54 protein-coding genes, 3 pseudogenes and 1 riboswitch are annotated in these 55840 nt (G+C 56.4%); of the genes and pseudogenes, 17 read left to right on the plus strand and 40 right to left on the minus strand.

All coding sequences use genetic code 11. The features are described from left to right. Positions 1-256 precede the first annotated feature (256 nt). From H567_RS29610 to H567_RS28600, 3 genes and pseudogenes are all read left to right on the plus strand, one after another. Positions 257-597, plus strand: a pseudogene (locus H567_RS29610) (IS1380 family transposase); the annotation flags it as partial. A 306-nt stretch (positions 598-903) separates the two neighbouring features. Next, entirely contained in the window at positions 904-1395 is a 492-nt protein-coding gene (locus H567_RS0113500; RefSeq protein WP_028321806.1) for a response regulator, read from the plus strand. Positions 1396-1573: 178 nt separating this feature from the next. After that, positions 1574-1715 (plus strand): annotated as a pseudogene (locus H567_RS28600) (transposase); the annotation flags it as partial. 92 nt (positions 1716-1807) lie between these two features. Here the strand turns inward: H567_RS28600 and H567_RS0113505 are convergent. Next, the gene (locus H567_RS0113505) at positions 1808-3250 is read right to left on the minus strand and encodes a sigma-54 interaction domain-containing protein (protein WP_035254492.1); all 1443 of its coding nucleotides are present in this window, start codon (positions 3248-3250) and stop codon (positions 1808-1810) included. A 220-nt stretch (positions 3251-3470) separates the two neighbouring features. Then, complete coding sequence (locus H567_RS24920; protein WP_084517293.1) at positions 3471-4190, minus strand: DDE-type integrase/transposase/recombinase; 720 nt, start codon at positions 4188-4190, stop codon at positions 3471-3473. Between the two features lie 357 nt (positions 4191-4547). Between H567_RS24920 and tnpB the strand changes: the two genes are divergently transcribed. Further along, entirely contained in the window at positions 4548-5183 is a 636-nt protein-coding gene (tnpB, locus tag H567_RS27275) for an IS66 family insertion sequence element accessory protein TnpB (RefSeq protein ID WP_051184850.1), read from the plus strand. Between the two features lie 39 nt (positions 5184-5222). Continuing rightward, a complete protein-coding gene (locus tag H567_RS0113520) occupies positions 5223-5669 on the plus strand; it encodes an IS66 family transposase (protein WP_028321809.1) in 447 nt (148 codons plus the stop codon). Here the strand turns inward: H567_RS0113520 and H567_RS30110 are convergent. From H567_RS30110 to H567_RS0113575, 11 genes and pseudogenes are all read right to left on the minus strand, one after another. After that, positions 5614-5829 carry an IS66 family transposase gene (locus tag H567_RS30110; RefSeq protein ID WP_084517297.1) on the minus strand — a complete coding sequence of 72 codons (216 nt, stop codon included), beginning with the start codon at positions 5827-5829 and terminating at the stop codon, positions 5614-5616. The two genes, H567_RS0113520 and H567_RS30110, sit on opposite strands and share 56 nt — an antisense overlap. Before the next feature lie 202 nt (positions 5830-6031). Continuing rightward, positions 6032-6490 carry a DUF6444 domain-containing protein gene (locus H567_RS27285; RefSeq protein WP_028321811.1) on the minus strand — a complete coding sequence of 153 codons (459 nt, stop codon included), beginning with the start codon at positions 6488-6490 and terminating at the stop codon, positions 6032-6034. Next, a pseudogene (locus H567_RS27290) lies at positions 6483-7037 on the minus strand (Druantia anti-phage system protein DruA); the annotation flags it as partial. The gene H567_RS27285 and the pseudogene H567_RS27290, both read right to left, overlap by 8 nt. Positions 7038-7456: 419 nt before the next feature. Then, positions 7457-8044: a nitroreductase family protein gene (locus H567_RS24935; protein ID WP_035254494.1), complete on the minus strand. Its 588-nt coding sequence runs from the start codon at positions 8042-8044 to the stop codon at positions 7457-7459. Between the two features lie 216 nt (positions 8045-8260). After that, the gene (locus H567_RS0113545) at positions 8261-9043 is read right to left on the minus strand and encodes an enoyl-CoA hydratase/isomerase family protein (protein ID WP_051184854.1); all 783 of its coding nucleotides are present in this window, start codon (positions 9041-9043) and stop codon (positions 8261-8263) included. Positions 9044-9125: 82 nt separating this feature from the next. Continuing rightward, positions 9126-10775 (minus strand): class I adenylate-forming enzyme family protein, encoded by a 1650-nt coding sequence (locus H567_RS0113550; protein ID WP_035254495.1) that lies wholly within the window; start codon positions 10773-10775, stop codon positions 9126-9128. Positions 10776-10804: 29 nt separating this feature from the next. Next, complete coding sequence (locus H567_RS0113555) at positions 10805-11572, minus strand: ABC transporter ATP-binding protein (protein WP_208598383.1); 768 nt, start codon at positions 11570-11572, stop codon at positions 10805-10807. After that, positions 11572-12333 carry an ABC transporter ATP-binding protein gene (locus tag H567_RS0113560; protein ID WP_028321816.1) on the minus strand — a complete coding sequence of 254 codons (762 nt, stop codon included), beginning with the start codon at positions 12331-12333 and terminating at the stop codon, positions 11572-11574. The genes H567_RS0113555 and H567_RS0113560 overlap by 1 nt, the downstream gene beginning before the upstream one ends. Before the next feature lie 4 nt (positions 12334-12337). Then, positions 12338-13351, minus strand: a complete 1014-nt coding sequence (locus H567_RS0113565; protein ID WP_028321817.1) for a branched-chain amino acid ABC transporter permease — start codon at positions 13349-13351, stop codon at positions 12338-12340. Next, complete coding sequence (locus H567_RS0113570; protein WP_028321818.1) at positions 13351-14217, minus strand: branched-chain amino acid ABC transporter permease; 867 nt, start codon at positions 14215-14217, stop codon at positions 13351-13353. Before H567_RS0113570 ends, H567_RS0113565 begins: the two co-directional genes overlap by 1 nt. 2 nt (positions 14218-14219) lie before the next feature. Further along, entirely contained in the window at positions 14220-15500 is a 1281-nt protein-coding gene (locus H567_RS0113575; RefSeq protein ID WP_028321819.1) for an ABC transporter substrate-binding protein, read from the minus strand. Positions 15501-16429: 929 nt separating this feature from the next. On the opposite strand from H567_RS0113575, the gene H567_RS0113585 reads away from it, so the two are divergent. From H567_RS0113585 to H567_RS24940, 6 genes are all read left to right on the plus strand, one after another. After that, the gene (locus H567_RS0113585; protein ID WP_028321820.1) at positions 16430-17569 is read left to right on the plus strand and encodes an acyl-CoA dehydrogenase family protein; all 1140 of its coding nucleotides are present in this window, start codon (positions 16430-16432) and stop codon (positions 17567-17569) included. 345 nt (positions 17570-17914) lie between these two features. Continuing rightward, a complete protein-coding gene (locus H567_RS0113590) occupies positions 17915-18250 on the plus strand; it encodes a YhbY family RNA-binding protein (RefSeq protein ID WP_028321821.1) in 336 nt (111 codons plus the stop codon). Positions 18251-18259: 9 nt separating this feature from the next. Further along, on the plus strand, positions 18260-18778 hold the full coding sequence (locus H567_RS29340) for a J domain-containing protein (protein ID WP_028321822.1): 519 nt from the start codon (positions 18260-18262) through the stop codon (positions 18776-18778). A 9-nt stretch (positions 18779-18787) separates the two neighbouring features. Next, the gene (locus tag H567_RS0113600; protein WP_028321823.1) at positions 18788-19438 is read left to right on the plus strand and encodes a radical SAM protein; all 651 of its coding nucleotides are present in this window, start codon (positions 18788-18790) and stop codon (positions 19436-19438) included. Positions 19439-19576: 138 nt separating this feature from the next. After that, the gene (locus H567_RS0113605) at positions 19577-22828 is read left to right on the plus strand and encodes a hypothetical protein (RefSeq protein WP_153306194.1); all 3252 of its coding nucleotides are present in this window, start codon (positions 19577-19579) and stop codon (positions 22826-22828) included. Positions 22829-22849: 21 nt separating this feature from the next. Next, complete coding sequence (locus H567_RS24940; RefSeq protein ID WP_051184856.1) at positions 22850-23401, plus strand: DUF1318 domain-containing protein; 552 nt, start codon at positions 22850-22852, stop codon at positions 23399-23401. 63 nt (positions 23402-23464) lie between these two features. Here H567_RS24940 and H567_RS24945 read toward each other — a convergent pair whose 3' ends face one another. Further along, on the minus strand, positions 23465-24394 hold the full coding sequence (locus H567_RS24945; protein WP_161626625.1) for a DUF3108 domain-containing protein: 930 nt from the start codon (positions 24392-24394) through the stop codon (positions 23465-23467). 221 nt (positions 24395-24615) lie between these two features. Between H567_RS24945 and H567_RS0113620 the strand changes: the two genes are divergently transcribed. Next, entirely contained in the window at positions 24616-25158 is a 543-nt protein-coding gene (locus tag H567_RS0113620) for a Slp family lipoprotein (RefSeq protein ID WP_028321825.1), read from the plus strand. A gap of 217 nt (positions 25159-25375) precedes the next feature. Here the strand turns inward: H567_RS0113620 and H567_RS0113630 are convergent, their stop codons facing one another. Genes H567_RS0113630 through cbiM form a run of 5 tightly spaced genes read right to left on the minus strand, consistent with a single transcriptional unit; the run spans position 25376 to position 28768 of the window. Beyond that, positions 25376-25906: a hypothetical protein gene (locus H567_RS0113630; RefSeq protein WP_028321827.1), complete on the minus strand. Its 531-nt coding sequence runs from the start codon at positions 25904-25906 to the stop codon at positions 25376-25378. Then, entirely contained in the window at positions 25893-26663 is a 771-nt protein-coding gene (gene nfi, locus H567_RS0113635; protein WP_244155475.1) for a deoxyribonuclease V, read from the minus strand. Before nfi ends, H567_RS0113630 begins: the two co-directional genes overlap by 14 nt. Next, positions 26650-27366: an energy-coupling factor ABC transporter ATP-binding protein gene (locus tag H567_RS0113640; protein ID WP_035254503.1), complete on the minus strand. Its 717-nt coding sequence runs from the start codon at positions 27364-27366 to the stop codon at positions 26650-26652. The genes nfi and H567_RS0113640 overlap by 14 nt, the downstream gene beginning before the upstream one ends. After that, the gene (gene cbiQ, locus H567_RS0113645; protein WP_028321830.1) at positions 27357-28118 is read right to left on the minus strand and encodes a cobalt ECF transporter T component CbiQ; all 762 of its coding nucleotides are present in this window, start codon (positions 28116-28118) and stop codon (positions 27357-27359) included. The genes H567_RS0113640 and cbiQ overlap by 10 nt, the downstream gene beginning before the upstream one ends. Beyond that, positions 28115-28768 carry a cobalt transporter CbiM gene (gene cbiM, locus H567_RS24950; protein WP_051184859.1) on the minus strand — a complete coding sequence of 218 codons (654 nt, stop codon included), beginning with the start codon at positions 28766-28768 and terminating at the stop codon, positions 28115-28117. The genes cbiQ and cbiM overlap by 4 nt, the downstream gene beginning before the upstream one ends. A 366-nt stretch (positions 28769-29134) precedes the next feature. On the opposite strand from cbiM, the gene H567_RS0113655 reads away from it, so the two are divergent. Further along, complete coding sequence (locus tag H567_RS0113655) at positions 29135-30736, plus strand: AMP-binding protein (protein WP_028321831.1); 1602 nt, start codon at positions 29135-29137, stop codon at positions 30734-30736. An 89-nt stretch (positions 30737-30825) separates the two neighbouring features. On the opposite strand, the gene H567_RS0113660 is transcribed toward H567_RS0113655, so the two are convergent. Next, positions 30826-32559 carry an acyl-CoA carboxylase subunit beta gene (locus H567_RS0113660; RefSeq protein WP_028321832.1) on the minus strand — a complete coding sequence of 578 codons (1734 nt, stop codon included), beginning with the start codon at positions 32557-32559 and terminating at the stop codon, positions 30826-30828. A 20-nt stretch (positions 32560-32579) separates the two neighbouring features. Next, a complete protein-coding gene (gene acd, locus H567_RS0113665; protein WP_028321833.1) occupies positions 32580-33743 on the minus strand; it encodes a glutaryl-CoA dehydrogenase Acd in 1164 nt (387 codons plus the stop codon). Positions 33744-34480: 737 nt separating this feature from the next. Between acd and thrC the strand changes: the two genes are divergently transcribed. Both thrC and H567_RS29865 read left to right on the plus strand, forming a co-directional pair. Further along, positions 34481-35944 carry a threonine synthase gene (gene thrC, locus H567_RS24955; protein WP_051184861.1) on the plus strand — a complete coding sequence of 488 codons (1464 nt, stop codon included), beginning with the start codon at positions 34481-34483 and terminating at the stop codon, positions 35942-35944. A 174-nt stretch (positions 35945-36118) separates the two neighbouring features. Continuing rightward, the gene (locus tag H567_RS29865; RefSeq protein WP_084517308.1) at positions 36119-37420 is read left to right on the plus strand and encodes a (Fe-S)-binding protein; all 1302 of its coding nucleotides are present in this window, start codon (positions 36119-36121) and stop codon (positions 37418-37420) included. Positions 37421-37570: 150 nt separating this feature from the next. On the opposite strand, the gene H567_RS29195 is transcribed toward H567_RS29865, so the two are convergent. The 7 genes from H567_RS29195 to H567_RS0113720 all read right to left on the minus strand — a co-directional run bounded on the left by H567_RS29195 (position 37571) and on the right by H567_RS0113720 (position 42447). After that, complete coding sequence (locus H567_RS29195) at positions 37571-37744, minus strand: hypothetical protein (RefSeq protein ID WP_167330938.1); 174 nt, start codon at positions 37742-37744, stop codon at positions 37571-37573. Then, complete coding sequence (locus H567_RS0113690) at positions 37741-38046, minus strand: hypothetical protein (RefSeq protein WP_028321836.1); 306 nt, start codon at positions 38044-38046, stop codon at positions 37741-37743. Before H567_RS0113690 ends, H567_RS29195 begins: the two co-directional genes overlap by 4 nt. An 18-nt stretch (positions 38047-38064) precedes the next feature. Next, on the minus strand, positions 38065-38370 hold the full coding sequence (locus tag H567_RS0113695) for a DsrE family protein (protein ID WP_028321837.1): 306 nt from the start codon (positions 38368-38370) through the stop codon (positions 38065-38067). Between the two features lie 25 nt (positions 38371-38395). Next, entirely contained in the window at positions 38396-38635 is a 240-nt protein-coding gene (locus H567_RS0113700) for a sulfurtransferase TusA family protein (protein ID WP_028321838.1), read from the minus strand. Positions 38636-38751: 116 nt separating this feature from the next. Next, positions 38752-39954, minus strand: a complete 1203-nt coding sequence (locus H567_RS0113705) for a YeeE/YedE thiosulfate transporter family protein (protein ID WP_028321839.1) — start codon at positions 39952-39954, stop codon at positions 38752-38754. Positions 39955-39972: 18 nt separating this feature from the next. After that, positions 39973-40407 carry a hypothetical protein gene (locus H567_RS0113710; protein WP_153306195.1) on the minus strand — a complete coding sequence of 145 codons (435 nt, stop codon included), beginning with the start codon at positions 40405-40407 and terminating at the stop codon, positions 39973-39975. 879 nt (positions 40408-41286) lie between these two features. Then, the gene (locus tag H567_RS0113720) at positions 41287-42447 is read right to left on the minus strand and encodes a TraB/GumN family protein (RefSeq protein WP_028321842.1); all 1161 of its coding nucleotides are present in this window, start codon (positions 42445-42447) and stop codon (positions 41287-41289) included. Positions 42448-42657: 210 nt separating this feature from the next. Between H567_RS0113720 and H567_RS0113725 the strand changes: the two genes are divergently transcribed. Beyond that, positions 42658-43776 (plus strand): serine hydrolase domain-containing protein, encoded by a 1119-nt coding sequence (locus H567_RS0113725; protein WP_051184863.1) that lies wholly within the window; start codon positions 42658-42660, stop codon positions 43774-43776. 59 nt (positions 43777-43835) lie between these two features. Further along, positions 43836-44366 carry a type 1 periplasmic-binding domain-containing protein gene (locus tag H567_RS0113730; protein WP_028321844.1) on the plus strand — a complete coding sequence of 177 codons (531 nt, stop codon included), beginning with the start codon at positions 43836-43838 and terminating at the stop codon, positions 44364-44366. Positions 44367-44592: 226 nt separating this feature from the next. Here H567_RS0113730 and yedF read toward each other — a convergent pair whose 3' ends face one another. The 12 genes from yedF to thiM all read right to left on the minus strand — a co-directional run bounded on the left by yedF (position 44593) and on the right by thiM (position 55515). Next, complete coding sequence (gene yedF, locus H567_RS0113740) at positions 44593-45192, minus strand: sulfurtransferase-like selenium metabolism protein YedF (RefSeq protein ID WP_028321845.1); 600 nt, start codon at positions 45190-45192, stop codon at positions 44593-44595. Between the two features lie 193 nt (positions 45193-45385). After that, complete coding sequence (gene selD / locus H567_RS0113745) at positions 45386-46438, minus strand: selenide, water dikinase SelD (protein ID WP_084517314.1); 1053 nt, start codon at positions 46436-46438, stop codon at positions 45386-45388. A 630-nt stretch (positions 46439-47068) separates the two neighbouring features. Beyond that, positions 47069-47407, minus strand: a complete 339-nt coding sequence (locus tag H567_RS0113755; RefSeq protein WP_028321847.1) for a histidine triad nucleotide-binding protein — start codon at positions 47405-47407, stop codon at positions 47069-47071. Further along, complete coding sequence (locus H567_RS0113760; RefSeq protein WP_028321848.1) at positions 47400-47588, minus strand: hypothetical protein; 189 nt, start codon at positions 47586-47588, stop codon at positions 47400-47402. Before H567_RS0113760 ends, H567_RS0113755 begins: the two co-directional genes overlap by 8 nt. 8 nt (positions 47589-47596) lie before the next feature. Next, positions 47597-48463, minus strand: coding sequence for a hypothetical protein (locus H567_RS27295; RefSeq protein WP_051184865.1), 867 nt, complete (start codon positions 48461-48463; stop codon positions 47597-47599). 284 nt (positions 48464-48747) lie between these two features. Beyond that, the gene (locus H567_RS0113770) at positions 48748-50061 is read right to left on the minus strand and encodes a TRAP transporter large permease (RefSeq protein WP_353743102.1); all 1314 of its coding nucleotides are present in this window, start codon (positions 50059-50061) and stop codon (positions 48748-48750) included. Then, on the minus strand, positions 50058-50543 hold the full coding sequence (locus H567_RS0113775) for a TRAP transporter small permease subunit (protein ID WP_035254520.1): 486 nt from the start codon (positions 50541-50543) through the stop codon (positions 50058-50060). The genes H567_RS0113770 and H567_RS0113775 overlap by 4 nt, the downstream gene beginning before the upstream one ends. A 46-nt stretch (positions 50544-50589) precedes the next feature. Then, positions 50590-51648: a TRAP transporter substrate-binding protein gene (locus tag H567_RS0113780; RefSeq protein WP_035254507.1), complete on the minus strand. Its 1059-nt coding sequence runs from the start codon at positions 51646-51648 to the stop codon at positions 50590-50592. Positions 51649-52055: 407 nt separating this feature from the next. Beyond that, positions 52056-52901, minus strand: a complete 846-nt coding sequence (gene thiD, locus H567_RS0113785; protein WP_051184867.1) for a bifunctional hydroxymethylpyrimidine kinase/phosphomethylpyrimidine kinase — start codon at positions 52899-52901, stop codon at positions 52056-52058. Continuing rightward, positions 52876-53916 (minus strand): thiamine-phosphate kinase, encoded by a 1041-nt coding sequence (gene thiL / locus H567_RS24965; protein ID WP_051184869.1) that lies wholly within the window; start codon positions 53914-53916, stop codon positions 52876-52878. Before thiL ends, thiD begins: the two co-directional genes overlap by 26 nt. Continuing rightward, entirely contained in the window at positions 53907-54557 is a 651-nt protein-coding gene (gene thiE, locus H567_RS0113795; RefSeq protein ID WP_028321853.1) for a thiamine phosphate synthase, read from the minus strand. The genes thiL and thiE overlap by 10 nt, the downstream gene beginning before the upstream one ends. A 148-nt stretch (positions 54558-54705) precedes the next feature. Further along, entirely contained in the window at positions 54706-55515 is an 810-nt protein-coding gene (gene thiM / locus H567_RS0113800; protein ID WP_028321854.1) for a hydroxyethylthiazole kinase, read from the minus strand. An 80-nt stretch (positions 55516-55595) separates the two neighbouring features. Next, positions 55596-55689: riboswitch (TPP riboswitch) on the minus strand. Between the last annotated feature and the right edge of the window lie 151 nt (positions 55690-55840).

A 55840-nucleotide genomic window follows, 5' to 3' on the forward strand; every position in this document is an offset into this window, starting at 1 on the left:
CAACTATTACAGCGACCTGCCAGGCAAAGCACGGAAGGCATTTCCTCTTGCCAAAGGCGTCAGCGGAATCGGACTGGACGACGTCGTGCGCAGCTATGTCGGCATGCTCTCTCTTGGTCAAAGCGATTATGAAGCCGTAACCAATAAGAAAGACGACACCTATTTCAAGCAGTCCCTGGGTATTCGTAAAGTACCTTCGGCTGAAACGTTACGCCAACGCCTGGATGATGTTGCCGTGGGTCTGCGGCCTTTGGTGGAGCACGCCACCAGCGAGCAGTTCCACAGTGAGATCAAATCCGACATGGACATGGAGCGCCTTGCCATCGGGCAAGTTCGCCACCAATGCCCTGATCTTGACTATGGCCGGTCTGGCCTACAACATCCTGCGTTTCATCGGGCAGTTGGGCCTCGTCGGAGACCGGTCGCCCTTACGCCATCCGGCCAAAAGGCGCCGCATCAAAACGGTCATTCAGGAACAGATGTATCTGGCGGCACGCTTGGTCAGAACCGGCCAGCGTTTAAAAATCGTCTTCAGGCGACATTGTCTCGGCTTTTGAAGCCTTCGGGGCTGTGTACAACCGCCTGGCATGCGGCTAGATCAGCAAACCAGGAAGTTTCATCAACCAAGATAGGTTATCTTAGGGTGAATTATGCCTAAAAAATTCCATAAAACATAATTGCTAAGCAAAGAGCATCAAAGAAGGACTCGAATAGTGAGTGTAGAAGGTTCAGAACACTCACATCTACCGGCGGGCAGACTAATATTAGGCTTATGAGTCTGGAACCGGGCGACTGTTTACTGGAGTCTCACGGATCCAGGTTTTTATTACAAACGAGGTGGTTTTGCAAGAATTTAATCGCGGAGTAAATTTAAAATCACTCTTTGCTTAATGGGGTACAACTATGGACAGTGATATACTAAAAGGAAAATTAATTCTAGTTGTGGATGACGAGCAAGATGTAGTTGATACTGTCACGGAGATTTTAAGTGATTGCATTGTACATCAGGCGAGTGATTTTGACAGCGGGATTCAGTATATTTTAAGTTACACATATGATGTAGTAGTTCTTGATATCATGGGGGTAAATGGCTTCGAACTTTTGAAGGCTGCGGTCAAAAGAGGTTTTCCTACAGTAATGCTCACCGCTCATGCTATTACACCTGAAGCACTAAAAAAATCCATGAAGCTTGGTGCGGTCACCTTTCTTCCGAAGGAAATGCTGCCGAATTTGAAAGAATTTCTTGAAGATATTGTTCTTGGAGGAGGGAAGCAAGCATGGAGAAAGCTATTCGACAAATTCGAATCGTATCTTAACAAGCATTTCGGCCCAGATTGGAAATTAAAGGACCGATATTTTTCTGAATTCATTGAATCTCTTAGTAAAAACCAGTAAGTAATCCGAGTAAACCCCGGCTTTGCCGGGGAGACACACAAAGTTTGACAATTCCGAAAATATACGAAAGCCTCCCCGATTCTGAACCGCTCAAAGATCACTTTCAAAAAGGCTCTCGATGAACAATGTTCAAATCTTAAACCATACGGCATGGGATTGCAAGTATCACCTGGTTTGAATTCTGAAGTACCAAAAAAAATCTTTACGGGGAGTTGTGGGAACATTTGGGAGATGTGCTGCGTGAATTGGCATTGCACAAGGAGAGCAAAATCCACGGAGGATATCTGCGAGGCGACCATGTTCACATGCTAATATCCATTTAACCAAAATATGCTGTCTCCTAAATCGTCGGTTATCTGATTAGGAGAGAAAAACATGAGCAGCACTCTTTTAAGTCAATAACATTGATTTTTTATTCATCATTAGACCGTTTTTCAAAATTAATCTTATATGTTTTTATCTTTCTATAAAGCCCAGTCCGGTGAATTCCAATCATATCTGCTGCTTTAGACACGCTGTAGTCTGTCTTTATCAAAAGTTCTTCAATAGCTCTACGCTCTGCTTCTCGACACACGTTCCGAAGAAAATTTTTGTCAATAGGAACTTTGCTAAAATTACTTTGCTGAAACTCGGGAAGATCATTCGCCTTGATAACATCGGATTCCTTAACAGATATGGCGGCAAGCTCTATAATATTTTTCAGTTCACGTACGTTTCCCGGCCAATCGTAGGCCATAAGTTTATTCACCGCACACCTGCTTATCGCTCGTTTTTTCACACACTGTTTCTCTGATATTTTGTTAAGAAAATAGTCTACATACATAGGAATATCTTCCTTTCTTTCCCGTAACGGAGCTATAAAAATTTTTATAACGTTTAAACGATAATAAAGGTCCTCTCGCATTTTGCCCTCATCAACCATGCTGTTTATATCTCTGTTTGTAGCTGCGATTAGCCTAAAATCAATGTTTTTCGATTCTTTTCCACCAACACGCTCCACCTCTTTCTCTTGGATCACCCGCAATAGCTTGGACTGCATTTCCAAAGGCATCTCGCATATCTCGTCAAGAAATATGGTCCCGTTATGAGCCAACTCAAATTTTCCAAGTTTTCCGTCCCTCAGCGCACCTGTAAACGCCCCCGGTTCGTAACCAAATAATTCCGCCTCGAATAAGTCTTTTGGAATAGCAGCACAATTCACCCGAACAAAATTCTCATTCAGTCTGGCGCTTTTGTGGTGGATACTGTGTGCAAAAAGCTCCTTGCCCGTTCCGCTTTCCCCCACAATTAAAACAGGCAATGATGTATTCGCGGCTTTTACAGAAAGGTTTTTTGCATCATGCAAAACTCTGCTATCTCCGATGATATCTTTAAATGTGTACTTAGAAGAAAAAGCGTTATCTAATCTTCTTTTATACTGGCCTACTTTTTCTTCAAGATCGAAAATCTTTTTTTTCAATTTTTCCAGTTCTTCCAGTTTATCGAAGAGAGCGATACCCACTGCCCCAATAATCTTTTGGTTTTCTTTGATTGCAATCTTATTAATTATTGTCAATCGCTTTGAAGATCTATAAATTTGACCAATAATTGATTCACCGGTCTGCAAAACATAATCAAAACCATGTCTACAATCTTGGGGCACTTTCTTCCCTATAACTTCTTCCTTGGTGACCCTAAATATTTCCAGATATTTCTTATTAGCGTATTCAACAATTCCTTCTTTGTTGACAACAAAGAGAGCACCCAATGCGTTTTCAAATATGTTCTGGAATTTTTCTTTTAACAAATTCATTTCTGTTGCGGACTCGAAATCCTGTAAATCCGAGCCTCTGGAATCTCTGTCTAAAGATGTCATCAGAAATTACCTCCGGAATGGACTTACCATCGATAAAGCTTGTCCGAATAGAATGATAGGGATACCATTTTCGCCGGCCGGGCGTTCGCAGGGCGTTTCCAACCTGGGATTCAAACACACCCGAACCCGCATGACTAACGGAATCGGCTCATCAAGTCATGCTGTTGCTAGGCAAAATCAGTACCGGTGGGTCTCAAGGTTGTTGTGACCTGAGCCGTCTTTAGGCGGCGGCTAATAATTCATGTTGGCCTTCAGTATTTTTGCGCGGGTTGAGCCTTACAACTTGGAACGGTTGCCAGTCGCGGGTTGGAACTGACCAGCGATTTGGACAGCGCTGGAGTGCAGCCTGGTAGAGTGCGTGCCTTTTAGCCAGGATCTGTGGCTCCCGGTCATAATGACTATCATCAGGGGTAACGAACTTGATGGATCTGTGTAGTTGCTCACTATTGTGCCAGGTGACGAAAGCGTCGACCCAGGTTTGCACCTCCTGGATTTTAGCAAAAGGTCGAGATGGATACTCGGGCCGATACTTCATGGTCCCGAAAAGGGCTTTAGAATACGGGTTGTCATCGCGGACGTTTGGCCTTGAGAAGGAAGGGACAACCCCCGGCTTTTGCAGAGTAGCCAGGATGGAGGATCCTTTCATGGGGCCGCCGTTGTGGGAGTGAAGCATCGGGCCTTCAGGGTCCACATGATGACTGGCACAAGCAGCGATAAAGAGCCTTGCACCGTGGTCCATGGACTCTTCCTCGAACACGGTGGCGGCGATAATTATGCGGCTCCACACGTCGACGATCATGTACAGAAGGAAAAACATGCCGCGCACGGCCAAACGCATATAGGAGATATCCCAAGACCATACCAGGTCTGGTCCAGTAGCCACATGCTCTTTAGGCCGGCTTGAGACAGATGCCGTTGCGCGACTTTCATGGGCGAGCATTCGGTTTTCCCGCAGTATTCTAAAAAACTTGATTCGGAGGCCACATAAACACCCGCATCAGCGAGTTTGGGAATAATCTGTTTCGGCGACAAATCGCGAAAAGGTTTGCTATTGGCAATCTCGAGCACTTCCTGGCGTTCCTTTTTACTGAGGGCTTGCGAGGGGACACTATGAGGTCCTCTGCGTTGATTCTGACCACCACCCTGAGTGCGACAACGGAGTAACCGTCAGACCAAACCACGTTGTTCGCTTCCTCACATGCAGATATGCTCTCTCTTCAAGGTGGCGCATATGCCGTCGGGAGGACAGGCCCATGGAAGAGAGGCAAAGACAAATGAGAGCAGATCGAGTTTTGTATTGGACCACCTGATCAGGGCGCAGGCTGCCAGTGGCTTGAGCATCAAGGCATTCCGCGCCGAGCAGAAGCTCAGTCTCCACCAGTTCTATAAATGGAACCAACGTCTTCGAAAGGAAGCCCGCAGCCAGCTTCCTGCCAGCGGATTCATTGAGCTGGTTCCTTCAGCCAATGAGCCCGCAAGTCCCATCCGCATCCGCATAACGGACCAGATCTGGATTGAAGTGAGCGAGGGATTCCATCCCCCGACGCTCCTTTCCGTGATCCAGACCGTTTGCAGAGCGGAGAACCTTCCGTGCTTGCCCCTGAGCGCCATTACCCACATCTATCTCTACCGTTCACCCTGCGATATGCGCCGGTCCTTCGACGGGCTTTGCGGCCTCATCCGCTCAGAACTTCGGGCCGATCCGCTTTCCGGTTCCCTTTTTGTCTTCTGCAACCGCCGCCGCAACATGGTCAAGATCCTGTACTTCGAGGGAGAGGGCCTGGCCATCTGGATGAAGAGCCTTGAACAGGGCTTCTTCCGGCCTCCGGATGCGTGCGCCGCCAACGGGCGGATCGACCGCCGGCAACTGATGCTTCTGCTGGAGGGCGTGGTGCCGAAAAAAGTCAACAAACGTTATATTACACAAAGATAATTATCTGAAAATGCGTTTTTTTATTTTAAATATCGCTGCATGGTATCGAGCCTCCACGAAGCCATCGCGCTCATCCAAGAAAAGGACCTCCAGATCCAGAAACTGACCAAACAGCTCCGTTCTAGGGATCTGTCCCTGCGCACGCTCCAGAACCAGGTCGAACAGCTTCTGCGCCGGGTCTATGGGCGCCGCTCGGAGAAGATGCACCCCGATCAGCTGATGTTCGGCTCCCTGCTGATGGAGACCGCTGGACAGCCCGCGACCATCGAACCTCTGGCTGAGGTTCCCCCGAGCACCGCACCGCGCAAGCCGAAGGCCTCCAAGCACAACCACCCGGGCCGCCTGCCCATCCCCGAGCACCTCAAAAGGGTCGAGATCGTTCTGGATATCCCTGAAGAAGAGAAGTGCTGCCCGCAAACGGGCAAGCCCCTCAAGGAGATCGGCTGCGAGGTCTCGCAGAAACTGGAGTACCGGCCCAGTCCTTGATGAATGCTTCGAAGGCTTCCTTCGAGCGGTTGGAATGGATCATGAAGAAAGCCACTGCCGGCCCCGCCATGACCCACAGCCATTGCAGGAGAACGTTGAGGCGGTGGCTGGTCTCGTCGATGTGGTTGACGGGGGCCTGTCCGGCTGCCTGGCCGATCATTTCGTAGTGGGGTTAGATCGCGGCACAAGCCCGATCGATGATCTTCTGGACGGCGCTCAGGCTGATACGGAATCGAAGCACCGAAGCGCAGAAGATTTGAATCGTTGATCGGCTGTCAGCCTCCGGTACCTGACATCTCGGCGATCATGGCTGAAAGCCTGGAACCGCAGCCTCTCCGATGTTCTTCGGGGACGGTGGCCTTTTACATCTTGCCGCAGACCGGGCATCTGCCTCGGTCTAGCTCGAAGTGGATAACCTCGAGTTCAATCGGCGGCAGTTCGATTACTTGGTGCGTATAATTCGGCTCCGTTTCGGGGAACTCGCGGTTGCCGCAGGTGCAGATTTCCGGAGGGATGACTCGGGTTTCCTTCGGCGCGAGCATCTCCTGCCGGTGCCCCGGATGGCTCAGTTTCCGTCGATCGGTGCCTTTATTTTTCTTCCCGGATTTTTTCTTTTTGAAGGGGGATTCCGAGGACGGCGGCTGATTCGAGTTGGAGGAATCCTTATTCAGACGCGCTTCGAGTTGTTCGATCCGTTTTCTGAGCTCGCGGTTTTCCTCCACAAGAGCGAGGATGATCTGGATGAGCACGGAGCGCGGCACATCCTGCAGCCCCTCTTCGGTTAAGGCGATTCCTTCGGGAAAAAGAGGCGTTTCAGCCATGGAGCGCCTCCCGGAAACGCTTGCCAAGCGGGTAGAGGTAGACCGCCTTGACCGGTTCCATGCAGCGGTTATAGCGGTCGTAGCCTCCACGCCCCTTGGTCAGTCCTGTATAGAGCCAGTTGGCTGCCCGGTAGCAGGTGCCCTGGAACCGGGTGATGTCAACGAAGGTTTCGAGCAGAGCAACGGGATGGCGGTAAAACGCCTGCCAGTCCGCGGGGAGCATCCGGATGTTGGCGCTCAGGAGCTTCGAGGCCAAGTGCTCCACCGAAACCCAGTTCAGAATCAGGAACCGGACGTTATTGACGATCTTGTAGAGGTTCGCTTCCCTGGTACGGGGCTGCCAACCGATGAACCGGTCGCGGCACTCCACCTTCCAGGCCGCTGAGCCCCAGCCGAGGCAAGCCACCAGGTGTCCATCCAGGCAGGCCTGGTACTTCAAGTATGCACCGACGATTCGGGGGCGCCCCAGGTAATGGTACTTGTCGACCAGGTGATCCCACAGGCCTTCATCCGGGGTGCGCCCGACCATCTCGATTTTCAAAGAGCCAAACTCGGAGACCGTTCAGTGAATCTCCGAGGCATCGTAGCTATAGCTGCGTCGAACAGCCTTACGGGGCTTCCAATGATTCGTTGTGGACAAAGGCGGAGGGAGGTTCACGAGCTTTTTTCCTTCGAGCTTGAGCAGCAGCGCACGGCAGGCCATCCTTTTGAGTTGCCCGTTCGGCTGCCGCCAGTCCCAGTGCTCACACAGCACTAAAGAAATGGCGGTTCGACCGCCTACCCAATGCCGGGAGATGGTATCGCGGAAAAACGAGAGATCTTCCTCTCTGATCTGGTGTCCACGAATTTGATACAGGGTCTCTGCAAAGGTGCTGTTCCCTCCTGGGAAAGCACCCTAGCAAAATTGAGCCGCGGACGACAGGGGAAAATGCACCCCTATGAACGGATACCAATAAAAGAGAGGCGCTATGCTGAGAAATTACTGCTTCCAAATCTATTTGCATAGATTTTAGGAACTCTCCGAGGAACCCTCCTAATTTCGCCAGCAGTTTTCCCAATAGGAAGTGCACCTGCTATAATAAATTTGGCTGGGATATTTAAAATATCTCGCAAAGAATCGGGCCTGAAAAAGGTGAACCAAAGCGCTCCAAGGCCCTTTTCAGCACAAGCGAGCAATATATTCTGAATGCATGCAGAGGCAGCTTGTATTGCCCCGAACTCTTGGCCAAAAAAACTCCCTAATCCGCCGCGTTCTGGATTCACAATAACAACAACAATTACCGCTGCATCTTCAAGAAAACCTGTCTCATATTTTCCGGCCCATGCAGGACCGCCTTTCCTGATGACCTCTGCTTTAGCCTCTTCAGCTATTTCACGGATGCGGCTTTTAATTGCGAAATCATCGATGATAATAAATTCCCAAGGTTGAAGGTTAAGCGGGCTTGGCGCCCATCGACCGCAATCAAGAATTTCATTAATAAGACTAAAGGAAAGGCTGCAGTTTATGAATGCACGAGAACTTCTCCTCATCTGTACTAATTCATGAAATTCCATATTAGAAATCCTCGACTATTAGTTTTACTCGTTTTTACAAAGCAGCAAAAAATGGTAATCTTTATGAAAGAGTGTCAAAATAAATTTATAAATTTCAAAAAACAATCAGAAATAGAAATTTTCTTGAAAGTCATAAAAGATGACTTGTCGAAATTTTTACATCTTTAAACGGGAGCATTTAACTTTGCGAAATGTAGATAACGGCAGGGAAAACCGTTATTTTCCTGAAAAGATAGGCCCCCTTTTTGCGTGAAATGCAGATATACCTTCTTTTACATCAGCAGTCCGCATGCAAATTTCTTGTCCATGAACCTCGTGTTCAAGTCCTGACCTTACAGCCTCATATCCCGCATGCAGAGCCTTTTTCGCAAGACCGATTGCAACACTTGGTCCTGAGGCGAGTCGTGCAGCTGTTGAGTAAGTCTTAGCCACAAAATCATCTTCAGATAAAACTCTGTCAACAAGCCCGATTCGCTCAGCATATTCAGCGTCTACCATATCACCAAAGAAAATCATCTCCTTAGCTTTACTCAAACCGATCAAACGCGGCAGGCGTTGTGTCCCACCAAGATCGGGAATAATCCCAACCTTGACGTAGTGTTCGCTCAATTTCGCGTGTGACACGGCTAACCGCAGATCACACGCCAACGCAAGATCAAGTCCCCCGCCAAGCGCATATCCATTAATAGCAGCGATAACAGGTTTATCCATTTCTTCAACCATCGTTACAACACGCTGCAGGTATCGAAGTGTTTCTTTAAACCGCTCAGAAGTCAGGGTCAAAAGATAGGATACTAGTTCAAAATCGGCACCTGAAGAAAAGGCTTTTCCTTTACCGGTTATAACAACTGCGCGCACATCCTTATCCATCACGATATCTTTTTGAGCGGATTCTAATTCTTCAAACATTTCCAAATTCATAGCATTCATCGCTTCCGGTCTATTGAGAATAATGGTTGCGATTGAATCAGCTTTTTGCAGAATAATATTTCTGTACAAAATCCCCTCCAATGCCACAAAAAAATCACAAAATATCAGTTTTAATTAAAATTGTCTTTCTTAAAAAGCAATATATATTCAATCAGTCTTTCCTTTTTCCTTGTCGTCTGCGCTCTTCTTCCCTTACTTCGCGCCTTAGCAATTTGCCAACTTTTGATTTAGGAAGCATATCTCTAAATTCGATAAATTGGGGAATTTTATATGAAGCAAGTCTTTCACGGCACCACTTGATAAGGTCATTAGCACCGACACCTCTAATATCTTCTTTAGTGACAACGATAGCTTTAATACGTTCGCCGACTTTCTTGTCAGGTACGCCTATAACGCATGCGCCAATAACAGCATCATGATCTAGTAAAACAGCCTCAATCTCAGATGCTGAAACTCTGTAACCCTTGTGCTTAATGAAATCCGCCTTTCGATCAACATAGAATAATCCACCATCCTTATCCATCTGCACATAATCAGCCATCCTATACCATTTTTTTCCATTTAACGTAACAAATGCTTGATCAGTCTCCAAGGGGTTCATCCAATAGTCCATAAGAAAAGGAGAGCTGACAAGCAGTTCTCCGGTATCGCCTGTAGATACAGGTTCTAGTGTATCTTCCTCTACTATTAACACTTCTCGTGAAGGAAATGGTCTACCTAAACTCCTGGCAGTGGGCTCCTTGTCCATATCAGTTAAAGAAAGTCCGCCGGTTTCCGTTGATCCATACACCTGGTAAATCGGATACCCTGTTAATGCTTTAAAGCGTTTAAAAACCTCTTCCGGCAACACATCACCGCCGCTCCACATATACTTTAAGGATGAAAGATTATACATACCTAATCGATCATTCTCTAATATCATTCTGTAAAGAGCAGGTGCCCCAAGAAACAAAGTTCCATGATATCTTTCGATAGCTTTTAAAATTGCATCAACTACAGGCGAAGGCATTATAACAGTGGGATTTCCTATTGTTATTGCGATGCCAGCAAACATCATTTGGGCCATAATATGGAAAAGGGGATTTACTAAAATAAAAACATCGCTACCTTCGGAGACATAATTATCAGTGACATTATACATATCTTTGATAAAGGATACCATACCACTATGAGTTCCCGGGACACCTTTAGGTCGCCCAGTCGTTCCACCGGTATACAAAATATATGCTAAATGACTTTTAGGGTCAATTGGTACTTTTGGGACTCTAGGAGAGTACTTATTAAGCAAATCTTTAAAAAAATAGATCTGATGAGTTTTAATAACGGTTCCATGAGGAATTCGGTCGAAAAGTCTTCCGGGTAATCGCTTCCACCATGGGAGCATATCTCCGAGATTAGTGACGATGACTCTTTTTAAGGGGGTTCCTTCGAAAACTTTTGATACATATCCAAAGTTCGTATCTTGGCAGATGATAGTTTGAGCCTCAGAATGATTGAGCTGGTAGGATATCTCGTACGGTGTGTAAATTGGCGAGGTTGGTACGACCACCCCGCCAATTTTTTGGATTGCATAATACGCTATTACCCATTGAATTGAGTTGCCCAGATAGAGCATTACTTTATCGTTATCCCTTACACCTAACGAATGAAGGGCCGCGGCGAACCGATAGATCAGTTCCTGCAAATCTGAATAACTGAACTTTTCACCGAGATAAACAAGAGCCGTGCTTCTTGGTTGGTTTTTAACCAGTCTTTCTAAACTGGTAATGACCTCTTCGTCTACTGATTGAACGCCCCTCATATTGGCCCCTAATTTTTCCGAAATGAATTTTACATCCCGCCAAAATACGCATCCATTACATCTGGATTTTTTTTGAAATCATCTTTCGTACCTTCAAAGATGATGCCACCGTTTTCCAGAACATAACAATAATCAACAACTGGGACTATCGGTTTTGCGTACTGCTCAGAAATCAGCATCGTCAGTCCTAGTTCTTCATTGATCTCTTTAACGGCCTTGGCGAGTCTCTTTTCCACAAGTGGAGCAAGTCCAAGTAAAGGCTCATCAAGAAGCAGGAGCCTAGGTTGAGCCATAAGCGCACGACCGATTGCAAGCATTTGTTGCTCCCCGCCGCTCAAAAAGCCTCCGCCTCTGTTTTTGAGTCTGTCCAATTCAGGAAATATATTAAAGACATAATGCATGGTTTTTTTAGATTGCTTTTTAGTTGCTTGGTAGCCGCCTATCTTAAGGTTTTCCAGCGTGCTGCTTTCAGCAAATATCCTCCTTCTTTCTGGGCATAAAATAATCCCCAGTTTTGCTCTCTTGCTTGGTTCCAGATTTATAATCTGGTCACCGTCAAATGATATTTCTCCGTGCCATGTGATCCTCTCACCACCCTTCATTTTTTCCTGCTTTTGGTAATATGCAATAATCCCTGAGATAGCGAGCATCAAAGTGGTCTTACCGGCACTATTCGATCCAAATGCTCCAGAGATCAAACCTTGGCTACACTTCAGACTCAAATTTTTGATTGCCAGAGCATTCTCGTAGAATACCATCAGATCAGTTATTTGCAGCAGGGCCGAGTTCTCAGACATCACTCCTCCCATTCTTCACCAAGATAGGCCTTCCTTACCTGCGGTTCCACCATAACTTCACCAGGAACACCCTCTGCGATTTTTCGGCCGAAATTAAGGACTAGTATTCTATCAGCCACTTGAAAAAGCTCCTTGAGTCGATGTTCAATCATAATCAAGGTCATACCATCCATCTGTAATCGTTCTATCAAGGGTATCATACTCACAATCTCTGCCATACTCAGACCCGAAAAAACCTCGTCACATATAATCAAATTAGGATACATGGCCAAGCATCTAGCAAGCTCTAGCCGTTTTAAATATCCTAGAGGCAAGGAGCCCGCTAATTTATATGGCACATAGGCATCCCGCTCGAATCCGACCTCCTCCAAAAGATCAATCGCAACGGCATCCCTGTCACCAAGCTTCCCCTCTGGACTTTGCCGGGCCCTTGGGGAATAAAGCGTAGGAATGAGATTTTTATATGCGGGAAGGCTATGGAACGGTCTCATAACCTGAAAAGTTCTTGCCAAACCAGCCGCAGCGACTTTATGAGCTGACCACTTGCTAATATTTTTACCGTCAAAAAGCACTTCGCCCGAGTCCTTTTTTAAAAATCCGCTAATCAAATTTGCCAGGGTTGTTTTCCCTGATCCATTCGGTCCAATAATGCCAAGAATCTCACCCTTGCGCATTTGGAAGCTAATATCACTCACTGCCTGGATACCACCGAACGATTTAGATACTCCTGAGACCTTCAGAAAAATATCGTGTTTTTCCATAGTATCAGACCTTTACTAAAAACTCAAATTGCTCATATTTCTTGCGCGCCCAGTTTAATAGCCCTTCGCTCCAGAACAAAATAAAGAAGATAATAACTATGGAATAGAATAATATGCGCAATCCTGAAAATACTCTCATCAGCTCGGAAACTGGAACCAATATAATTGCCCCAATTACCGGGCCTGCAATTGTACCGGGTCCGCCGATTATCATTGCAGCCAAAGGAAATATAGAAAAATCCATGGCCAGCAACGAAAGACCAACCCAACCATATAGATGGGAAAGATATGCGCCTGCAAAACAGCCCATCAGGGCTGTTATAAACACCACAATTGCCTTGTAATAAGTGATATTCATACCGGATGCCCTGATGGTCTGATCATTATCCTTGAGGCCTCTAAAAACTAATCCAATATCCTCGTTCACCAGCCTCCTAAGTGCAAATATGCAGAAAAGCAATACCACTACTATCAAATACTGACTGAACCAGATGTTAGGGAGAATCGATAGCCCGGCTATACCCTCAGTTCCGCCGAAGGCTCCGGTTGCTGCTATGATCCTTTCAGACATTAATGGGTACATAAAACTGATGACAGCAAAATATACACCTCTAAGTGGAAGCGTCGGAAGAAAGGCAAGAGTGCAAAAGAGAGCTCCAAGGAGGGTTGCAACCGGAATAGAAACCATTAGCGGAACGTTAAAAGCCGCATTGAGCATGCCCGAAAAATATCCACCAGTTCCAACGAAGAATGCCATGCCAAGGCAATTGAGGCCGGTATAGCTGGCCATAAAATCAAGAGCAACCGCCAACAACGCATATATTCCAAAAAGGCATACCACTCTTTGCCAGTATAGACCGGGCACCAGGATTGGTAGGAGTAGCAGCCCGAAAATGAGACCTAATCTTGGTGCTGCCAGAAAGGCTAGCTCTTGGATGGATGAAACCGCATAAATTGAATCGGAGCGTACCTTGACACCACGATCAATCCTCTTTTTACGCTCAATTGTTTCCCCCATTATACACGCTCCTCTAGTTGCTTCTGGGTGCCGAAAAGTCCTGAGGGTTTTAAAATAAGAATCAGAATAATTGCAGCCATTGCTACTACCATCTGATAGTGTGGAGCTAGATATCTGACGGTCAAAATTTGGGCGTAGCCAAGTACAAAAGCTGCGATCACTGCTCCCAACCAGCTTCCTAGCCCTCCGACAATGCACACTGCCAAGGCAAAAATCAAAACTTCGTACCCCGTCTCGACAGCTATGGCTCCAAGAGGAATAATGACAGATGCCGCGATACCAACCAATAAGGAGCCAATCCCTAACGCAATTGTTGCAGAATGGTCGATATTTATGCCCAGCATAAGGGCCGCAGGCTCATCTTGAGCAATTGCTCTAAGGCCAAGCCCAATCCTAGTGAATCGAGTAAATGCCCATATACCAAATACTAATATTATTCCCGTAATAACGATAACAATACGCTGCCAATCGACCGGAACGCCGTAAATAATGACGACTCCTTCAATAAACTTGGGAAGAGAATATTGGGGTCCTCGAAATCCTGCCAATCGGAATACCTCTAAGATGGCCATTCCTATAGCAAAGGAAGCCATGACTTCAGAAAAAGGCATTCCCCTGACCCTTTTCAGTACAAGCTGGAATATAAGGACACCGACAATCATTGTTGCTATTAATGCAATCAGAATTGCCACTAAATAGTTGGAACCAAGGTTATGTACTAATAGCCAAGTTATGCATGCAGAAAAAATGTATAGTGCGCCGTGTGCAAAATTTGGAACACGACTTACCCCATATGCAACTGCAAAACCGATTGCAATTAAGGTGAGGGTAATGCTATTTATGAAGCCATAAATTATGAGATCCATTTTTACTGCCTCTTGTGAAACCACGAAGGAAGCATAATTTCACCCATCTTAATCGTCTCAGGGAAAATAGTGACTCTTTTTCCATTCTGCCACTGTACGATGGTGCTGACAGCTCCATCCTGTGGATTAAAATCCGGCGCAAAAATTATTTCATTATTTTCATTAAACCGCATCCGACCATATACCCCTAGCAAATCAGTTTCCTTTAAAGCCTTCCTTACCAAATCTGCATCTAATGTTCCAGCCAGCTCAATAGCATTTTTCAACAAGTAAACGCCCATATAGCTCGTTGATATTCCGTAAGCATCGGGTTCACGGCCATATTCCTTTGTAAAAGCCTCTACAAATTTCATGGTCCATGGAGTTGCATTTGATGGGGCATTACCGGCGTTCAGGAGATCAACAATGAAGTATTCTCCCTTTTTTTCTGTACTGGACCACCATCCTACATGCTCTGCCGGACCCATATAGCCAAACGGAAGAGCAGGAATTTTGAAATCATAGTATTGTTTTGCCAATATCGTAAGTTCCGGCATATCCATCCAGATAAACAAGATATTAGCACCTTTATTCTTAGCTGAGAGCAACCCCATCGAAAAATCTGTTGTACCAGTCGGATAAACATCTTCCCCCAAAATTTCGAATCCTTCATTAGCAGCAAGTTTTGCTACAGCAGAACCGGCTGCTCTCGCATGTTTAACATCTTGCACCATTATATATATTTTATTAAAATTGAATGTATTTCTAAAATGTTTAAGCATTGACATGTGTACATTTTTTATTTCAAAAGACACATCGCCAGTTAGTCTGAATATAAAAGGATATTTTGCGCCGTCTCCGAATTGAGGGGAATATGTTCCAGTTGTAACGATCCAGATTTTTTTGTAATTATTAACCATATCTCGTGCTGCGAAGGAGGCTTCAGATCTAACAGGGCCACCAATAAGGAAATCAGCTTTTTTCTCTGTTATTAGGCGTTCTATAGCGAGTAGCGCATCTGTGACGGGAACTCCAGGTTCCATTGCGCGCGTATCACCTACAACAAGCTTGAGAGGGCGCGTTTCACTGCCAACTTTTACCCCTCCCGCGGCATTTATCTCCTTTATTGCAAGCAGTTGTGCATCGCGACAATCAGGTCCATAGAAAACACTCATTGAAACAGGACAACCTATTATAATGGGTTTTCCTTCTGCTTTTGCAATATCAGGGAAGCCCAGGTGAGAAACAAAAGCCAGTCCAAAAACCACCTGAAACACAATGGCCCACAACCCTTTACTTTTCATACTGGCACCCTCCGTCTAGATTTTGAAAGCCATGGATCTATAAAAACGAACGTTTGTGTTTATTTTGGTCAAAAATTTTTTTTTGTCAAGGAAAACTTAACAGGCTGTGATTAAAATTTTCGAGGTTTTTTAGAAAAGCCTTTGATAATAAAGAATAGCTATGAATAGGGATGCAAAATAATTTATATTATATACCCATAGGAAAGGAATGGCCCATGAGATTGGGCGATTGCCGCTTGTTTGTTCTACGTTAGCGCAGATTCTTACGGACTGATATTACAGGTTTTATGGCCGGTTGGAAGCAGTGCTTGGAGTGGTGGGGTTTGGGTTTTCTGATTGAGCCCCTAAGAGGTCTTTTTTTTGTGCTCGTCCCCTTTTCGTGATATTTGCGTTTTTGCCTAGTGCGCGTGTGAAGGCGGTGCTCTCCATTTCTTCGCTTAGCTGTTATCCCCTTCCGTGGCATTCTATTTTCTGATTCTACTTTTGGATGTTTTTTTATGGTTTTTGTATTTATTTTTCATCAGCTTATAAATTTTTTCCGCAAGGCAAAAGATAAACAGTTCCGTTTCATTCATTTGTATGGATTCATCGTAGTGTGAAGAAATATTGCGAGGGTTCATTGAGACCAGTTTGAGAAAATCTATAAAATGGGTTGAAGAAATTTGTTTTTTAGTGTAGAAAGCTTTTCCCTGTCTTAAGGCAAACATGAAGTGAATATAGTGCAGCTTCTAAGTGCGCTTTCGATTATTGTTAGGAGAATTCGGTCGTGGTCCAGATAACAGAAGTTTGTGCAAGAGATGTGCTGGGCTAAATTCGAGTATTCTGAGAGGACGGAATAGAGATGGCATATCAAGCGTGTTATTTATAATTGCTCTCGAAGGCATTCCGGTAGGACTTTTGAGATTCCGACTATGTAAAGGGGGAATCAGATGGATTTCGATCTGACAAATGAACAAAAAGATATTCGGCAAGCGGCTATGGAGTTTGCCGAAGGAGAGTTTCCGGAACTGGCCCGTGCGTGCGATCGAGAAGAGCGTTACCCGGTGGAACTGGTGCGTAAAGCTGCAGGGCTTGGATTTATTGGGGTCAATTTACCAGAGCTTTATGGGGGCAGCGGCTATGGATACCTTGAAAAATGCTTGATTTGTGAGGCTTTCTGGCAGATTGACCCTGGTTTAGGATCGGTGCTAGTTTCGGCTGCTTTTGGAGCCGAGATGATTCTTCTATTTGGGGAAGAGGCCCAGAAAAAGACTTGGCTGGAACCGATCACGAGCGGGCAAGCGGTCATGGGTTCAGCCATCACGGAGTCCGATGCGGGGAGTGATGTTGCCTCGGCAAGAACCGAAGCACGTTCCGATGGAGATTTCTATATTATCGAAGGGAGCAAAATGTTCATCACGAACGGGAATGTTGGCAGCTATTTCCTCGTATTCTGCGTAACTGATCCCGATAATCTTTCCAAACATCAGCGACACAGCATTATACTTGTTGAAAGGGAGAGGCGTGGTTTCGAGTCCAGCAAGCTTCAACACAAACTTGGAATACGAGCTTCCGACACGGCTGAGGTGGTATTCAAAAAGGTTCGAGTTCCAAAGGATCACTTGATCGGTAGAGAGGGGCGAGGGTTTCAGCAACTCATGGCGTTTTTAAATTTGACCCGCATTCACGTGGGTGCTGAGGGTGTAGGTATCGCCCAGGGGGCGCTTGACCGCGCGATCCGGCACCTCAGGGGACGAAAACAATTCGGACACAGCCTTGGCTCTTTTCAGGTGAATCAGTTTAAGATAGCAGAGATGGCTACTAGAACTCACGCTGCGCGCAACTTGGTCTATGAAGCCGCTTTCCGCGCGGACAAAGGAAAGCCAGATCAGGCACTAACTTCCATGGCCAAGTGGTACGCAGGCGAAACCTGCGTTTATGTCGCCCAAGAAGCCCTTCAAATTCACGGTGGGTACGGTTACTTTGGGGAATATGACATCGAACGATTTTACCGTGACGCCAAAATCATCGAGATTTATGAAGGCACAAAGGAGATCGAAAAATTCATCATTGCTAAGTCATTAATATAAATTGTAAAAAATGAATTAAAAGGACGAAGTTTTCCGGCTATGATTCTGAGTGATAGGATGAACTTGATTATTGAAATTAGGTTCGTCAAGGGCTCGCCTATTCCGTTCCTCAGGTGAAAAAGATCGACGATGATGGTTCTTGTTTGTACAGAAAACGGTGATAGGTTAAATTTCATTTGGAACCTTTCTTTTTCGCCCGGGGCTTCGCGTGCAAGCGGCCATCCCAGCGGGATGAGTCGGGGCGGTATGAAGGGTTCGACCCGCGAAGCGCCGCGCCGGGACAGGGTTTCCCGTGGCGTTTGAGGCCGCTTGAGCCGGACACGATCTATGGAGTATATGAATTCGATGCATCGACTCGACAGTTCACAGCGAAAATATTTGCGCGGTTTGGCACATCGTTTGAAACCGGTCGTTCTAATCGGACAGAAGGGCCTGACCGGGGGTGTCGCCCAATCGATCGATCAGGCCTTGGAAGCCCATGAACTGGTCAAGGTGAAATTCATCGATCTCAAGGAAAAGGGTCTGAAGGAAGCGATCGCCCTCGAGATCGAGCAGAAGATGGAGTGCCAGTCCGTGGGTGCCATCGGGCATACGGTGATCCTCTACCGCCGGCAGAGTCAGCCGGAAAAACGGCGGATTGCGCTTCCGGCGGCCCGAGAGGATGAGGGGGCGAAGGGATAGGGGCGATCGATGGATCAGAAGCGGTGCTACGAAGTGCTGGAGGTCGGTCCGGACGCTGACCCGGATGAGATTCGAAAGGCCTACAGGGACCTGGCCAGCGTCTGGCATCCGGACCGTTTTGCCGGCAATGAAAGGCTGAGCGGAAAGGCGGCCGAAAAGATCAAAGAGATCAATGTGGCCTATGAGACCCTGTCCGCTTCCTGGAAGAACCGTCCGGACAATGGGCAAGGGGGGGATCCTTCCCGGTCCGAGGCACGGGACGAACCGGAACGGGGGCGGCCGCAGCCGGAGACGGAAACCCAGCTGGAGCGTCTGGTCGAAACGGGCACCGGTCTGGTCCTCTCGGCGTATTCGCGTCTGTCACGGGCGGTCAGGAGTTGGCTCGAGAGCGGCGGCGCAGACGGTCCGGGCAGCCGACCGGCAGGCGGAAGAGGAGCCGGGGGCCTTGCAGGGGGAGCCGGGACCGGCCGGGGTTGCAGGCGTGCTGGAGGCGGCGGCCGTCGCGCGGGACGGGGACGGCGCAGATAGGCGGGGTGCATGGTGGACGAACTGCTCGTCAACGAGATCTTCTACAGCATCCAGGGCGAGTCGTCCTGGGCCGGGCTGCCGTGCGCCTTTGTAAGGCTCACAGGCTGCAACCTTCGCTGCTCGTATTGCGATACGCGCTATGCCTACGATCAGGGCCGTCCGATGGGGACGGAGGAGATCGTGGATGCCCTGCTGGGCTATGGAGTCGAACTGGTCGAGATAACCGGCGGGGAGCCTCTTCTTCAGCCGGGCACTCCCGCCCTGGCGGCTGCCCTGGCGGGCCGGGGTTGCCGCGTTCTCGTCGAAACCAACGGCAGCTTCGACATCGACGTCCTCCCGGAGGCGTGCATCCGGATCGTGGATATCAAGTGCCCATCCAGCGGGGAGGCGGCGCGGATGGATCTCGAAAATCTGCATCGGCTGAGGGCCGGAGACGAAGTCAAGTTCGTGATGTCGACCCGCGGCGACTATGACTACGCCCTCCGCATCCTGCCGCGCATCAGCGAGGCGAGCCCGTGCCGGACCGTTCATTTTTCACCGGTCTTCGGTGTCTTGGAGCCTGCTCGATTGGCAGCGTGGATGCTCGCCGATCGGCCGGAGGCGCGGCTGCACCTGCAGCTCCACAAGATCGTCTGGGGTGCGGACCGCCGCGGCGTGTAGCGGTGCGGCAAGCCGGGTATCCGGATCTCTGCAGCGGAAAGCGGCATCGGAAAGACGCTCATTGCCGATCGGAAAGCTGGAGGCATCCTGACGCTTCCTCAGACCGTGCCGGAGCGGGAATGCTTCCGAGGCGAGCCCATGCGCACTGGAAGAAAATTTCTCTGGATCGCCGTATGGACCGTGATGGGGTTCGCGGCCGCCTCGGGGGCCGCGGCGGTCTTTCTCTATCACAGGCCTGATGCCGTCAAACGGCTCCTGGAAAACGCCTTGTCCAGCCTCAGCGGGGCCCAGGTCGAAATCGGGGCGCTGCGGTACGGGATCGCCCCGTTCGAGATCGAGGCCGTCGATGTCCAGGTCCGCGCAGGAGAGGCCCCGGACAGCCTGATCCTTTCCATTCACCGCGCCCGCGCGGGTGCTGACTTCGAGGGGCCTTTCGGTCGCCGCCGCCTGGTGATTCGAGCCCTGCAGATCGATGGACCCATCGCGGAGCTTACGGGCGAGCCGTCCATCCTGGGCCGCCTGTCCACCCCGCCGGCTGCATCTCCATCTTCGGGTTTGGCCGACCATATCCTTTCCTACCTCCTCTTCAAAGAAGTGCGATTCGACACGCTGGATCTCTCGGACGGCCGCCTGTCCTGGCAGCATCCGGAGGCGAGCCTGCGGCTCGACGAAATCCGCGCGAACCTGCGGCCGGAGAGCGGTGCCACGGCTTCGTCCAGGGTCGAGGCGGTCTCTTCGGACGGACGGACGCGGCTGTCGATTCCCTCCGCAGGCCTTTCGCTGCCGCAGGGGTTGTCTTTAGACGGGCAAGGCGTTCCGTTCGAGATGCACATCGAAAGAGGGAACTTGGAAGGCCCTTCAGTGTCGGCCGGATCCCTCGCACTGCGATGGACGGCCCTCTATCGGGCCGAGAGCGGTCGGCTCAGCATCCAGTCCGCTGAAGGACGCGCAAAGACCGTTTCGGTCGACACCCGCGATTTCCGGTTTGTCTTCCCGCTTTCCTTCGAGCTGCCGCAGGGTGCAGAGGTGCGACTCGAAGGGATGCGGGCTGAAGTCCCGCGCTTTGCAGTCCGGATGGGAGAGGGGCTCGACCTCGCCGGATCGGCTGCAGCGGCGCTTGGGGATGCCCGTGAATGGCGACTGAGCGATTTGAGCGGCGCCGCCGATCTCGATGCGCTGCTCGGCTTTTTGCCTCCGTCTGAACGGAGCGCTTGTGGGACCGGTTTGAGCGGCACCCTGAGGCTCCATGGCAGCCTGGCCGCCCGCCTCGATGAAACGGGCTGGCGCCTGATGCCTGATCTCCAATTGACGGTCGATGATGGCGGCCTGTCCTGCCGCGTGTGGGAGGACAGGTTGCGGGCGGATTTCCGCTGCGGCGCCGCGGTCAAAGGCGCATTCCCCAGGCCGGGGATCAGCGCAGAATTCACCGGCAGGGGGATAGAGTTCGAAGGCCCCGCCGTGTCGCTTTCCGGTGCGGCGGCCAATTTGACGGTAGAGGGGGTCTATCCTGTCTTTCACGTTCGGGGGGTCGAATGTCGGATCCCCCGGTTCCAGGTGCGCACTCCGAAAGGTTCCGTTCCCATTCAGCCGATCGATGTGGATGCGCCTGCTTTGAGGCTGAATGTCCTCGATCGGACCGCAGATCTGGCTGATTTTGTGGTGCGCATCTTTGGCCGGGAGGGTCTGCGGGGGTCGCTGAACGTATCGCCTGCGGGGGTCTCGGGTGAGGTCGGAGCGAAGGATGTGCTGGCTCTCCTGGGGGGATCCGGTTTAGGTGTGCTGCCCGAGAGCTGGACGGTCGAAGGACGGGACGCCTTGACGGGTCGGTTGGCCTATTCGCCGCAGGCCGGATTTCGGGGGGACTTCGACTGGGCGTTGAAGGCGCTTCGATTCGAGAGCCCCGACGGAGTCTTCATGGGGGAAGGCATCGGGCTCGACGTCCGTTTGAGGGCCTCCTCGGACCGGCAGAGGCGGCGCATCCAGGTTGACATGCAGGCCGGCTCCAAGAAGGGGGAGATCCTCTATGACCGCTGGTACGCGGATCTTGCCCGACGCAGCGTTGCGGCGGCGATCGAGGCGGCAGTCCTCCCCGCTTCGGCTCTGCTGGACGTGAAAAAGGCTTCGCTCAGTGCGTCAGGGCTCTTCGATGCCTCCTTTTCGGGCACTGTCGAACGGTTTACCGATGCGCCGGCGGGCCGCCTGGCCGTCGAGGTCGAAGCCCCCGATCTTGCCCCGCTGGTGATCGTCTTCCTCAAAGAGCCTTTCCAGGATGTGCTGCCGGTGCTGCGCGGCCTCGATGCCGCCGGACCTTCCGAAGTGTCCATGACCCTGGATTGGGCGGGAAGGGATTGGCGGGCCAAAGGGTTCTGGGACTGGCGCGACGGCGCGCTGCGGTTGGAGGAGATGGACGTCGAGCTCCAAGGTCTCGATCTTCGACTTCCGGTATGGGCCGCTGGAGGGGGTTGGAAGGGGGCCGGCGGGCCGGGGCGGCTCGAGGGGCGCATGTCTGTGCGCAAAGCGGTCTTTCCGTTCGGGGCCCTCGAGGACGCCGCTTGGAGACTGGAGGCGGAGCCGAATGCCCTGCACGCGGATGCCACGATCGATTTTTCGGTAGCGGACGGCACCGTGCGTCTGAAGGGCCTGCACATGAACGATCTTTACGGGGAAGGGGCCTCGCTGAAGACGTCGGTCGAAATGGTGGATCTGGATGTGGGCCGATTCCTGGCCGATTTCTGGCCGCGTCCGGTGCAAGGGGCGTTGAACGGACGGTTGGATCCCGTTATAATGACGCAGCAGGCCATTCAGACGACCGGGGAACTCCGAATGGATCTTTTCGGCGGCAGGTGGGTCGTAAAGGACCCGGGTGCGCGCGCTCTCTTTACATCGGCGCCGGTCTTCCGACTGGATGCGCGCTGGCGGGATGTCCAACTCGGACTGCTGACGGCCGGAACGCCCTTTGGGAAGATGGAGGGATTGCTCGAAGGACACGTCAACGGCCTCGAGATTGCGGCGGGGCAGCCGCAGGCCTTCGACCTTCTGATGGAGACGGTGCCTCGAAAAGGGGTCCCGCAACGGATCAGTGTCGAGGCGGTCGACAGCATCGCCCGCATCGGAGGAGGGCAGAGCCCGTTTCTGGGGCTGGCCGGCGGTTTCGCATCGCTTTTCCAGGAGTTCCCTTACAGCAAATTGGGGATCCATGCCACACTGGCGAACGATCTCTTCCGGATCGACGGAACCATTCGGGAAGACGGCAAGGAGTATCTGGTCAAAAGGAGGGGATTCGCGGGGGTCAATGTGGTGAACCAGAGTCCGGGGAGCGCGATCGGCTTCAAGGACATGGTCAAGCGCATTCAGCGCATCCGGTCCGGCTCCGGTCCGGTGATCGATTAGATGTTTTCGAGGGAGGGTCGCATGGTTTCGAGACAGAAGAAGCTGGGCGTCATGGCTGTGTTCCTGGCCGGCGTGTTCGCCTGCGTGACGATCAACATCTATTTTCCTGCCGAAAAGGTCGAGTCGGTGGCGGGCGAGATCGTCAAAGACATCCGGGGCCAGGGGGCAGAAGGGTCCGAGGCCGTTCCGAAGAGTGAGCCCGAATCATCTCTGCAGGAGCGTTGGTTCGCGCTCTTCCCGTTCGTAGGCGCCGCCTGGGCCGAGGATGTGACGGTCGTGTCGAATCCGGCGATCAGGGCCTTGAAGGAGAGCATGAAGAGCCGTTATCCGTTGCTCCGTCCATTTTATCAGAAAGGCGCCATTCGGGAGGGGGACGACGGATTTGTGGTGCAGACCGGTTCCGGGGAGGTGAGCCTGAAGGAAAAACGGGATCTGAATACCCTGGTCTCGGCCGAGAATGCCGATCGTCGACGTCTTTATCAGGAGGTGGCCAAGGCGTTGAACATCGACCCCTCGCAGGTGGACCGCATCGGGGGCATCTTCGCCAAAGAGTGGCAAAAACCCGTCCGGTGATGAGGGACGGGAGGCGCGGCCGGGCGCAGGCGACCGGGATGTGCGGCCCTCTGCGGGGCGGCTTTACTCGTGAGGCTTTGGCCGGTGAGGCCAGTCGGTGCCGGAGACGTCGATGAGCTCTGCAATGAAGCTTCCGATGATCACCTTGCTTTTCAGACGCACAGGGATCCTGTATCGGTCCGCCGAGACCCAGACCTGGATCTTGGCGTCCTTGGCCTTTTCAAAGACCCCTCCCACGTGTTCGAGGGAAGGTTCGACCAGGAAGGTGTCGATCTCCCCCATGGCGCACTGAAGCTTCTCACGGCGGATGACCGTTGCGGTCCCCGTAATGCATTTCTTCCCATCGGTCACCGGCCCCGAGAGGACGGCGCCCACCTGAAGGTCCTCGAGGCGAAAGGCGTAGAAGATCGAAAGCGGGTCGAGGGATCCCGGCTGGATGGGCAATGGGTCCCGCCGCTCATCCATATTGGTGTACTGCGCCGTCCGCCGCTCCCAGTCGAAGGTCACCGTGACGTCCTTGGGGCGCCGCCCTTCGGATTTTTCCCTGTAGAGGAGGGTGCGCGAAACGCTTCGATCGGTATAGGCGTCGATGCGGTTGCGGACCTTGTAAAACAAGTCGATGACGGGATAGCTCCAGGCGGTGGCGGCGAAATGCAGGGCGGGGGTTTGGCCCACGCTGTCGGAAGTCAGGACCTCGAGCACCGCTTCCCCGGCAGGTATGAATTCCCACCGGGCTTGAAAAACCAGTCTTTCGCCGGCCTGGAAAGGAAGCGGCGGTTCGGCAGGTTCGGCCGGCGGCGACGCTGCCGCCGTCTGAGCGAGCAAGAGGAGCATCAGCAGACCGGCTCCTTTCATGATACTCGACCACTTCTTCGCCATCCATGGGATACTTGTCGATGCAGCTTCTTTTCCCCTTCCGAGGCTGCCGTCCAGACCCTCGTGAAGAGTGGAGGGCAAGAGCCCCTGCGGGCCGGTTTTTGGATCAACGTTCATTACGTGTTCGCATGCTTTCATGTCGGTTCTAACCCTTCCTTTTCAGAGCGGTTCCCATCCTGCTTCCCCTGTGTCTGGGCGGCAGGACCCCAGCGTTTCCTGTATTCTTACATTTTCAAAGGTTGACACGCCTTGAAACAGGATATTACCATGATAACCGGTTCTCAAGCGGAATGGGGCTTTTTTCGACCGGAATTCTGAGTTGGTTTTCGGAGGCTGCGATGCGAAGGGGCAGCGGTTCGGTGGCGGCGATGATCATCGTCTGCATCGTTATCGGCGGGGCGGGTTGCGCCTCGGTCATTTCACAGGATCTCCTGCAGCGGGCCGATCGGACCATCCGGTTTCAGGACCTGCGGGAACAACCCGGCCTGTACGAAGGGAAGATTGTCCTGCTGGGCGGAATGATCGTTTCAACCAAGAATCAGCCGGCGGGCACCCTGATCGAGATCGTACAGAAGCCGCTCGATTTCGAGAAGCGCCCGATCAGCGGGGATACGACCTTCGGCCGCTTCCTGGCGCTGTATGACGGATATCTCGACCCGGCCATATACGCTGAGGGCCGCGATGTGACGGTGGCGGGCCCGGTCATCGGCCTGAGGGAGCAGCCGCTGGGTGAAATCACTTACAGCTACCCCCTCGTGCGCGCTCAGGAGATCCATCTTTGGGCGGTCAGGACAGAGGATCGGGCCTATCCTTACCCCCCGGGCGGCTGGTGGGGGTATCCACCCTGGTGGCGTTATCCTTACTGGGGGCCATGGTATTGAAAACGGAGGGATGAGAACTTCCCCCGTTCGACCGAACGCCGGCCTGCCATCGTGAATTCAGCCGCTTGAAGGGCGATTTCTCCACCCGGCCCTTCTGTGTCGTCTCTGCCCGGGAATGGATTTCCTGTCCATCCCGGCATCGATCCGTGATTCGCTTTTGCGGCGATCTGCAGATCGCCTTCGCGCCATGGTGTGAAGAAACCGAAACCCGCCGCGATCATTCCCTTTCTTTGCGCTGGCGGAGCCACCGCCGCATGAACGTTTCGGTCTCGAGGCCCAAAAGCAGTTCACGCCCGGCGACGGCCAGCAGGTCCGCCGTCCCGGATGGCCCCAACGCCTCGCGCAGGGTCGGGCAAAGGAAGTTCACGCAGAAAGAATGCCTCGCCTTGAGCCGGCAACCCCTTTCACCCAGAAAAAGGCATTGCCCCTCGGCTTCGGGCCGGCGGGGAATGGAGACGTTCATCAGCCTGTTGATCAGCAGGATCTCCGGTTCATACCAGCCCTCAACCCCTTTGAAACAGCAGCTGCCGGAAGGCTGGCTGTCGCAGCGTGCGCAGGCGGCCACGACGCCTAGCGTGCGCATCCTTTCCTGGGTTCGGGAAATCGCCTCGCTGTAGGCATCGAGCAGGTCGGTGAGCGCTTTTTCGCGGGCCAGATCCCCGGCATATCGGTCGTACAGGGCATTCGCCTGATTGATGGACACGGCAACCGCGGCGTCCAGATTCTCGGTGTTTCTATCGAAAACCATGGAGCCCTCCTGACGATGCGAGCCGGTGAGCGTGGCGGGTGGTTTCGGGCAGCCTGTACCGTGTGGTGCAGGCCAGCACGAACCGGCGTGCAGTCATCAAACCGACGCGGTGGCCGATGGAGACATAGATGGGTTTTACTTCCGTCCGGGTGCGCAGGACGATCCCGATGCAATCCGTTCCGTCCTTGAGGAGGGCGTATTGCCCTTTGCGAAGCCCCACCGGACGGTGCGTCCCGATCAGCCGGCTCTTGGCGGCCCCGATGGTCGGGATGCCGGTCAGGAGGCCGAAATGGCAGGCGATTCCGAAGCGGCGGGGGTGGGCTAGTCCCTGGCCGTCGCAAATCACGAGGTCCGGGATTTGCCGGAGGTTTCCCAGGGCCTCCAGCATCACCGGGATCTCGCGGAAGCTCAGCAGCCCGGGCACGTAGGGGAAGGTCAGGGGCCGCTCGGCAACGGCCCAATCGCAAAGCTGCAGTTCCGGAAAGCTCAAGACCACCGCCGATGCCCGTGCGACGGAGCGCCGGGCGTCTAAACCGACATCCATCCCCGCCACGAAATGCACGTCGCCGAGACGGTCTTCCGTGACCACAAGTCGCGCGAGGGACTGCTGGATCGCCCGGGCCTCGGGGATGCCCACATCCCAGCGGTGCGAGAGCCCCCCGGAGCAGGCAGGGGCTTCGCCGGCTCCCGGCTCCCCGGTTGGCCCAGGGGAGGTGGAGGGCGCTTCGCCGGTCGGCCGGTTCTTACTCATGGGCATGAGGATAGGCCCCGTGTCGATGTCCGTGGATGTGGCGATGCAGTTTGACTTCTTCGTCCCATTGAATGCGGCCGTCGGCCATGGCGTAAACGGCCGTGGTCGTCTCCATCAGAAAATCGAGTTCGTGCGAAATGATGATGTAGGTGAGATCGAGACCTTTGAGCAGTTGAGTGAGCCTTTCCTTGGTCCGCTCATCGAGGCCCGCGGTCGGTTCATCCAGGAGCAGGACCTTGGGCTCCATAGCCAACACCGTGGCGAGGGCCACGAGTCGTTTTTCCCCGCCGGAGAGGCGGTGCGTAATCCGTCCCTCGAAGTGTTCGAGCCCAAGTTTCTCTAGTGTTTTCAAGGCGATCAACTGCGCTTCTTCGCGGCTTTTCCCCAAATTGAGAGGGCCGAAGGCGACATCTTCGAGGACCGTAGGGTGAAACAGTTGATCGTCCGCATCCTGAAACAGGAAGCCGATCTGCCGCCGGACGGACTCGAAGTCCTTTTCCTCGCGGACTTCCCGTCCGAAGATTTCGATCCTGCCCGAATCGGGCTTCAACAGCCCCATGATGAGATGAAAAAGGGTCGTTTTTCCTGCGCCGTTGGGGCCCATGAGGCCGATCCGCTCCCCCTCCCGAAGGGTCAGATCCGCGTGGTCCAGGACCGTTGCCCGCCCCGGATAAGCGAAGCTGATACCATCGAGCCGGATCAATTCCATCCCGTCGTCCACTCCAGCATGATCAATCCACTCATCGCGCATCCCGCTGCAAACGGCCAGATCCAGTCACGCCGGGCCAAGGTGAAGGTCTTGAGCGTCCTGAAGCGTCCGGTGAACCCCCTGCAGAGCATGGCCTGATGCACCCGCTCCGCACGGGCGCTCGCCCTGACGAAGAGCATTCCGACCAGATAGGCATAGGTCCGGTAGGTGTGCAGGCTGGTCTGCGGCCGGAAGCCGCGCATGCGCATCGCCCTTGCCAGACGCTCGTATTCCTGCTCGAGGACGAAAAGATATCGATACGTGAGCAGGAGCAACAGCACCATCTTGGCAGGAACGTGCAGGCGATGCAAGGCATAACCCAGGGTGGCGATCGGACTGGTGGCGACCAAAGCGATCAGCGCCAGGATGATGGCGTTGGATTTCAGGGTGATCTGGGCGCAAAAGCGCACGCCTTCGAGGCTCAGAGCGAACGGGCCGATCGATGCCAGCGGTTTCCCGGGAAAGGTGAAAGGCAAAAGAATCCACAGGAAAAGGATCAAACCGTTGGCGAGCCCGAGTCGCCGAAACAGCGCCCGGCTGTCCAGCCTGGCAACAGCGGCCAATCCGATCGAAAGGACGAGGGCGGTCAGGAGTGCCGGGAACCCTTGAAGAACGGCCACGAGGAAAGAATAGGCCGTCGCGAGGATGATCTTGAGCCTCGGGTCCGTCTGATGGAGCGGCGAACCGCCTATAGCAAAAGGCTCCTGGATCACTGTTGCGGGGGCCCGGCGGGAGAGTTCGAAAATGTGGCGGCCTCGAGGGGGTGGTTCCCCGGCAACATATGCGGCTGGACCTTTTTCAAGAAGGACACGCAGAACAGGGTCAGGATTCCTTCGATAATCATCACCGGCAGATTGGCGGCCACGATGAGGGAGGAGACCTTGAAGAAATTCTCCTCAGTGGAGATCAAGGCCAACCCGACAAGGATGGCGCTCAGGAAGACGGCGAGGAATCCGCAGGCGAAAGACGCCGTGAGACTCACGGCCGGCCTGCCGTGGATGAGGCGTGCAAAAAGAAGGTAGCAGATCACCGCCGGGGCGGCCATGATCACGGTGTTGACGCCCAGGGTCGTAATCCCGCCGTACTGGAAAAATAACGCCTGCAGGACCAGGGCGACCAGAATGGCGGGGAAGGCTGCCCAGCCGAGCAGCAGTCCGACGATCCCGTTCAGAACCAGATGGACGCTCGAAGGACCTATGGGGACATGAATCAGCGATCCTACGAAAAAGGCGGCAGCGAGCATCCCGGTCTGTGGGATGCGGTTGAAGTCCATCTTTTTGAAACCGATGCCCGTGCCGACTGCGGCCAGGACCATGCCCGAAATGAGGACAGGGGCCGAAAGGACCCCTTCCGAGATATGCATAGGCTATCCTCGGAAAAAGCGGCGCAACCTGAAGGGCTCCGGCCGCCATACCGCACAAAAAAAGCCACGTTAGCCATAGGATGCCACTTTAGGCCTTCGTGACCTGCTTGATCTTCAGACTTCCTGAAAAACCGCCGCGGGCTTCGTGCCCGCCTTGCACCACTTCTAACGCTGTCGCCGGCGGATGTCAATTGTTTTCTGGGTAGGCGCCGCTGCGGCCGGAGCCGTTCCACGAATCGTTTTTCCTGTGCTTGTCACCTTCGGGATCAAGTGATAACATCATCATCAGTCCGCCGGTCCGACGCTCAACCTTTTGAACCGGATTTCGAAGAAACCGCGAATCTTTTTGGGGAAAGGAGAGCCGCTATGGAAAAGGTGGAGAAGACGATCGGAAGTCTTTTCAGGGAAGTCGCATCCGCATATTCCTCGAGAGAGGCCTTGATCCATGTCTCTTCCGGCCTTCGCTTCAACTATGGGCTGTTGGATTGGGAAGCGGATCGTGCTGCGAAGGGGCTGATCCGGCTGGGGCTGCAGCCGGGAGACCGGGTTGCGCTCTGGGCCCCCAATGTGGCCGAGTGGATTGTAGCCATGCTGGCGCTGGCGCGGATGGGAGCGCTGATGGTGCCGATCGATCCCGAGGCCGAGCCGGCCGATGTGCAATACATCCTGAGCCAGTCCGAGCCGCGCGCCCTCATTGCCTGCAAGGAAACCGACCTGGAGGATTACATCGATACGATGTTGGAGATGCGCGACAGCGTGCCTTCTCTGGAACATATCATCCTGATCGCAGACGAATCCTTTCCCGAGACCGAGCTGTGGACGGAGGTCCTCGCGGGAGGCGAGGATGTCCCGCCGGAGGTCCTTTTGGATATATCGTTTGGTCAGCAGCCGAGCGATCCGGTGGCCATCATGTACACCTCCGGGACGACCGGCTCTCCGAAAGGAGTGGTTTTGGATCATGCGGGTTTGATCAACAAGTCCTTTTATAGCACCGCTCGTCAGGGGATTACGGCAGAGGACCGTCTTTGTCTCTATTTCCCCTTGTTTCACATGTTCGGGAACACCTGCGTAGCGCTTGCCGGATTGATCAGAGGGGCCTGCATCGTGATGCCCTGTCTGAGCTTCGACGCCTCAGCGATCCTGAAGGCCTTGAAAGAGGAGCAATGCACGGCGGTTTATGGGTCACCCAGCATGTTCATGGGGCTGGTAGAGCACCCGGAAAATCAGACAAAGCTCTGGGGGACCGTCCTTAAAGGGATCGTCGGGGGAGCGCCATGCCCCATGGAACTCATGCAGCGGTTGGTGGAGGAGATCGGCGTCGCGCGCATTACGGTCGCATACGGCATCACCGAGGCCTCTTCATGGATTACCATGACCGACCCGGACGATCCGCTCGATCTGCGGGTGGGCACCATCGGTCGCCCTCTGCCTTGCAATGAAGTCAAGATCGTAGATTCTGCGAGCGGCGAAGAGGTGCCGCCTGGGGACCGCGGTGAGCTTTGCACCCGTGGATTTCTCATGAAGGAGTATTACAAGATGCCGGCCGCCACCGCCGCCGGCATCGATCAGGATGGTTGGCTCCACACGGGTGACATTGCCCGGATGGATGCGAACGGCTACGTGACGATCTCCGGCCGGGTCAAGGACACCATCTTTCGCAACGGCGTCGAGATCCACCCGGTCGAGGTGGAAGAGGTGCTCTACAAGCGTCCTGAGGTTCTCGAAGCGCAGGTCTTCGGGTTTGTGCACCCGGAAAAGGGTGACGAGGTGGCCGCCTGGGTGCGCCTCAAAGAAGGGGCGGCTCTTTCCACGTTGACCTTGGCCGCCCATGCCAAGGACAACGTGCAGGACGAGTGCCTCCCTCATTTTTTCAAGATCGTGGATCGATTCCCGACGACGCGCAGCGGAAAGGTGCAGAAATATAAACTGGCCGAGATGGCGCGGGTGGAGTACGGGGGAGGCCTCTGAGGGCGGTCGGTGAAGTAAAACGGCTTTTGCGTCCGCCCGAAGACAGCCGCAAAAGCCGTGGTTTCAACCCGCAGATGCGCGGAGGTTCATCAGCCCTTGACAATCCTCGGGATCATCATGTGGTTCTGGGGGCAGATGGAGGTCGGGTTCTGGTAACAGCATCCGGCGAAGGCCGCGATGTATTTGCGCAGCAGCGGCAGGGAGACGATCTCGTCGACGAAGCCGCGTTTGGCGCAGTAGACCGGGCGGGATTTGTCGTAATACTCCTTCACCAGGGCGTTCATCTTTTCGATGACCGGCTCGAGGGGCCGACCGCCGTCCTTTTCCTTGACGAGGCGCCGTGCGAACGACGCGGCTGCGGCCGTCTCACCGTGCATGACGTAGATCTCCGTCATGGGGGTGCCCAGGGTGAAGGCGTTGTGGTTGTTGGCCGTGGGGCCGCCCATGATGTAGTGCGCCGCCGCTGTGCCTTTGCGCAGGACAACGCAGATCATGGGAACGTCCGTCTGCTCGATGGAGTAGATGAGCGACTGCCCCAGGCCCAGCAGTTCGGCCTTTTCAGCGATATCGCCCACGTCGATACCGGAGGTGTCCTGGAACCAGACGATTGGAACGCGGTCACGCCCGCACAGGGTCACGAACTCGTTCATCTTGATGAGACCCTGACGGTAGAGCTTGCCGCCGATGCCCATGTAATCCGCGTATTCCGGATACTTGGCGCCCAGGAACCCCTGGCGGTTGCCGATGAAGCCCACGAGGAACCCGTCGATTTTGGCAAGGCCCGTGTAGACCTCCGGACCGTAGCCCGGGCGGAACTCCATGTGCTCGCTGTTGTCGAAGATGCGTGAAAGGACTTCGTCGAAATTGTAGCTTCGCTTTTGGTTGAAGGCGACGAGGTAATCGAGGTCTTCTCCGGGGAAACGGGGTTCCTTCGGCTCGGCGACCCGGAAGAAGGCCGGATCGTAGGCCGGCATCATGTCCATGTACTTCTTGAGGGCGTCCAGGACCCCCTGTTCGGTCTCGTACACTTCCTTGAAAAAGCCTGTTTCGTTGTGATGGATAGGCACGCTGCCCGGGGGCACTTCCTTGAAGTGCCGGGTGGCCTCGATCAACTGCTCGGCCCCTTCCATGTCGAAGTAGCCCTTCGGGCTCATGCCGCTGACGATGCCGCCTCCGCCGACGGCGATGTTGGCGTCCTTGTGGGCGATCAACAGCGTCGGGCTGATGCCCTGGTAGCCGCCGCCCGCCGGGTTGGTTCCGTAGATCCCGGCCAGGATGGGCACTCCCACCTTTTCGAGTTCGGCGTGGCGGAAAAAGGTCGTGCCGTTGCCGCGGCGATTGGCGTAGACCTCTTCCTGCTCGGGAAGCTTGACGCCGCTGCAGTTGACCAGCCACACCAAGGGCACATGCAGGCGTTTGGCCATGTCGGTGACCCGGAGCTGGTTGTCGGCCTGCCCGGCGATCCATGCCCCGGCCATGACCTTGTTGTCGAACCCGATCACGACAGCCCACTTGCCGTTGATCTTGGCCAGGCCGTCGATGACACCGGTGGTCCCCTCCTCGTTGAACAGGGGGTCGTACAGGGTGTGCAGCGGGCACCAGGTGCCGGGATCGATCAGGTATTCGATCCGTTCCCAGACGGTCATCTGCCCGCGCTTCTTGATCTTTTCAGCCGGGATGCCCGCGTTTTTCACGGCCTCGATGGCCTCGGCCACCGTCTTCTCGACCTCGCGGATCTCCTTGACGTTCTGTTCCCCGGATTTCTTCTGTCCTTCGGTAAGCTCTTTACCGAAGGGTTCCATCTTCTCAAAATAGGGTCGCATGGTCTTCCTCCGTTTACGATCTACCGGTTTGCCTTCCGGATGCCGAGTTGATCGAGGGCCACGATCCACTTGCAGATGTTGGTGGACCCTTCGACGATCTGGTAGGTCGGGGCATCGCGGTAGTAGCGGGCCACGGGGTATTCCGTGGAGTAGCCGTAGGCCCCGAGGATCTTCATGGCCACCTGGGAAGCCTTGACGGCCACTTCACCGGCGAGGTACTTGGCCTGGGCGACCTCGAGTGTGTTGTTCAGGTTTCCCTGATCCTTCTGCCACGCGGCCTTGTAGACCACGAGCCTTGCCGCTTCGATCTCGCAGGTGATCTGGGCGATGAGGTCCTGGTTCATCTGGAACTGGCCGATGGGCTGGCCGAACTGCTCACGCTCCGCGCAGTAGGCGGTTGCGGCGTCCAGACAGGCCTGCGCGACGCCGATGCCGCCGGCGGCCGCCGAGAGGCGGGTCTGGTTCAGGGATCCGAAGACGATCTTGGCGCCGTCCCCGGGCTTGCCGAGGATGTTTTCTTTCGGGACCTTCGTGTCTTCCAGGTAGATCTCTCCGGTCGGTGAGGAGCGCGATCCCATCTTGTCCAGGTTCGTCGTGTGGATCCCGTTGAAGTTCTTGGGTTCGATGACAAAGGCCGAAAGGCCCCGGCCCCGGGCTTCTTTATCCGTGTAGGCATAAAAGATCAGGGCATCGGCGACCGAGGTGTTGGAGATCCAGGTCTTGGATCCGTTGATGAGCCAGTGGTCGCCCTTGTCGGCAGCCGTCGACTTCATGTTCATGACGTCGGAGCCGGCATTCGGTTCGGTGATGCCGAAGCCGCCCATGTATTCAGCGCTGACGAGCTTCGGGATGTACTTCTTCTTCAGGTCTTCCGTACCGTAGCGAAAGATCGTGAAGGCGCACCCGAGGGTCTGCATGTTGATCTGAACCCTGAGGGAACTCGAGGCCCGGGCGATTTCCTCCGTCAGGATCATGGCGGCCAGCCAGCCCATTTCATTGCCGCCGTACTCCTCGGGGATGACGGTGCCGAAGAATCCGAGCTCGCCCATGGGCCTGACGGCTTCTTCGTAAGGGAAATAATGCTTTTCATCCCATTCGTCCGCAAACGGGGCGATCTTTTCGGCGGCAAAGTCGCGCGCCATGTCACGCAGCATCTGTAGCTCTTCACTTAACTCAAATTCCATAAACATCTCCTCCTTTTTCATCCAGTTGGGGCAATCCCGCATGGCCACGCGCTGGCGTCAACGATCCGCCGATGTTTGTGCCCCATGATTGTTGATTCAACGGCTGCCAGGAAACTGGCCGCTTTTTGAACAGTATTCAAAAAATGCTATCTATAGAACAATCTATTTGGAATAGCAACCGGTAAATTTACATTGTAGCTATTTTCCAGATGCGCATCCGGAAAGGGGTTTTCGGCCGGTATCGGCGCGCAGTCCATGTGCCGCAGCGGCCTGCAGATCGCCCGTCAGGGTGCCGTCCCGCGGCGGATCGTGGAGACCTCGTGTCCATCCTGAAAGGATTTCCCTATACGACCTGGCTTCCAATCCGGAAGCGTAACCGGGACACCCGAATGGAGGGGCGTGCTCTTTGTTTTTTGACAAGTTCTGTCGAAAGTTTTAAAATAAAAAATTTCGAGTTTTGTAAATGGCTTCCATGCGGAAGCGACTTCCCGGTAGTAGCCGGATATCGATTCTGGATGAGGGTTTTTTCTTTACACCCTTCGGGTGCTCAGTCCCACCGCTTCGCGGCGGGTCCCGGTTTGGCAATATGAATGAAATCAATCACTTGTTCCGATGTAACTCTGGATCGCCGCACCAGTGAACGCGCAGATCGACGCTGAGATGGACCGCAAGGCCATTTCCGGATGGAAACGGAATGGTTTCGACAGGATGGCAGGGTAGGAAGGGTTTTGGATCCTATGGGAAAGATACGTTATTACAGTACGAACGACGCGAGCGAACGGGCGGACTTCAAGACGGCGCTGATGCGCGGGCTTGCATCCAACTACGGCCTTTATATGCTTGCGCGGGCCGATGTGCCGAAGATCCCCCGGGAGGTGGTCCGAGGCATGTCCGGGATGTCGTATGCGGAGATCGCCTTCGAGGTGCTGTATCCCTTCCTGGAGGGTGATATCGGGGAGCGGGCGCTTCGCGCCATCCTGAACGACGCGTACCGGGAAGAGGTCATCCCGACCGAGATCCAGCGGTTGACCGGCCGGACCTACATCATGTGGTTGACCCATGGACCGACATACTCCTTCAAGGATTATGCGGCGCGTTTCTTCGGGAGGATGCTCGATCACTTCCTCGAGGAGACCGGGGAGCGGCGCGTCGTCGCGGTCGCGACCAGCGGGGACACCGGCGGAGCGGTGGCCGATGCGCTGCACGGGCTCGAGAGCGTCGACACGGTCGTCTTTTTCCCGCAGGGCTCCATCACGGAACGGCAGCGGCGGCAGATGACCACGCTGATGGGGAATGTCTACGCCTTCGAGGTCAACGGGGATTTCGACGTCTGTCAGGCCATGGCCAAACGTCTTCTGGGGGACCGGCGCTTCGCCCGGGATTGCTTCGGGGACGCGGACCGGTTCACCTCCGCTAATTCCATCAGCCTGGGGCGGCTTCTGCCGCAGGCGGTCTATCCCTTCTTCGCCTGTTCGCGCATCCCGGCGGACGGTGAGCCCCTGATCGCGAGTGTGCCGTCCGGCAATTTCGGGGACATGATGGGGACCGTTCTGGCGAGGGAGATGGGCCTGCCGATCGGCAGGGTCCTCTGCGGCGTGAACGAGAACAGAGAGTTTCCGGAGTTTCTGGCGACAGGCGGCTACCTCGTGCGGCCGTCGGTCAAATCCCCTTCGTCGGCCATGATCGTGTCCAACCCGAGCAATTTTGCGCGGCTTGTCGATTTTTACGGCGGGCATGTCTTTGACCGGCGGGATGAGGCGGGCAAGATCATCGAGGAAGGTGTCATGGACCGTATGCCGGACCTGGAGGCGATGCGGCGGGACTTTTATTCCATTGCGGTCAGCAACCCGGACCATTACCAGGCCATCAGGGAGGTCTACGAACGGTTCGGGGTCATCATCGAGCCCCACGGGGCTGTGGGCTGGCGGACATTGGACACCTTCCTCGAGGGCCGGCACGACCGGCCGGCGGTGATCTACGAAACCGCCGACCCCGGCAAGTTCCCGGACGACGTCGAGAAGGCGATCGGCATCGTGCCCGCCGTGCCCGGGAGGATGGCGGCCCAGGCGCGGCTGGAGGAGCGCATCTACCGCGTCACCGAGCCGCCGTTCCGGAAGGGCGATGGGTCGCTGGTGCTGAGCGATACCCAGTACGAACAGGCCAAAGGGATCATACGGGGGATCTTCTGCTCTTCAAACTGATCGCTTTCGATGTCTGGGGCAGGAGACGGGGGGATCCGCACTCAGGCATTAAAAATTGACTTTCAGCATCGAAGTGTTTACTAATAAACAGCGGTTACTCGAAGCAAAATCCCCCGGCGATCGAAAAAACCTTCGGGGGGTGTTTTTTTATAAACGATAACAGGAGGGTGATGAATGGAGCCGATTGCTGTTAACCGTAAGGAGGGCAAACTCAGGGTCGCCCCCGAGTGGGCGGACGTTTGCTTTACCTGTGGGACCTGCGCCGGCGGCTGCCCGGTGACCGGCGTCGACGGTATGGACCCCAGGAAAGCCGTGCGCATGGCCGCCCTCGGGCTGGATCAGGAGCTGATCGACTCGCGGTTTCCCTGGGTCTGCACGCTCTGCGGCCGCTGCGAATACGCCTGTCCGCAAGGGGTGGAGATCCTCAAGATGATGCGCCGCGCCCGGACCCTGCGCGCGAGGGACAAGGTCCCCGGTCCGATCCACAAGGGCGTCGTGATGGATCTGGAAAGGGGGAACAACCTGGGCATCCCGAAGGAGGATTTCCTCTTTCTGCTGGCGGATCTGGGGCGGGAAATGGACGAGGACGAGGGCTTCCCAGGGTTCTATGTCCCCGTGGACAAGAAGGGCGCCAACGTCTTCGTGACGATCAATTCGAAGGAGCCTTTCGGCGAACCGGATGACATGAAGTTCTGGTGGCGGATCTTCTATGCCGCCAAGGAGGACTGGACCACCGCCTCGACCGAGTGGGAAGGGGTCAACTGGGGCCTTTTCTCGGGTGACGACGAATCCATGAAGACACTGGTCGGGCGCATTGTCAACCACATGGAGAGATTGGAGTGCAAGACGCTCCTGTTGCCGGAATGAGGCCACGCCTACTATGCGACCAGGCTTGGTCTGCAAACGTGGTACCCTGAAGTCTTCGAAAAGTACAAGGTGGTTTCCGTCCACGATCTCCTGAAGGAATACATCGAAACGGGACGGATCAAACTCGACAAGTCGATCCATCACGAACTGACGACGATCCACGATCCCTGCAACTACGGCCGGAAGAGCCAGAAGGCCTTCGGGCACGGCTATTTCGAGGAGCCCCGCTGGATCACCCAGCAGTGCTGCGAGAACTTCGTCGAGATGCAGCCGAACCGGATGAACAATTTCTGCTGCGGAGCCGGCGGCGGCGCCTGGGCGATGCCCTACGAGAACGAGCGGATCTACTACGGCCGCGTCAAGGCGCAGCAGATCGGGGACACCGGGGCGGAGCTGGTGATCGCGCCGTGCCACAACTGCCGCGATCAGATCATGAAGTCCCTGACGAAGGAATACGATCTGGGGATCGAGACCAAGTACCTCTGGGAACTGGTGGCCGATTCGCTGATCGTGGAGCCGTGGAGCGAAGAGGAGATCGAGCAGGCCCGGGCGCTCCGGGACGAGCAGTTCGAGCGCGACGGCATCGATCTCGAAGCGGAGATGTATTAGATCCCTCGAGCTGCGGGCTTTTCCATGAAGTCCGCAGCGAACCCCCCGTGCTTCAGCGTGGGGAGCGAAGAAAGCGATGAAAAGGCCGCAGGGCGTCGCCCTGCGGCCTTTGTCTTCAGTGCGCCCTGCCGCAGGGCGGCACGGTTCTTTCTACCACCAGGAGATGACCTGCTCGTTTTCGAAGATCAGGTCGATCAGTTTTTCGTAATCGGGCTGCCCCTCATAGAGGCTGACCTCCGTATTGTCCTGGCCTTCCGAGACGATCCCCTTCAGGAGGCGGGTCGTATCGTCCGGTGGGGTCTTGAGAATGTGCAGAATCTTCATGACAGGCTCCCAAACGGCACGATGAGGTCCATTTCCCTGAGCTTTCGGCCGATGTCCTCAAGGCTCATGTAGGTGAACCCGTGTTGATCGACGTTGACCTGGTTGTTCGAGAAGTACTGGCACTCCATATCCTCGAGCCATTCCAGGTTTTCCTTGTAGGCCTCGGTCATCTCCACTTCCACATCGATGACGAACATATACGAGTAGAAATTCTCGACAGCCAGTCCCAGCGTGGAGCGGGAGCCTTCCCAGAGATCCTTCTCGGTTCGGATCAGGAAGGCCACGTGCTTGATGTTTTCCATGGTTGTCCGATCCTCCTCCTAGAAGACGATGTAACGGTCGCAGTCCTCGATCAACTCGCCATGCCTGGCCTGGGTGGCGTAGTCCTTTTCGTCGATGCCCGGAACCGGCGGCTTCAGATGGTGGCTCTCGAATCCGACGTTGCACAGGGCCATCTTGGCGAGGCCTTCGAGTTCGCTGAATCTGGGGTCCTGCGTGAGCAGGGTGCCCGTATGGGTGAAAAAGATCGAGACCTCCACGTCTTTCCGGCGGGCGGCGAGGCACAGGTCGATCAGCTTGTCCAGATGCTGGTCGGAAGTGACGAAGACTCCGAGATGCTTGCCCATGAGTGACTCCTTTTCCGGATGGAGACTACTTCACTTTGATGTAGAAACGGCTGAATCCTTCATCTTGCTTTTCGCCCAGATATTCATTGCCGGACCGCTTCGAGAAGGCGGGGAGGTCGTTGCGGGTGCCGGGATCGGTGCCGAGGATCTCGAGGATCTGGCCGGATTTCATCGTGCCGATCAGCTTCTTGGTCTTGAGGATCGGCATGGGGCAGCTTAGGCCGCGGCAATCGAGGGTCTGGTCGGGGGTTACGTTGTCTACCATGATGTGTTCCTCCTTCGGATATAATAATCATGAAACGGGTCTTCGTTTTTCATCGGAAAAGGCACGCTTGCGGCTTTCCCGGAATCAGACTCAAAGGTTTCTCTCCCTGCAATGGTCTACAACTCGACGGTGAAGGCGTCCGTTTCCTCGTTCCAGGTAGCGGCTACGTAATAGGCGAAGAGAAACACCAGCAACAGGATGACGGTCCACCGGTACGTCAGGAAATCAGGCAGGAAAACGCGGTGGCCCATGATTTTGTTCAGGCCCTCCGATGTCATCATCCAGAGCTTGAAAAGCGAGGTCGAGAGCGCAAAGAAGACCACGGCGATCATGAGTTTGATCTGGCCTTCACCGGCGCGCCAGACCGAGCCGCTGCCGCAGCCTCCCGCCACCACCATGCCGACGCCGAAGATGATGCCGCCCACGAGGCCCCCGAACCAGAAGGCCTGGGGCACGTAGACCGATTCCTCCCGCAGGCCGGTCCACTTGAGGGCCGCAAAGCCGACGACGCTGATCATGAGGCTCAGGGCGATGGCACGAGCCACCTCTCCTTCGCCCGTCATGAAGGGGTCTCTGAAGCCGCGCACGAAGCAGAAGCGGCAGCGTTGAATGATGATTCCAAAAGCCAGCCCGCACAGGAGCAGGCCCCCCTCGCGGGTAAGAGCCTCGCGGCTGTAGGCGATGGATGCCGCGACCGCTCCGATGAGCACCAGGACCCCCAGATAGGGGGAGAGATCGCGCAGATGGAGGCCGCCCTTATCTCCCTCGCCGGCCGGGGCGTTTCCACTCGAGCCCGAGGGCAGGTGCTCCAGTTCCCAGTAAAGGTAGCGTATCCCCAGGTAGGCGCCGATGAAGAGCCCGATCATCATGGCAAGGCCGCTCAGCGACAGCGCGCTCAGGGCGGTGTAAAAGCCGCCGACATTGCACCCGCCTGCCATGGCGGCCCCCACGCCCATGAGGATGCCTCCGACGACGCCTTTGGCCAGTTCGAGCGGCGGGGCCATCCGCAGGGCGAACTGTTTCGAGAGGAGCGCCGATGCGAAGGCGCCCCACAAAAGGCCTATGGTCAGGATGGAGTTGGTGGCGGTGACGGGGGAGGTGGTGGGGAAGGGATAGATGCCTACGGCACTGAAAAACCAGTCGCCCCAGTTGCGGAGTCCGCCTGCCACCCCCCAGGGCCTGGCCCAGGCAAAGGTGATGACGCTCATGATCCCGATGAGCACTCCGCCCAGCCAGATAGGCCAGTTTTCGTAGAAAACGGCATGGTAGCCACGCCTCAGGATGCCGACAAGAACCGGGTTTCCTCTCTCCTCGCTCATGGTCTTTTCCCCCTGACGCTAGCAGCCTTCATCGTGCATGATCCGAAACTCCCCCGGTTTCGGAGGCGCAGGCATCGCCGGCTTGGGGGGCGGGGGCGGCGGCGAGGCTTCCCCGCCGATGTCCTGCGGACCCTCTGTGCGTTGGGAGGCCGATGGGAACGTCAGATCTGCGTTCTGCTCCACCTTTTCGGCCAGGCCGAAGAGGACCGCCTGGTCATAATAGCGCCAGGCCTTCAGAGAGGATGGATCGGCCTGCACCGCCTTGCGGAAGAATTCTTTGGCGTCGAGATACTTACCGCGCGCATACGCCTCCTGGCCGAACCGCAGCATTCGTTCGCACTGCTCTTTGTCGACGCATGGGGTTTTTTCATCGGCCCTGGCGGCCGGAGGCAGGATCAACAGGCAAGACAGGAGCAACATACCCGGCAAAAACAGCCAGAATCCGGCTTTCATAGGCTGCACCTCCATGGTTTGGTTGAACATCAGCGCCCCGGACGGGATTCGCGAATCCCCTGCTTCCGGGCTGCATCTCGACGTGTGATCGAGGGGCAACGCCTTCTATCGGCTGCCTGGCCCCGAGGACCAGCGCGGCAGATCATCCGTCAATGGACCAGCCCGTACACCGGGCCCTGGGAAAAGGGCGGCTGGTCGTTCATCGCAACGATGACGGGTGCATCGAAGCCGGCTGATGTGCGGCCTCTTCTCGGGATAGGCGTTTGTTTTTCAAGCACAAAAACTTACTTTTAACGAAAAACGGTTCAAAGGTCAACCCCGATATCACCGGCAGCACCCTGGAGGGCGGTCAATTCAGGGAATGGGGCATTCCCCGGTAATTGAACGAAGTTCCTTTGGGATCTACTCCTCGGGTCGTCTCAGGCCAGATAGCGGATTGATTCCGCTCGATCCAGGAGTGATAGCATCGGGACAGCCCGGGATCTTTCATGATCCAGGTTTCGCCGATGAGTTTCAATTCTTCGATCATTTTCCAGTAAAAATGCATGAGCCCTCCTTGTGGATGATGAAAAAAATGGTTTGGTCCGCCTGCCTTCGGAAGGGGTATCAGCCGCATCTCCCGATGCTCACAGCGAGCTCTATAGCAGATACGGAGTCGACAATCAAGCCGTATCTTGTGTTTTGATCATCTAGAATTCCTGTATGTTGTGCTTCTCCATGCGGCGCGCCGGGCAAGGGGCTTTCATGTCCAGGTGATGGTCGAAAATACCAGGATGCTGCGGCCTTTAGGCGGCGGTGCTGCCTGTCCTGATCCATCGAGCCTGACGGCGGCGGGGTCACAAATCTCCGGCTCGAGGGCCGCCCCGGGCCCGCAGGGCATCAGGCCATGAAACGGGCCATAAGCGGAATGGCCACGAAGGTGCCGAGGGAGCTGCCAAGGTTCGTCATGACGACGATCAACAGGATACGGGTGATCTTGTTGGTCCAGAAGCCTCTGATGGTCACGATATCTTCTGAAAGCCGTTCAAAGTCGCTCACCTTCGGCTTGTTCAGGAAGATCTGGACCAGCCCGGCGACCCATCCGGCGGCGATCATCGGGTTGAGGGACGTGAAAGGTGCGGCGATGACCGCCGTCAGGATCGTCAGGGGGTGGGCGAGGGCCAGGGCGGCACCCAGGCCGGAGAGCCCCGCGTTGGCCAGCACCCACGTCTTGATCATGTCGGTGCCGCCGGTCTTCCCTGAGTAAAAGAATCCAAGAACGATCAAAAGCAGGACCAATGCCGGGATGCCCCATTTCAGAATCCCTGCCAGCGGACTGCGAGGCGGAACGACTTCGAGATCCTCGAGCCGGATGGTCTGCTCCCAGGCCCGTTTGATGCCGGGGACGTGTCCGGCGCCGACGACGGCGACCACTTTGCCGCCGGGGGCCTGGCGGATGCGATGGGTGAGGTAAAGGTCCCTTTCATCGATCAGGATGCGGCGCATTTCCGGAAGGTGAGTCCCCATCTCTGAGAGAAGGCTCTCGAGGACGTCTTCCCTTTTCATCCGCTCGATGTCCTCCTCTTCGATATCGTCGACCTCGCCGAAGGAGACCAGCATCTGAAAGAGGAGTTTCATCTTGCTCAAGAACCCCATCAGGCGCCAGACCCTGGCGAGGGTAATGCGGATATCCCGGTCGGCAAGATGGATCCGAGCGCCTGTCTCCTCTGCGCATGCGATGGCCCTGCGCATCTCCTCGCCGGGCTGGATGCCGAGCTTCCGGCCGACCCGCTTTTGAAAGGCGCTCAGGATGAGGTTGGCCAGGAGCAGGAACGCCTTTTTTTCCTTGATGATCTTGAAAAGGTCGGTGTCCTGCCACGTTTTCTGCTGGGTCAGGGTTTCGTATCGAGCCTGGCACAGTTCGATGCAGACCGTATCGGGCCTTTCTTCCCGGATAAGGCTCTCGACCAGACGGGTGCTTTCCTCGGAGACATGCGCCGTCCCCACAAGGATGATTTCTCTTCCGGATTCGTGTATACGGTAAATATTTTCTTCATTCATGATAGACTGTAAAGGGCTCCTGAAGGGAATGCCGAAAGGGTCGGCGGGGTGATCGCGCTGTGCATCCGGCCGCTGAGATGGATCAGGGCAAGATCGATCCGCAGCGGCTGCGAGGATGATCGTTTGCGCTCTCGCAGCCGGACAATATGAAAGTATGGCACATGTCTCCAGCCTTTCCAAGGATTTTGATCCAAAGGGGAAAGCAGGCGGATGGATAGGTCCGAAGAGGATGAAAGAAGGATGCCGCTCAGCAGGCGCCAGCTGCATCGAGGCGTGGGGGAAGGCGTTTTTCCGGGCGCCGTTCTCCTTGCGGCCAGGGAGGGGAGAATCCTTCTCCTCGAGGCGTGCGGGCGGCTTTCTTCGGCGCCGGCGGAGCCTGCGGTTCGGGTTGACACCCTTTTCGATCTCGCGTCGTTGACCAAGCCGCTGGCCGCAACCATGGCCGTCATGCGCCTCGTCGATCGGGGCAGGCTCCATCTGGACCAGCCGCTCGAGACAATTCTCTCCGATCAGCAGGTGCCCGAGGACAAGGCGGGGTTGACCCCTCGGATGCTCCTGGCGCATGCATCGGGTCTGAAGGACTGGCACCCGTTTTATCGGGATCTGGCCGGCGCACCGGCCGGGGAGCGCAGGCAGGCGGTCCGGCGGGCCATTCTCGAGATGCCTCTCGTCCATCGTCCGGGACAGGCGACGCTCTACAGCGACCTTGGATTCATGCTCCTCGAATGGATCGTCGAGCGAGCCGGAGGCATGCCCCTGGATCGCTGCGTCCGAGAGGGGGTTTACGAACCGCTGGGCCTGTCCGATGTGTTTTTCTGGGGTGGAGCCGTTCCGGCGCATTGTTCGAGGACCACGGCGGCCACCGAATATTGCTCCTGGCGGGGCCGGATGCTTCGGGGGGAGGTGCATGACGAAAACGCTTGGTTCATGGGGGGATTCTCGGGGCATGCCGGTCTTTTCGGTACGGCCCGAGGGGTATACGCCCTGACCGACATGCTGGTGCAGCACCTGGACGGCCTGAAAGAGGACATTTTCCGTCCTGCGACGGTGAGGTGTTTTTTGCATCGACAGGACCTTGGAGACGGCACCCGCACCCTGGGTTGGGATACGCCGTCGGGGGAGCATTCGAGCGCGGGCCGTTTTTTTTCACGTCAGAGCATCGGTCATCTGGGGTTCACCGGGACATCGGTCTGGGTGGATCTCGAGCGGCGCATCGTGGTGATCCTTCTGACCAACCGGGTGCATCCCAGCCGTGAAAACATCGCGATAAGGGCCTTCCGGCCCATCCTGCACGACACGGTGATGGCCGAGCTTCTGCAGGAGACATGAGGCGGGCCGAAGTCGTGTGAAGCGGAGGCGGCCCGGCTCGAGAGGAGGTTCTGAGGCATATGGGGGAGATTCGAAGCACTCTGGACATTATCATGGAAAAGACGAAGGGGCTTACCCTGACCGAGGAAGAAAAACTGGAGTTGCAGGAGCGTGAGCTGCGGGGGCGGGTGCAGGGTCTGCTGCAGCGCTGCGTCGACGGTCTGATCGGCCCGTCGGCCCTGCTGAAGGAACTCGATGAGCGGGATCCCCTCAGGCGCAGGCGTGCCATCGAGATGATCGTGGAAGGAACCCTCGAGCGTCTGGACCCTGAAGGAGACAACTCACGCCTGATCGAGATCGTTCAGGAGACAGCCGGAAGCGGCGGCGCCTCTCTCAAGGCGATGCTCGATGCCGGCCGGGACGATTTTTCGCGGAAACGCGAAGCCCGCCGGCAGTCGCTCCTGGCGGCCCTGGCGGAAAAGGGAATCCGCGGGAGTGCGGTCATTCCCAACCTGGAAGCCGACACGCGCTGGGGTGCTCTTAAAAAAGAGGAAACCGATGCCCTCGTGAGCAGGGCGAAGGCCCTCTTCCGTCGAGACCGGAATCCCTGAACAGGGGGCATCCCAAATTTTCAGGTTTGTTCACCGGCCTGCTCAGGCCGGCATCCTTGAAACGAGGGAATCTTTCATTGGGGCCGTCGCAGCCGGTAAGATGCGGCCTGGAATCCCCGAACGACATCGTCTTTTTTTTCGCTGTCCGCTGAATCGAAGGCAGGCGCCTCCATGTGCGGCGCCTTCTTGTCCGCCGAGGCTCCGCCAAAAGAACCGGCGATGCCCTTCAGATGTTGATGACCGAATCCGCCAGCTGCATGGCGGTGACGATGTCGAGCATGTTGGTGGTTTCGCCCACCTCCTTTTCCTGCAGCAGATCGAAATGCGTCAGACACGTCCCGCAGACGAGGATATAGATCCCCGCGGCCTCGAATTCTTTGAGCAAGGGAAGAACGTCCGATCCCCTTACGGTCATCTTGACGCCGTTGTTGACGAAAACGAGGCGCCAGAGTTCTCTGCCCATCTCTTTGAGGGTCTTCAGAAAGCTTACCATCAGCTTGGCGCCCAGCTCATCGTCGCCATGCCCCATCTTGTCGTGGGTGATCATGACCATGATCTTCCGCACCTCTTCACGGCCGAGTTCACCCGGTGCGGGGGCGGCCTCCGCGTCTCCGGATTTTCGGCCCTCGACCCGGATATGCCGCCCCTCCGTCTCGGTGGAAACCGTGAAGCCTTGCGTGCGCAGAAACCGGGAGACGTTTTCCCGGGAGGCTTCACCATCGACGAGGACGGCGACCTCGCGGGACGGGTTTTTTTCGAGCCATTCCTTGGTCTGGAGAACAGGGGCGGGGCAGGCCAATCCGCGGCAATCGATTTCGTGGGTCATTGCAACACTCCTGAGGCCGGTTTCGTGGGGTAGGTTCGTATAGGCCCGGTGCTCCGCGCCGATCCAAAGCGCCAAGCGTGCCGGAGAAGCGGCCCGAACAGCCATTCAGGCCTTCGGCCCCGCTCATAGATTGTCTTCTGAGAAGCAGCGTTCACGGGCTGTTCCGGGAAGGGGCGGAACTCTCCCCGGTCCTTTAGGACGCCTCCACGACGATGCGGCCGACGGGCTCCGGGACGATCTCGCCCACGAGCGCCGCGCAATCCACCCCCTCCTGGAGGAGTGCCGAAGCCAGTTCCTCGGCCGCGCCCGCCGGGGCCGAGATCAGCAATCCGCCCGATGTCTGCGGATCGAAGAGCAGATCCGCTACCACAGGATCCAGCTCGAGAGGCGCATCCACCATGCAGGCCCTGAACTCTTTGTTGCGATAGGCGCCTGCTGGAAAAAGGCCCATGCTTCCGTATTCGATCGCCTCCGGCAGGATGGGGACGCGGGAGGCGTGTACGACCGCGCCGAGCCCCGATCCTTCGACCATCTCGGCCAAGTGCCCCAGGAAACCGAACCCTGTGATGTCCGTGCAGGCATGGACGGGGTAATGCGCCATGATCTCCGCCGCCTTGCGGTTCAGCGTGGCCATCAGGCGGGTCACGCGCTCGATCAGCTCCGGCGGCGCCATATTGGCCTTGATAGCCGTATTGACAACCCCGGTCCCCAGGGGCTTCGTCATAATCAATCGGTCTCCCGGGCGGAGGTTCTTCTTGGTGAGCACCCGATCGGGGTGGATGAAGCCCGTGACGGAAAGGCCGTATTTGAGCTCCTTGTCTTCGACGCTGTGGCCGCCTATCAGCACGACCCGAGCTTCCCTCAGCTTGACGATTCCGCCCTCGATCATGCTCCGGAAGACGGACAGGTCCATCTCCTTGAGGGGAAATCCCACCAGATTCATGGCGGTTTTGGGCACACCCCCCATGGCGTAGACATCGCTCAGGGCGTTGGCCGCTGCGATCTGACCGAACCAGTAAGGGTCATCGACGATCGGGGTGAAAAAATCCACGGTCTGGATGAGGGCCAGTTCGTCCGAGACCTTGTAAACCCCGGCGTCGTCCGCCCTCTCGAGCCCAACCAGCACGTTCTCGTCCGTCGGGAATGCGATCCCGCAAAGCGCCTTCTCCAGGTCCCCTGGAGGGAGCTTCGACGCTCAACCGGACCCCGAGACGGTTTCGGTCAATCTGCGGGTCGTGTTTTCCATGACGATCGGCATCCTCGTCCTTTTCGGCCGGAAATGGTCGTTCGTGTTTTGGGCGTTATACCCCACCGTTCTCGAGGGGGCCATCTGGCGGGGGACCTCGCAGAAAGTCCCCTGCCTGCTATCTCGTTTCCATGCGGAGTTGATCTACCGGTAGAACCCGGTTTCCCATCCGGAAATGAGGATTTTTCTTCACAATCTGTGCGTGCTCAGTCCCACCGCTTCGCAAAGGGTCCCGGTTTCTTTAAGCCCTTCGGGTGCTCAGTCCCACCGCTTCACGGCGGGTCCCGGTTTGGTCAATATCAAGGAAATCAAGTACTTGCGGCGAAGTGACCTGCAGGTCGCCGCACAAGCAAACGTGCAGATTACCGCCGAGATTGGCCAAAAGGACTATTTCCGGATGGAAACGCTCGCATTTCAACGGGCTCACCGAAACAGAACAGACGGAGCAGGAGCAGCCGGTGAAGAGACCTCGCCCTGCCATTTCGTCCTCCAGGGTCGCTCGAGGCAACCGAAGGGCGCTCGAGATGCGGGTCCGCGGCCGTTGTCAAGAGAAAGAGTAAGGAGACGGAAAGGGCTTGTCAAACGGGATTATACGATCATTCACTTGTGCGGAATCGGTTTATCCGATGTTCATTTGCGCTGCCACCCGCCGAAAAGATGCAGGTGAAGGTGGAACACGAACTGGCCGCCGCCTTTTTCGACATTGAAGAGGAGTTTGTACCCGCTGGATGCGATGCCGGCCTCCCGGGCCAGATCAGGGGCAAGGAGGATCATTTCCGCGATGAGCGATTCATCCTCTCCGGCGAGGTCGTTGATGCTGCGGATGTGTTTGCGTGGGACGATGAGGATGTGCACCGGCGCACTCGGTCTGATGTCTTTGAAGGCGACGATGCGCTCCCCCCGATGGGTGAAATCGGCAGGTTGTTCGCCGCGGATGATGCGGCAGAAGATGCAGTCTTTTTCACTCATGGTTCTGTTCATGACCCTCCACGGCGGCGATCTGGGATTTGAGTTCAGGGAAGCCCTCGGGGTTGACCGAGAAGGCGGCGAGCCCTGCTTCCAGGAACAGCTTCACGAGGCGGTTCGAGCCCACGAAGGTCCGGCTTCGGAGGACGACGGGGCGTCCGGCAGGATGTTTCCGGGTCTGCAACCGTTCTTTTATGCGAAGGGCCAGGCCGGGACCAGCCGATGTTCCATGAAATCGGTGGCGGCGGTCTGCCCCTGGACTGTCGCGAGGGCCCCCAATATGACACGGCGTTCGATCAGGCGCCGGCTCAGCCTCAGGGCCTGGTCCAGCGCCTTCGAAACGGTGTTCTTGCTGAGGGTTCCAATACTGCAGGTGACCATCCTGCCCCGGATATCCGTTCCCGGATTGATCTCCTCCGCCGGCCGCTGGATGGTCTGGGCGTTTGAAACATAGGTGGCATTGGCGATGGCCGTGGCGGCGGCATCCGCCCTGGCGGCCGTTTCCGCCACGACCGTTACGGAGGCGGCGATACCGCAGGTGAGGCCAGGGTGGCCGAGCCCGCTCGTCGCAATGCCCCAGCTCGGCAGTTGGTCATCCAGTTCGAGGAGATGCTCGAAGATGTTCGAGCCGACGTCGGGTCTGATGCCGACCATAAGGGAGGCCGGCTCCCCGATCCGGACGGCTGCATCCTCTCCATTTTCGACCAGAACAACCGTCATTCCGCGCGTGTACAGGAAATCGGCCACGGCGTCGGCCAGGGCCCCTCTCACGGCGGCCAGGGGCGTCAGATCGGCGTCTCCCACCTCTCGCACGCTCTGAAGCATCGATTCTGCAAGCGGATCCAGGAAATGGCCGGCGATTTCATTCAGGTGGCGCTTCAATTGCTCTTCAGCGAGCGAGATACGCTCGATATAGCCGAACGCCTCGCGCGCCGCCTGGATGCACAGGCTCCTTTGCGGTGTGCGGCCGACGCGGGCGTAAATGACGAGCCGCGTGGACCCGTGCCGGGCCAGGATCCGCCCCTGATCAAGGGCATGGATGGCCTTTTCGACGCGCATCTCTCATTGCCTCCTTCAAGGAGCGGTCAACGTGTTCCGGGCGGAAACATCTACCTCGTGCCCGTCCGGAAATGATTTCCCGGTGGAACCCAGTTTCCAATCCGCGAATGAGGATTTTTCTTTACACCCTTAGGGTGCTCAGTCCCACCCCTGCGGGGCGGGTCCCGGTTTGGCCAATATCAAGGAAATCAAGCGTTTGTGCGGAGGCGACCTGCAGGTCGCCGCACAAGCAAACGTGGAGATTCATGCCGAGATGGGCTGAAAAGACCACTCCCGGATGGAACCTACCTCAACATCATATCCGGTAGACACAACACAAGCTCCGGGTAGACGGTGACCACGCAGAGCACCGCAAAGATCGCCAGGAGAAAGGGGGCGACGCCCACGAAGATCTCTTCGACGCGGATGTTCCTGGCGACGCCTGCAACCGTAAAGATGTTCAACCCCATCGGCGGCGTGATCAAACCGGCCTCCATCATGAGGACGGCGATCACGCCGAACCAGATGGGATCGAAGCCGAGCGTCAGGACGATGGGAAAAACCACCGGCATGGTGAGCACCATCATGGAGATGGCATCCAGGAAACACCCTAGAAAAAGGTAAATCAAGACGATGATCGCCAGAACGGCAAAGCGCGATACGGACAGGTCGGCGGCCCAGGCCGCGACCTCCATCGGGATGGTCGACAGGGCCAGGAAGTAGCTGAAGACGTTGGCGCCGGCAACGAGAAAGAGCACCATGACGGAGGTGCGAACGGCTTCGCTCAGTCCTTCCATGAGATTGCGCCGACTCAAACGTCTTTTCAACAGCGCTGCGAGCAGCAGGAGCGTCGCCCCTAGCGCTCCAGCCTCGGTAGGGGTGAAAAACCCCAGGTAGATGCCGCCCATGACGACCACAAAGATGCTGAGGGGCTCCCACACGCTGAGCAGAGACCGGAGTTTCCGCCTCCAGGCGACCGGCTCGGGATTGGTCGGCGCCAGATTCGGTTTGAGCTTGACCCAGAGCACGATGATGGCGACGTAGGCCAGGGAGAGGAGCAGGCCCGGGATCATCCCGGCGATCAGCAGTTTCCCGATGGATTGTTCCGTGAGCATGCCGTAGACGACAAAACCGATGCTCGGCGGGATGAGAAAGCCCAGGGTGCCTCCAGCGGCGATCGTGCCGCTGGCGAAACGAGGGTCGTAGCCGAACCGCTGCATCTCCGGCAGGGCTACTGTGCCCATGGCCGCGGCGGTTGCAACGGAAGAGCCGGAGACGGCCGAGAAGCCGGCGCAGGCGCCGATGGTCGCGATTCCCAAACCGCCCGGGAGCCTTCGCAGCCAGTGATCGAAGGTCCTGTAGAGCTCCCGGGTCATGCCGGAGCTCCCGGCAAATCCGCCCATGAGGATGAAGAGCGGGATGACGGTGTAGGGATAGTAGGCGGAGACTTCATAGATCGTACGGGATGCGACAGGCAGGGCCGCTCCCATGCTGGTCAGCTGGGCGATCCCGGCAAAGCCGGCCAGCATCAGGGCGAAGGCGATGGGCATGCCGAGAAAGAGCAGGATAAACACCCCGGCCAAGCCAAGCATCCCTGTGGTTACCGGGTCCAAAATCACCTCCCTTTCAGTTCTCCGACGGTGTCGATGAGTTCGATCAGGAGTTCCAGCCACAGCAGAAAGGCGCCCAGAGCGACCAGCAGCCTGAAGGGCCATTGCGGGATTCTGAGCATGTCCGAAACTGCGCTGGTGCGAAGGCCGATCAGGCATCCCTGCCAGGCGACGATTCCGATGATCAGCAGACCCAGGGAAATCGTTACGGCATCGAGGAAGAGGCGTCCCCGTTCCGGCAGGCGCGAGGTGAAGACCGAGACCCGGACATGCCCCCGGACCTGATGGGTATAGGCGAGACCGAGAAGGATGAAGACCGACAGCAGGTAGCTTGAGAGCTCGACCGTCCCGCTGACAGGGGCGCGCCAGAAGGTCCGCCCCACGACATCTCCGGCCGTCATGAACATCATGGGCAGGAGGAGAAGCATCCCCGCGTGGCAGAGCCAACGGTTGATGCGTTGGATTCCTTCTTTGACGGCTGTCCAGTTCATGAATGGCAACGGATCACGGAGCATCGGGCGGCTGGTAGGCTCAGGCTCAATCCTTCCATTCGCTCGGATAGGCGACGCACTCGACTCCATGTTTGTGGGCTTCTTCAGCGAAGATGTCTACGGCCTTGCGCGCGGGGAGGCCCTTGGCCTCCAATTCGGCCACCCATTTTCTGGTTTCATCCTGAAAGACCTTGAACCAGCGCTGCTCTTCATCCTGCGGAAGCCGGTAGAGGGAAACCCCCTTCTTCTCGATTTCCTTCATCATGGTTCGATAGACTTCCTGATTCAAGCCATGAGTGGTCTTGAAAGGGTTTCCCACGACCTCTTCGATGATCGGCTTCAGATCGTCCGGCGTCTTCTCCCAGCTTCTGCGGTTCATGACGACCCCTTCTGAAACGCACCCGAAGGTGAGGATGACGCCGTGCTGGATGACCTCCGGGAGTTTGAAGGCGAGCACGAGCGGCGGACAGGTGACGAGGCCGTCGATCGCGCCCGTCTCTACTGCCAGATAGACGTCGCCCAGGGGCATGAACACCGGCTCGGCGCCGATGGCGTGGATATAGCGGGTCTGATGACCGCCCGGGGTGCGCAGCCGCAAGCCTTTGCAGTCTTCGAGGGTGCGGATCGGCTTCTTGGTCCACAGAAAGGCCTGGATGCATCCGTTCAATTCCAGGACTTTCACATCGGGGAACTCGTCCTTGAGGATCCTCCGGTAAGTGGCGTTGCCGATCTCGACTCCGACGTCTTTTCCATCGACCCAGGCCGCCAGCGAGAGGACATCGGTCAGGGGGAAGCGCCCGGGCGTCCAGGTGGCCGTGAAATACCCCATGTCGGAGAGCCCCTGGGCGACGATGTCATAGTGTTCGGGGCCGGTGCCGAGGGCTCCGCCTGCGTAAAGGGTGAATGTGATCCTGCCGTTGCTCCGCTTGTTGAGTTCCTCGAGCATAGGCGCCCACACCGTTTTCACCTCACGGCTTGCCGGCGGGTGCCAGGTGCTGAATTTGATGTGGATGCCGTCTTCGGCTACAACTGGAGAGGCGGCCGGGAGACCGAAGAGCAAGATAAAGAGGACGCCAAACAGGATCGAAAGCCGGTTTTTGCGCATGATCCGGATTCTCCCTTCGCATTGACCGTAAGGGTTGAGGCACGGCGGGGTCGCTCCGGCGCTCCCCCGGCGTCAGCCGGCAACCTGCGGTCCGGAGTACGCCGATGGCTGGTGGCCCTTCCGATGTCGAAAAAAACTCGGGCAATGGTGGTTGACGATGGCGGTCTATGCCCCATTATGTGAATCGACCGGATCGCCTTGTCAAGTAAAAAGGCTGGAACCGCCGCTTGGGAAAAGCGCCGGTTCGGCGTCCTCGCGGCCGCCGCCTGCCGGTGCCGATGACGGGCAGCGCGGAGAAACGATCGGGATCATGAGGCCTCTGAGGGTCAATGAGCAATGAAGCCGAGCGTGTCTGTCCGACGGGCGGGGGGAAACGAAGGGGGCAGGGAAGCCGGGGCGCAGCAGACTTACTGCCAGAACGGGAACAGGTGGTGCACCGGTCCATGGCCCTTTCCCAGGCGGTAGGAGACGCCGGCCCGGATGGCGGCATGGATGTATTCTTTGGCCTTCCGGACGGCCTCCGGGATGTCGAGTCCATGGGCCAGGTACGCAGCGGCTGCGGCTGAGAGCGTGCAGCCTGTCCCATGGTTGTTCCGGGTGGCGATGCGCGGGGCCCTGAGTTCGACGAAGCGGTCTTCCTGCTTCAGATACAGGATATCGTTGCTTTCCGGGTCGTTTTCGAGATGGCCCGCCTTCAGCAGCACCGCGGCGCTGCCGAATACGGAAAGCGATTTGGCGGCGGACCGCAGATCCTTCAATTCCTCTTGCACAGTTCCGAGCAGGACCGCCGCTTCCGGAAGGTTGGGGGTGATGATGTCGGCCAGCGGGATAAGCAGGTCCTTGAAGGCCTCCACAGCATCGCCGCGGAGGAGCCGGTGTCCGCTCTGGGAGATCATCACGGTATCCAGGACGATCCGGCGTGCACCATGCTTTTGCAGTCGGCCTGCTACAGCGGCGATCAACTCGGCCGAGTAGAGCATGCCGATCTTGACCGCATCGGCGCCCATGTCGCTGAAGACCGCCTCCAGTTGAGCCTCCACGAATGCGGCGGGAACGGGGTGTATATCCGTGACCCCGAAAGTGTTCTGGGCCGTCAGGGCGGTAATGGCCGACATGCCGTAGCAGCCGAGGGCCGCAAAGGTCTTGAGATCGGCCTGAATGCCGGCGCCGCCGCCGCTGTCGGAGCCGGCTATGGTCAGCGCTTTGCGGTAACTGTGCCGGGTGGTCTCAGAATCCGCCGGGATGGTCGCCATGGGGGTCGCCTGCCTGAAAGTGGTTCCAGCCTGATGCCGTAAAAGGGATGATCCGGCCTTCACGGGTTTCGATTTCGAGACGTCCGGAGCTGTTCATCCGGCCGATGGGGTAAAGGATGCGGCCGAAGAGGCGGCGGTATTCTTTCGCCAGATCCTCTGCCCTGGCGGGGTCCACGGTGCAGACGAGAACGTAGTCCTCGCCGCCTGCAAGGGCGAAGTCGACCGGGTCGAAGCCGAAGCGTTTGCAGAAGGCCGGAAGATGGTCCGAAAAAGGGATCTTCGCCGCCGAAAGCAGCACTCCGAGGCCGCTCGCCTCTGCAATATGACCGAGGTCCGAACTGAGTCCGTCGCTGACATCGATGGCCGCGTGCACGCCGCCGGCGCTTGCGAGGAACCTTCCCTCCCGGATATGAGGGCGCGGCCTCAGATGGGCCTCGATCAGGTCCCGGTCGACCGGCGATTCCGGAGCCGCCTCCTGCAGGATGAGGTGCAGCCCGGCGCGGCTGTCTCCGAGCGGGCCGGTGATGAAAACGATGTCGCCTGTCCTGGCGGTGTGGCGAAAGAGGATCTCCGCTTCCGGTACCTCTCCCGTCACGGCGACGTTGATGACCAGATCCCGGCGCGAACCGGTGGTGTCACCCCCGAGGATATTGACGGAAAAGGCCTGGGCCAGGGATTTCATGCCGTCATAGAGGTGGTCGAGGTAGTTGAGCGGCACCTCTTCAGGGATGGCGATGCTTACGAAGGCTTCCCGCGGGGTTCCGCCCATCGCGGCGATGTCGCTCAAGTTGACGGCCAGAGATTTGTACCCGAGGTCGAAGCCGCTGATCCGGTCACGGATGAAGTGGACCCGTTCGACCAGCAGGTCGGTGGTCAGCAGGGTGATCCGCCCCTCCGCCGTTCGGAAGGCCGCCGCATCGTCGCCGATGCCCTTGAGGACTCCGTCCGGACGGACGAGGCACCCCTGAGTCACCCTGCGGATGAATCCGAACTCTCCGATCTCTTTCAGCCCCATTGCGCCTTAGCCCTTTCGATCGCCGCCCGCAGTCGTCTGGCGGCCGCCTCGGGGTCTTCTGCGGATACGATGGCGGAGACGACCGCCAGGCCGCTCCCGCCGTGCCGGATGACCTCGGCGGCGTTTTCGAGGTTGAGACCCCCGATGCCGACCAGCGGCAGCCGCACAGCCGCCCGGATCGCCGCGAGCCCGCCGAGTCCGAGGGCGGGGGCGGTGTCCGTCTTGGTCGGGGTGGTGAAGATAGGGCTTACCCCGATGTAATCCGCGCCCTCCGCCTCCGCCCGAAGGGCGTCGTCCAGGCTTTCCGCGGAGATTCCGATGAGAGCCTTATCCCCGAGGATCGCTCTTGCCTGAGGAAGCGGCATGTCGGTCTGACCGAGGTGAACCCCGTCGGCCTCGACGGCCAGAGCCACATCCACGCGGTCGTTGATGATGAGGGGGATGCCGTGTTCATGCAGGAGGCTGCGCAGACCGAGCGCCTCCTCGATGAAGGTGCGGGTGGAGCACGTTTTCTCCCTCAGTTGCACGCAGGTCACTCCCCCTCTGACGGCGGCCTCCACTATGGCACGCGTCGGGCGTCCGCGGGCGAGGCTGCGGTCCGTGACGAGGTATAAGGAATAATCGATCTGTTTGATCTGCATGGGGTCATCTCTTGGCTCGAAGGCCGGCGGTACGGGTTTACGCGGTTCGTAGGGTTCGGAACCGGCCGCCGCCCGCCGAGCGGGCCTCCCGGAATGCATGCCGCAATGAAACGAGTCTATGTCAAAGGAAATCCCTTTTGACCCTCTGTCAGGGCTGCTCGAACCGGCACCCGGCAGCCAAGGCCTCCGGGGTCAAGTTGTACAGGGCATCGAGAAAGGCGGTCATAAAACTGCCCGGCCCGTGGCAACTGGAAGCACCGATTTCACCGGCCAGTCCGAAGAAGGCGAGCGCGGTCGCCGCAGCGCTCCACGGATCAGGGTCGACCGCCAGGAACGCCCCGATGGTGACCGTTGCAGCGCAGCCGGTCCCTGTAATGGTCGACATCAGCGGGTGCCCGTTTCCCACCTTGACGGCCCTCACGCCGTCTGTGACGAGGTCCCTCGGGCCGGTGACGGCGAAGACCGCATGCTGGTTCAGAGCCATTTCCTCGACCCTGTCTCCGAGATCTTCGACGGTGTGCAGCGAGTCCACCCCTTTCGTCTTCGAACCGGTCCGGGCCAGGGCGAGGATCTCCGAAGCGTTCCCCCTGATGACGGATGGTTTTGCCGCCTCCATGATTTCCAGGGCGGTCCGGGTTCGGAATTCGGTCGCGCCTGCCCCCACCGGGTCCAGAATGACAGGTTTGTGCAATTCGGCGGCTTTTCTGCCGGCCTTGAGCATCGATGCAATCCAGGGGCCGCTGAGGGTCCCGATGTTCAGAACCAGCGCTCCGGCCAAAGAGACCATTTCCTCCACTTCCTCCTCGGCGTGGGCCATGACCGGACTTGCGCCCATGGCTAGAAGGGTGTTGGCGGTGAAGTTCATCACCACGAAATTGGTGATGCTGTGGACCAGAGGCTTCTGGTCCCGGACGGATGTCAGATTGCGAACCGCCTTTTCCCTTAACGTGTCGAGCATGCTCAAACCCCCGAAAGATGACCCATGAAAAAAGCCGCAACCCATCGCGCGGGAAGCGGCCTCCTGGTCCATTCAAATGAATGGAACCTTCCTTCTTATCCCTACGCTGGCATGACCCAGATCAGGTTCAACGGGTATAATCTCAGGCCTTTAAGGCCACCCCGAAATCTGATTTTTCACAATTTATCCTTCATTTTAAAGAGGCGATACCGGGCTGTCAAGAGGGAGGTTCGATGCGGCATTGAAAAACCAATTGTGCTGAGCCATGCTATGTGGGAGGGATATACTCCGGCAGGGGATCCGGGTCTAGGTCCAGCCGTGGCAA

Origin of the sequence: Desulfatiglans anilini DSM 4660 (assembly GCF_000422285.1) — a bacterium.
Classification (GTDB): Bacteria; Desulfobacterota; DSM-4660; order Desulfatiglandales; family Desulfatiglandaceae; genus Desulfatiglans; species Desulfatiglans anilini.

Excerpts from the sequence above, each read along its gene's own strand:
- H567_RS0113500 (WP_028321806.1), top strand. The coding sequence starts at position 904 with ATGGACAGTGATATACTAAAAGGAAAATTAATTCTAGTTGTGGATGAC.
- H567_RS0113505 (WP_035254492.1), bottom strand. The coding sequence starts at position 3,250 with ATGACATCTTTAGACAGAGATTCCAGAGGCTCGGATTTACAGGATTTC.
- H567_RS24920 (WP_084517293.1), bottom strand. The coding sequence starts at position 4,190 with ATGCTCGCCCATGAAAGTCGCGCAACGGCATCTGTCTCAAGCCGGCCT.
- H567_RS0113520 (WP_028321809.1), top strand. The coding sequence starts at position 5,223 with ATGGTATCGAGCCTCCACGAAGCCATCGCGCTCATCCAAGAAAAGGAC.
- H567_RS30110 (WP_084517297.1), bottom strand. The coding sequence starts at position 5,829 with ATGATCGGCCAGGCAGCCGGACAGGCCCCCGTCAACCACATCGACGAG.
- H567_RS27285 (WP_028321811.1), bottom strand. The coding sequence starts at position 6,490 with ATGGCTGAAACGCCTCTTTTTCCCGAAGGAATCGCCTTAACCGAAGAG.
- H567_RS24935 (WP_035254494.1), bottom strand. The coding sequence starts at position 8,044 with ATGGAATTTCATGAATTAGTACAGATGAGGAGAAGTTCTCGTGCATTC.
- H567_RS0113550 (WP_035254495.1), bottom strand. The coding sequence starts at position 10,775 with ATGAGGGGCGTTCAATCAGTAGACGAAGAGGTCATTACCAGTTTAGAA.
- H567_RS0113555 (WP_208598383.1), bottom strand. The coding sequence starts at position 11,572 with ATGTCTGAGAACTCGGCCCTGCTGCAAATAACTGATCTGATGGTATTC.
- H567_RS0113560 (WP_028321816.1), bottom strand. The coding sequence starts at position 12,333 with ATGGAAAAACACGATATTTTTCTGAAGGTCTCAGGAGTATCTAAATCG.
- H567_RS0113565 (WP_028321817.1), bottom strand. The coding sequence starts at position 13,351 with ATGGGGGAAACAATTGAGCGTAAAAAGAGGATTGATCGTGGTGTCAAG.
- H567_RS0113570 (WP_028321818.1), bottom strand. The coding sequence starts at position 14,217 with ATGGATCTCATAATTTATGGCTTCATAAATAGCATTACCCTCACCTTA.
- H567_RS0113575 (WP_028321819.1), bottom strand. The coding sequence starts at position 15,500 with ATGAAAAGTAAAGGGTTGTGGGCCATTGTGTTTCAGGTGGTTTTTGGA.
- H567_RS0113585 (WP_028321820.1), top strand. The coding sequence starts at position 16,430 with ATGGATTTCGATCTGACAAATGAACAAAAAGATATTCGGCAAGCGGCT.
- H567_RS0113590 (WP_028321821.1), top strand. The coding sequence starts at position 17,915 with ATGCATCGACTCGACAGTTCACAGCGAAAATATTTGCGCGGTTTGGCA.
- H567_RS29340 (WP_028321822.1), top strand. The coding sequence starts at position 18,260 with ATGGATCAGAAGCGGTGCTACGAAGTGCTGGAGGTCGGTCCGGACGCT.
- H567_RS0113600 (WP_028321823.1), top strand. The coding sequence starts at position 18,788 with ATGGTGGACGAACTGCTCGTCAACGAGATCTTCTACAGCATCCAGGGC.
- H567_RS0113605 (WP_153306194.1), top strand. The coding sequence starts at position 19,577 with ATGCGCACTGGAAGAAAATTTCTCTGGATCGCCGTATGGACCGTGATG.
- H567_RS24940 (WP_051184856.1), top strand. The coding sequence starts at position 22,850 with ATGGTTTCGAGACAGAAGAAGCTGGGCGTCATGGCTGTGTTCCTGGCC.
- H567_RS24945 (WP_161626625.1), bottom strand. The coding sequence starts at position 24,394 with ATGAACGTTGATCCAAAAACCGGCCCGCAGGGGCTCTTGCCCTCCACT.
- H567_RS0113620 (WP_028321825.1), top strand. The coding sequence starts at position 24,616 with ATGCGAAGGGGCAGCGGTTCGGTGGCGGCGATGATCATCGTCTGCATC.
- H567_RS0113630 (WP_028321827.1), bottom strand. The coding sequence starts at position 25,906 with ATGGTTTTCGATAGAAACACCGAGAATCTGGACGCCGCGGTTGCCGTG.
- nfi (WP_244155475.1), bottom strand. The coding sequence starts at position 26,663 with ATGCCCATGAGTAAGAACCGGCCGACCGGCGAAGCGCCCTCCACCTCC.
- H567_RS0113640 (WP_035254503.1), bottom strand. The coding sequence starts at position 27,366 with ATGGAATTGATCCGGCTCGATGGTATCAGCTTCGCTTATCCGGGGCGG.
- cbiM (WP_051184859.1), bottom strand. The coding sequence starts at position 28,768 with ATGCATATCTCGGAAGGGGTCCTTTCGGCCCCTGTCCTCATTTCGGGC.
- H567_RS0113655 (WP_028321831.1), top strand. The coding sequence starts at position 29,135 with ATGGAAAAGGTGGAGAAGACGATCGGAAGTCTTTTCAGGGAAGTCGCA.
- H567_RS0113660 (WP_028321832.1), bottom strand. The coding sequence starts at position 32,559 with ATGCGACCCTATTTTGAGAAGATGGAACCCTTCGGTAAAGAGCTTACC.
- acd (WP_028321833.1), bottom strand. The coding sequence starts at position 33,743 with ATGGAATTTGAGTTAAGTGAAGAGCTACAGATGCTGCGTGACATGGCG.
- thrC (WP_051184861.1), top strand. The coding sequence starts at position 34,481 with ATGGGAAAGATACGTTATTACAGTACGAACGACGCGAGCGAACGGGCG.
- H567_RS29195 (WP_167330938.1), bottom strand. The coding sequence starts at position 37,744 with ATGAAGATTCTGCACATTCTCAAGACCCCACCGGACGATACGACCCGC.
- H567_RS0113690 (WP_028321836.1), bottom strand. The coding sequence starts at position 38,046 with ATGGAAAACATCAAGCACGTGGCCTTCCTGATCCGAACCGAGAAGGAT.
- H567_RS0113695 (WP_028321837.1), bottom strand. The coding sequence starts at position 38,370 with ATGGGCAAGCATCTCGGAGTCTTCGTCACTTCCGACCAGCATCTGGAC.
- H567_RS0113700 (WP_028321838.1), bottom strand. The coding sequence starts at position 38,635 with ATGGTAGACAACGTAACCCCCGACCAGACCCTCGATTGCCGCGGCCTA.
- H567_RS0113705 (WP_028321839.1), bottom strand. The coding sequence starts at position 39,954 with ATGAGCGAGGAGAGAGGAAACCCGGTTCTTGTCGGCATCCTGAGGCGT.
- H567_RS0113710 (WP_153306195.1), bottom strand. The coding sequence starts at position 40,407 with ATGAAAGCCGGATTCTGGCTGTTTTTGCCGGGTATGTTGCTCCTGTCT.
- H567_RS0113720 (WP_028321842.1), bottom strand. The coding sequence starts at position 42,447 with ATGAATGAAGAAAATATTTACCGTATACACGAATCCGGAAGAGAAATC.
- H567_RS0113725 (WP_051184863.1), top strand. The coding sequence starts at position 42,658 with ATGGATAGGTCCGAAGAGGATGAAAGAAGGATGCCGCTCAGCAGGCGC.
- H567_RS0113730 (WP_028321844.1), top strand. The coding sequence starts at position 43,836 with ATGGGGGAGATTCGAAGCACTCTGGACATTATCATGGAAAAGACGAAG.
- yedF (WP_028321845.1), bottom strand. The coding sequence starts at position 45,192 with ATGACCCACGAAATCGATTGCCGCGGATTGGCCTGCCCCGCCCCTGTT.
- H567_RS0113755 (WP_028321847.1), bottom strand. The coding sequence starts at position 47,407 with ATGAGTGAAAAAGACTGCATCTTCTGCCGCATCATCCGCGGCGAACAA.
- H567_RS27295 (WP_051184865.1), bottom strand. The coding sequence starts at position 48,463 with ATGCGCGTCGAAAAGGCCATCCATGCCCTTGATCAGGGGCGGATCCTG.
- H567_RS0113775 (WP_035254520.1), bottom strand. The coding sequence starts at position 50,543 with ATGAACTGGACAGCCGTCAAAGAAGGAATCCAACGCATCAACCGTTGG.
- H567_RS0113780 (WP_035254507.1), bottom strand. The coding sequence starts at position 51,648 with ATGCGCAAAAACCGGCTTTCGATCCTGTTTGGCGTCCTCTTTATCTTG.
- thiD (WP_051184867.1), bottom strand. The coding sequence starts at position 52,901 with ATGGCGACCATCCCGGCGGATTCTGAGACCACCCGGCACAGTTACCGC.
- thiL (WP_051184869.1), bottom strand. The coding sequence starts at position 53,916 with ATGGGGCTGAAAGAGATCGGAGAGTTCGGATTCATCCGCAGGGTGACT.
- thiE (WP_028321853.1), bottom strand. The coding sequence starts at position 54,557 with ATGCAGATCAAACAGATCGATTATTCCTTATACCTCGTCACGGACCGC.
- thiM (WP_028321854.1), bottom strand. The coding sequence starts at position 55,515 with ATGCTCGACACGTTAAGGGAAAAGGCGGTTCGCAATCTGACATCCGTC.